The 57,255-nt window shown below is 69.6% G+C and carries 47 protein-coding genes and 2 pseudogenes; 30 read left to right on the forward strand and 19 right to left on the reverse strand.

The genetic code is table 11. The features are described 5' to 3' along the window. Positions 1 to 62: 62 nt before the first annotated feature. Complete coding sequence (locus tag D7V80_RS09555; protein WP_014398210.1) at positions 63 to 698, reverse strand: outer membrane beta-barrel protein; 636 nt, start codon at positions 696 to 698, stop codon at positions 63 to 65. A 185-nt stretch (positions 699 to 883) separates the two neighbouring features. Between D7V80_RS09555 and D7V80_RS09560 the strand changes: the two genes are divergently transcribed. Next, positions 884 to 2,089, forward strand: coding sequence for a carbohydrate-binding family 9-like protein (locus D7V80_RS09560; RefSeq protein WP_120587862.1), 1,206 nt, complete (start codon positions 884 to 886; stop codon positions 2,087 to 2,089). Positions 2,090 to 2,098: 9 nt separating this feature from the next. Here D7V80_RS09560 and D7V80_RS09565 read toward each other — a convergent pair whose 3' ends face one another. Then, complete coding sequence (locus tag D7V80_RS09565; protein ID WP_014398208.1) at positions 2,099 to 2,359, reverse strand: hypothetical protein; 261 nt, start codon at positions 2,357 to 2,359, stop codon at positions 2,099 to 2,101. Continuing rightward, positions 2,359 to 4,671: a DNA internalization-related competence protein ComEC/Rec2 gene (locus D7V80_RS09570; RefSeq protein WP_233585234.1), complete on the reverse strand. Its 2,313-nt coding sequence runs from the start codon at positions 4,669 to 4,671 to the stop codon at positions 2,359 to 2,361. The genes D7V80_RS09565 and D7V80_RS09570 overlap by 1 nt, the downstream gene beginning before the upstream one ends. A gap of 338 nt (positions 4,672 to 5,009) precedes the next feature. Here D7V80_RS09570 and D7V80_RS09575 point away from each other — a divergent pair, with 338 nt between their 5' ends. Then, positions 5,010 to 5,504 carry a CarD family transcriptional regulator gene (locus tag D7V80_RS09575; RefSeq protein WP_014398206.1) on the forward strand — a complete coding sequence of 165 codons (495 nt, stop codon included), beginning with the start codon at positions 5,010 to 5,012 and terminating at the stop codon, positions 5,502 to 5,504. A 468-nt stretch (positions 5,505 to 5,972) separates the two neighbouring features. Here D7V80_RS09575 and D7V80_RS09580 read toward each other — a convergent pair whose 3' ends face one another. Then, positions 5,973 to 7,517, reverse strand: a complete 1,545-nt coding sequence (locus D7V80_RS09580) for an FHA domain-containing protein (RefSeq protein ID WP_120587864.1) — start codon at positions 7,515 to 7,517, stop codon at positions 5,973 to 5,975. Positions 7,518 to 7,645: 128 nt separating this feature from the next. Between D7V80_RS09580 and cysS the strand changes: the two genes are divergently transcribed. From cysS to D7V80_RS09615, 7 genes are all read left to right on the forward strand, one after another. Next, the gene (cysS, locus tag D7V80_RS09585; RefSeq protein ID WP_120587865.1) at positions 7,646 to 9,115 is read left to right on the forward strand and encodes a cysteine--tRNA ligase; all 1,470 of its coding nucleotides are present in this window, start codon (positions 7,646 to 7,648) and stop codon (positions 9,113 to 9,115) included. 45 nt (positions 9,116 to 9,160) lie between these two features. After that, positions 9,161 to 10,837, forward strand: a complete 1,677-nt coding sequence (locus D7V80_RS09590) for a M28 family metallopeptidase (protein ID WP_120587866.1) — start codon at positions 9,161 to 9,163, stop codon at positions 10,835 to 10,837. A 79-nt stretch (positions 10,838 to 10,916) separates the two neighbouring features. Continuing rightward, positions 10,917 to 13,082, forward strand: a complete 2,166-nt coding sequence (gene uvrB, locus D7V80_RS09595) for an excinuclease ABC subunit UvrB (RefSeq protein WP_199738471.1) — start codon at positions 10,917 to 10,919, stop codon at positions 13,080 to 13,082. An 11-nt stretch (positions 13,083 to 13,093) separates the two neighbouring features. Further along, the gene (gene uvrC, locus D7V80_RS09600) at positions 13,094 to 15,034 is read left to right on the forward strand and encodes an excinuclease ABC subunit UvrC (RefSeq protein ID WP_120587868.1); all 1,941 of its coding nucleotides are present in this window, start codon (positions 13,094 to 13,096) and stop codon (positions 15,032 to 15,034) included. Between the two features lie 138 nt (positions 15,035 to 15,172). Further along, on the forward strand, positions 15,173 to 15,691 hold the full coding sequence (locus D7V80_RS09605) for a DUF507 family protein (RefSeq protein WP_014398200.1): 519 nt from the start codon (positions 15,173 to 15,175) through the stop codon (positions 15,689 to 15,691). A gap of 61 nt (positions 15,692 to 15,752) precedes the next feature. Then, complete coding sequence (locus D7V80_RS09610) at positions 15,753 to 17,174, forward strand: hypothetical protein (protein ID WP_120587869.1); 1,422 nt, start codon at positions 15,753 to 15,755, stop codon at positions 17,172 to 17,174. Positions 17,175 to 17,388: 214 nt separating this feature from the next. Then, complete coding sequence (locus D7V80_RS09615; protein ID WP_120587870.1) at positions 17,389 to 17,739, forward strand: hypothetical protein; 351 nt, start codon at positions 17,389 to 17,391, stop codon at positions 17,737 to 17,739. 154 nt (positions 17,740 to 17,893) lie between these two features. Here D7V80_RS09615 and D7V80_RS43850 read toward each other — a convergent pair. From D7V80_RS43850 to D7V80_RS09645, 6 genes and pseudogenes are all read right to left on the reverse strand, one after another. Continuing rightward, positions 17,894 to 18,319: pseudogene (locus tag D7V80_RS43850) on the reverse strand (di-heme oxidoredictase family protein); the annotation flags it as partial. 179 nt (positions 18,320 to 18,498) lie between these two features. Next, positions 18,499 to 18,771, reverse strand: a complete 273-nt coding sequence (locus tag D7V80_RS09625; RefSeq protein ID WP_120587871.1) for a hypothetical protein — start codon at positions 18,769 to 18,771, stop codon at positions 18,499 to 18,501. Further along, positions 18,720 to 18,965, reverse strand: coding sequence for a hypothetical protein (locus tag D7V80_RS09630; RefSeq protein WP_120587872.1), 246 nt, complete (start codon positions 18,963 to 18,965; stop codon positions 18,720 to 18,722). Before D7V80_RS09630 ends, D7V80_RS09625 begins: the two co-directional genes overlap by 52 nt. A 158-nt stretch (positions 18,966 to 19,123) precedes the next feature. Beyond that, positions 19,124 to 20,101: a DUF3108 domain-containing protein gene (locus D7V80_RS09635; RefSeq protein WP_120587873.1), complete on the reverse strand. Its 978-nt coding sequence runs from the start codon at positions 20,099 to 20,101 to the stop codon at positions 19,124 to 19,126. A gap of 25 nt (positions 20,102 to 20,126) precedes the next feature. Further along, positions 20,127 to 21,812, reverse strand: a complete 1,686-nt coding sequence (locus D7V80_RS09640) for a DUF4091 domain-containing protein (RefSeq protein WP_120587874.1) — start codon at positions 21,810 to 21,812, stop codon at positions 20,127 to 20,129. Between the two features lie 36 nt (positions 21,813 to 21,848). Further along, positions 21,849 to 22,658 carry a DUF3108 domain-containing protein gene (locus tag D7V80_RS09645; RefSeq protein ID WP_120587875.1) on the reverse strand — a complete coding sequence of 270 codons (810 nt, stop codon included), beginning with the start codon at positions 22,656 to 22,658 and terminating at the stop codon, positions 21,849 to 21,851. A gap of 293 nt (positions 22,659 to 22,951) precedes the next feature. On the opposite strand from D7V80_RS09645, the gene D7V80_RS09650 reads away from it, so the two are divergent. Continuing rightward, positions 22,952 to 23,170 (forward strand): hypothetical protein, encoded by a 219-nt coding sequence (locus tag D7V80_RS09650; protein WP_014398194.1) that lies wholly within the window; start codon positions 22,952 to 22,954, stop codon positions 23,168 to 23,170. Positions 23,171 to 23,178: 8 nt separating this feature from the next. On the opposite strand, the gene D7V80_RS09655 is transcribed toward D7V80_RS09650, so the two are convergent. Together D7V80_RS09655 and D7V80_RS09660 are read right to left on the reverse strand one after the other, a co-directional pair. Further along, positions 23,179 to 23,847: a YggS family pyridoxal phosphate-dependent enzyme gene (locus D7V80_RS09655; RefSeq protein WP_120587876.1), complete on the reverse strand. Its 669-nt coding sequence runs from the start codon at positions 23,845 to 23,847 to the stop codon at positions 23,179 to 23,181. After that, positions 23,844 to 24,437: a nucleoside triphosphate pyrophosphatase gene (locus tag D7V80_RS09660; RefSeq protein WP_120587877.1), complete on the reverse strand. Its 594-nt coding sequence runs from the start codon at positions 24,435 to 24,437 to the stop codon at positions 23,844 to 23,846. The genes D7V80_RS09655 and D7V80_RS09660 overlap by 4 nt, the downstream gene beginning before the upstream one ends. Before the next feature lie 64 nt (positions 24,438 to 24,501). Between D7V80_RS09660 and D7V80_RS09665 the strand changes: the two genes are divergently transcribed. Beyond that, positions 24,502 to 25,602 carry a sensor domain-containing diguanylate cyclase gene (locus D7V80_RS09665; RefSeq protein WP_120587878.1) on the forward strand — a complete coding sequence of 367 codons (1,101 nt, stop codon included), beginning with the start codon at positions 24,502 to 24,504 and terminating at the stop codon, positions 25,600 to 25,602. On the opposite strand, the gene D7V80_RS09670 is transcribed toward D7V80_RS09665, so the two are convergent. Further along, entirely contained in the window at positions 25,603 to 27,180 is a 1,578-nt protein-coding gene (locus D7V80_RS09670; RefSeq protein WP_120587879.1) for a SurA N-terminal domain-containing protein, read from the reverse strand. It abuts the gene before it with no gap. 230 nt (positions 27,181 to 27,410) lie between these two features. Between D7V80_RS09670 and mreC the strand changes: the two genes are divergently transcribed. The 5 genes from mreC to D7V80_RS09695 are packed head-to-tail and all read left to right on the forward strand — an operon-like array spanning position 27,411 to position 32,632. Then, positions 27,411 to 28,277: a rod shape-determining protein MreC gene (mreC, locus tag D7V80_RS09675; RefSeq protein ID WP_120587880.1), complete on the forward strand. Its 867-nt coding sequence runs from the start codon at positions 27,411 to 27,413 to the stop codon at positions 28,275 to 28,277. Beyond that, the gene (locus D7V80_RS09680) at positions 28,274 to 28,774 is read left to right on the forward strand and encodes a hypothetical protein (RefSeq protein WP_120587881.1); all 501 of its coding nucleotides are present in this window, start codon (positions 28,274 to 28,276) and stop codon (positions 28,772 to 28,774) included. Before mreC ends, D7V80_RS09680 begins: the two co-directional genes overlap by 4 nt. Continuing rightward, positions 28,771 to 30,831, forward strand: a complete 2,061-nt coding sequence (gene mrdA / locus D7V80_RS09685; protein ID WP_120587882.1) for a penicillin-binding protein 2 — start codon at positions 28,771 to 28,773, stop codon at positions 30,829 to 30,831. Before D7V80_RS09680 ends, mrdA begins: the two co-directional genes overlap by 4 nt. A gap of 7 nt (positions 30,832 to 30,838) precedes the next feature. Beyond that, the gene (gene rodA / locus D7V80_RS09690; RefSeq protein WP_199738473.1) at positions 30,839 to 31,966 is read left to right on the forward strand and encodes a rod shape-determining protein RodA; all 1,128 of its coding nucleotides are present in this window, start codon (positions 30,839 to 30,841) and stop codon (positions 31,964 to 31,966) included. A gap of 24 nt (positions 31,967 to 31,990) precedes the next feature. Continuing rightward, the gene (locus D7V80_RS09695) at positions 31,991 to 32,632 is read left to right on the forward strand and encodes a PilZ domain-containing protein (RefSeq protein WP_370452476.1); all 642 of its coding nucleotides are present in this window, start codon (positions 31,991 to 31,993) and stop codon (positions 32,630 to 32,632) included. Between the two features lie 16 nt (positions 32,633 to 32,648). Here the strand turns inward: D7V80_RS09695 and D7V80_RS09700 are convergent, their stop codons facing one another. Further along, positions 32,649 to 32,990 (reverse strand): hypothetical protein, encoded by a 342-nt coding sequence (locus tag D7V80_RS09700; RefSeq protein WP_120587885.1) that lies wholly within the window; start codon positions 32,988 to 32,990, stop codon positions 32,649 to 32,651. Between the two features lie 437 nt (positions 32,991 to 33,427). Further along, positions 33,428 to 33,754, reverse strand: a complete 327-nt coding sequence (trxA, locus tag D7V80_RS09705; RefSeq protein ID WP_014398183.1) for a thioredoxin — start codon at positions 33,752 to 33,754, stop codon at positions 33,428 to 33,430. A gap of 176 nt (positions 33,755 to 33,930) precedes the next feature. Here trxA and D7V80_RS09710 point away from each other — a divergent pair, with 176 nt between their 5' ends. The 7 genes from D7V80_RS09710 to D7V80_RS09740 all read left to right on the forward strand — a co-directional run bounded on the left by D7V80_RS09710 (position 33,931) and on the right by D7V80_RS09740 (position 41,892). Then, the gene (locus tag D7V80_RS09710) at positions 33,931 to 34,293 is read left to right on the forward strand and encodes a hypothetical protein (protein ID WP_014398182.1); all 363 of its coding nucleotides are present in this window, start codon (positions 33,931 to 33,933) and stop codon (positions 34,291 to 34,293) included. 55 nt (positions 34,294 to 34,348) lie between these two features. Next, the gene (locus D7V80_RS09715; protein ID WP_120587886.1) at positions 34,349 to 35,161 is read left to right on the forward strand and encodes an inner membrane protein YpjD; all 813 of its coding nucleotides are present in this window, start codon (positions 34,349 to 34,351) and stop codon (positions 35,159 to 35,161) included. A 2-nt stretch (positions 35,162 to 35,163) separates the two neighbouring features. Beyond that, positions 35,164 to 36,507, forward strand: a complete 1,344-nt coding sequence (hemA, locus tag D7V80_RS09720) for a glutamyl-tRNA reductase (protein ID WP_120587887.1) — start codon at positions 35,164 to 35,166, stop codon at positions 36,505 to 36,507. After that, a complete protein-coding gene (hemC, locus tag D7V80_RS09725) occupies positions 36,504 to 37,445 on the forward strand; it encodes a hydroxymethylbilane synthase (protein WP_120587888.1) in 942 nt (313 codons plus the stop codon). The genes hemA and hemC overlap by 4 nt, the downstream gene beginning before the upstream one ends. 10 nt (positions 37,446 to 37,455) lie before the next feature. After that, a complete protein-coding gene (locus D7V80_RS09730; protein ID WP_120587909.1) occupies positions 37,456 to 38,217 on the forward strand; it encodes a uroporphyrinogen-III synthase in 762 nt (253 codons plus the stop codon). A gap of 73 nt (positions 38,218 to 38,290) precedes the next feature. After that, complete coding sequence (locus tag D7V80_RS09735) at positions 38,291 to 40,057, forward strand: MYXO-CTERM sorting domain-containing protein (protein ID WP_120587889.1); 1,767 nt, start codon at positions 38,291 to 38,293, stop codon at positions 40,055 to 40,057. Between the two features lie 77 nt (positions 40,058 to 40,134). Continuing rightward, positions 40,135 to 41,892, forward strand: a complete 1,758-nt coding sequence (locus tag D7V80_RS09740) for a GspE/PulE family protein (protein ID WP_233585238.1) — start codon at positions 40,135 to 40,137, stop codon at positions 41,890 to 41,892. Positions 41,893 to 41,958: 66 nt separating this feature from the next. On the opposite strand, the gene D7V80_RS09745 is transcribed toward D7V80_RS09740, so the two are convergent. The 3 genes from D7V80_RS09745 to D7V80_RS09755 all read right to left on the reverse strand — a co-directional run bounded on the left by D7V80_RS09745 (position 41,959) and on the right by D7V80_RS09755 (position 47,965). Beyond that, on the reverse strand, positions 41,959 to 43,491 hold the full coding sequence (locus D7V80_RS09745; protein ID WP_199738467.1) for a hypothetical protein: 1,533 nt from the start codon (positions 43,489 to 43,491) through the stop codon (positions 41,959 to 41,961). 95 nt (positions 43,492 to 43,586) lie between these two features. Then, positions 43,587 to 45,569: a hypothetical protein gene (locus D7V80_RS09750; RefSeq protein WP_120587892.1), complete on the reverse strand. Its 1,983-nt coding sequence runs from the start codon at positions 45,567 to 45,569 to the stop codon at positions 43,587 to 43,589. After that, positions 45,569 to 47,965, reverse strand: a complete 2,397-nt coding sequence (locus D7V80_RS09755) for a bifunctional UDP-sugar hydrolase/5'-nucleotidase (protein WP_120587893.1) — start codon at positions 47,963 to 47,965, stop codon at positions 45,569 to 45,571. The genes D7V80_RS09750 and D7V80_RS09755 overlap by 1 nt, the downstream gene beginning before the upstream one ends. Before the next feature lie 130 nt (positions 47,966 to 48,095). Here D7V80_RS09755 and D7V80_RS09760 point away from each other — a divergent pair, with 130 nt between their 5' ends. From D7V80_RS09760 to D7V80_RS09790, 7 genes and pseudogenes are all read left to right on the forward strand, one after another. Continuing rightward, a complete protein-coding gene (locus D7V80_RS09760) occupies positions 48,096 to 48,776 on the forward strand; it encodes an NUDIX hydrolase (RefSeq protein ID WP_120587894.1) in 681 nt (226 codons plus the stop codon). An 84-nt stretch (positions 48,777 to 48,860) separates the two neighbouring features. Then, positions 48,861 to 50,333: an MFS transporter gene (locus tag D7V80_RS09765; protein WP_120587895.1), complete on the forward strand. Its 1,473-nt coding sequence runs from the start codon at positions 48,861 to 48,863 to the stop codon at positions 50,331 to 50,333. A gap of 101 nt (positions 50,334 to 50,434) precedes the next feature. Then, entirely contained in the window at positions 50,435 to 52,042 is a 1,608-nt protein-coding gene (locus tag D7V80_RS09770; protein ID WP_120587896.1) for a hypothetical protein, read from the forward strand. Between the two features lie 45 nt (positions 52,043 to 52,087). Next, complete coding sequence (locus tag D7V80_RS09775; protein WP_120587910.1) at positions 52,088 to 52,855, forward strand: hypothetical protein; 768 nt, start codon at positions 52,088 to 52,090, stop codon at positions 52,853 to 52,855. 131 nt (positions 52,856 to 52,986) lie between these two features. Next, positions 52,987 to 54,114, forward strand: a complete 1,128-nt coding sequence (pdhA, locus tag D7V80_RS09780) for a pyruvate dehydrogenase (acetyl-transferring) E1 component subunit alpha (RefSeq protein WP_014398168.1) — start codon at positions 52,987 to 52,989, stop codon at positions 54,112 to 54,114. Positions 54,115 to 54,160: 46 nt separating this feature from the next. Further along, positions 54,161 to 55,156: pseudogene (locus D7V80_RS09785) on the forward strand (pyruvate dehydrogenase complex E1 component subunit beta); the annotation flags it as partial. A 6-nt stretch (positions 55,157 to 55,162) separates the two neighbouring features. Continuing rightward, a complete protein-coding gene (locus D7V80_RS09790) occupies positions 55,163 to 56,797 on the forward strand; it encodes a pyruvate dehydrogenase complex dihydrolipoamide acetyltransferase (RefSeq protein WP_120587897.1) in 1,635 nt (544 codons plus the stop codon). Positions 56,798 to 56,860: 63 nt separating this feature from the next. Here D7V80_RS09790 and D7V80_RS09795 read toward each other — a convergent pair whose 3' ends face one another. Beyond that, entirely contained in the window at positions 56,861 to 57,067 is a 207-nt protein-coding gene (locus tag D7V80_RS09795) for a hypothetical protein (RefSeq protein WP_120587898.1), read from the reverse strand. Positions 57,068 to 57,255: the final 188 nt, after the last annotated feature.

Consider the following 57,255-nt stretch of genomic DNA (forward strand, 5'->3'; position numbering starts at 1 on the left):
GCCCCATCCAGCCCCGGCCCCCCATGTCCGGAGGCCGGGACGGCGGTGGCCATCGCTTCTGGCTAGAACGTGGCGCCCAGGTTGATGGTGCCCACGTAGCGGCCGCCGCTGCTGAACGTCTCGTCGCCGCCCAGGTCCACGTCGGACGGCGGCACGGTGAGCGCGAACTCCTGGTCGAACAGGAAGTTGTAGTTCACGCGCGCGTCCGCGGTGAAGCTGCCGATGTGCAGGCGCAGGCCCGCGCCCACCGGCACGTTGCCCACCGTGTCGTCCTGGAAGCCCAGGGCGGCGGAGCGCACGTTGTAGCGGCTCAGGCCCAGGCCGCCCATGACGTACGGCTGGAGCGGCGTGGCCGTCAGGCCCAGCGTCACCGCCGCCTGCGCGCCGTTGCGCACGATGTCCGGTCCGCTGGTGTCCGTCGCCAGCACGCGGCTGTCGTTGAAGTTGCTGATGGCGCCCGTGTAACCCAGCTCCAGGCCCAGCACGTTCGTCGGCTTGATGGCCACCGTCACGCCGTAGGCCAGGCCTGGATCAATCTGGTCGCGCAGGCCGCTGGTGTAGCCCTCCACACCGCCGCCCACGAGGAACGTCAGGCCGCGCATGTCCGCCGACCTGCGCAGCTCCGTCGAAGCCGCCTGTGCGGAGCCCGCCGCCAACACCGTCACCACCGCCGCGCCAGCCAACAATCCCTTGCTCATGTGGTCCCCTCCCTGTGTTGGAGCGAAAAGTGGGGTGTACTTTCGTCCATGCCAACCGGCCCCCGGGGGCCCGCTGGCTCGGCCGCCCTCCCTTGCGGACGGGTTGCCCAGGTATTGGAAGCGCGCTGCCCCACCCGAGGAAGAACGCTTCCCGGAAGACGGGAAGGGTAGACTCCGCGCCTTCGATGCGCCTCCGCTCCCTTGCCCTCGTCCCGTTGCTGTCCTCCGTCCTGTTCGTGGGTGGCGCCTGCCGCGATGAACAGGCGGGCCCCGCCCACCGCACGCCCAAGCTGCCCGCGCCCACGACGTTGCGGACGCTCGACGCGGCCCCGGAGGGGCTCACCTTCCGCAGCGGCGCCACCTTCGCCGGAGGCGCCATCGTCTACCTTGGCGCGCGCGTGACGCCGGAGCAGGCCACGCCCGGGCAGCCGGTGCGGATTTCACACTACTTCCAGGCCGTGCGCCCGCCGCCCCGGGGCTTCCACTTCTTCGCGCACGTGGTGGATCCGGAGAGCGGCCAGATGCTGGCCAACGCGGATCACGAGTTCCAGGACGGCGCCGCGCCGCTGGAGACCTGGCCCGTGGGCCGGGTGCTGGAGGACGTGCACACCGTCACCATGCCCGCCACGCCCGCACGGCTCGTGCTGGGCTTCTGGAAGGACGACGAGCGGCTCGCGGTGGATGATCCGCGCATGCAGCTGGGGGGCAACCGCATGCGCGGTCCGCTCCTGGGCGGTGAGCCTCCCGCGCTGCCGGAGTACGCCGTCACGCGCGTGAAGAAGGCGCCAGTGGTCGACGGCGCGCTGGACGACGAGGCCTGGAAGGGCGCGAAGCCGGTGACGCTCGCGGGCAGCTTCGATGGCCGGCCCGTGCGGCTGCGCACCCAGGCGCGCCTCGTCTACGACGACGCGAACCTGTACGTGGCCTTCGACGTGGAGGACCCGGACATCTGGGGCACGATGCGCAACCGCGACGACTCCATCTACGAGCAGGAGGTCGTGGAGGTGTTCCTCGACGCCAACGCGGACGGGCGCACGTACAACGAGCTGCAGGTGTCTCCCCACAACGTCATCTTCGACGCGTACTTCCCTGCGCGGCGCCAGGGCATGGACCGCTCCTGGGACTCAGGCATGAAGACGGCGGTGAAGGTGCGCGGCACGCTGGATGACGCGTCCGACCGCGATGAGGGCTGGACGGTGGAGATGGCCATCCCGTTCAACCGGCTCGCGGAGGTGCCGCACATTCCGCCCCAGCCGGGTGAGCGCTGGCGCTTCAACCTGTACCGGTTGGAGCACCACGACCGCCGGCAGGTGGAGGGCCAGTCCTTCTCGCCCCTCTTCATCGGCGACTTCCACGCGCTGCCGCGCTTCGGGTGGCTCGTCTTCCAGTAGGCCGGCGCGTCAGGCGTGGGGCGAGATGTCCCACGGTGCGTCCGCCACGGAGCGCTCCGCCGGATCGCCCAGGAAGCGCACGAAGCCCCGGGCCTCCAGCGTGTCGACGAGCTCCTCGGCCTCCAATTCGGAGAACCGGTTCTCCCTCATGTCGAGCAACAGGTCGCGCATGAGGGACTTGCCGCGCAGGTAGCCCACGGGCTCGCCAGGGCCCAGGCGGGCCTTGAGCTGGGTGGTGAGCTGCCGGAGGTCGAGGTCGTCGGAGATCATCACCGCTCAAGCTGGGCCTGCCCCCCACTCCCGGCAACGGGGGGCGGCGCGGAATCCACGCGCGGCAGGAAGGACACCAGCCGGACGTCCTCGCCGTCGCTCTCCAGGGTGATGGCCCCGTCCCGGTCGGTGCGCCAGCACTCGGTGCCCAGGGCCCGGTAGCGCGCCTCCACCTCCGGATGGGGGAACCCATAGCGGTTGCGCCGGCCCACGCAGAACACCGCGTGACGCGGCCGGGTGCGCTCCAGCAGCGTCGCGGTGGACGACGTGCGCGAGCCATGGTGCGGCACCTTCAACACCGTCACCGGGCCCAGGGACTCCTCGAGCGCGGCCTCGCCGTCCGCCTCCACGTCGCCCGCCAGCAGCACGGTGACGTCGCCGTGGCGCACGCGCAGCACCACGCTCCGGTCGTTCGCGCCCTCCATCAGCTCCCGGTCCACGGGCGGCCCCAGCACCTCCAGCGTCGCCTCGCCCAGGACGAACGCGGGATGCCCCACCTCCACCTCCTCCACGGTGGCTCCCTTCGCCGCGGAGAGGATCCGCCGGGACAGCGGCCCATCCGCGCTCCCTGCGGACAGCCAGAGGCGTTCGGTGGGCACCTGGGCCAGCGTCGACACGAGCCCGAGCGCATGGTCCGGGTGCGGATGGGAGAGCACCGTGAGATCCAACCGCGACACGCCCTCGGCCTTGAGGAAGGGCAGGACGAACCGCTCTCCGGTATCCGCGCCCTCTGGGACGCCGCCCGCGTCCACCAACGCGTGGTGGCCTTGGGAGCGCAGCACCACCGCGTCCCCCTGGCCCACGGAGAGGAAGGTGATCCGCAGCGCGGGCTCCGGAGCGAGCACGGGCAGCAGCAGTGCGCCCAGCACGGCCCCAGGCACGAGCATGCCCAGCCATCGCCAGCGCCCCGCCCCCAGTGCCCAGGCGCCCAGCCCCAGCGCGTACGCCCCGCCGAGCCACGGCCCCAGGCCCGGCACCTCCACCGCCGCGAAGGGCACGGCCGCGAAGCCCCGCGTCAGCACGAGGAGGAGCTCCGACGCCCAGGCGCCCGCCCACAGCACCGGCGTCGCCACGACTGGCGCCACGACGAAGAGGGCCGCGCCGCCCGCCGCGAGCCCGGTGAGCAGGCCGCACAGGGGCAGGGCGACGATGTTGGACACGAGCCCCGCCAGGCTCACCCGGCCGAACGCCGCCGCCACCACGGGCAACCCCACGAGCGTCGCCGCGCCGCTCGCGCACAACGTCTGCGCCACGGTCTCACGCGCCTGGGCGGCCCACCGCTTCAGCACTCGGGGCTCGGATGGTGCCGGCCGGTCCAGGGGCAGGGCCTCGCGCAGCGCGGGCGACAGCAGCACCAGCCCCAGCACCGCGAGGAATGACAGCCGGAGCGACAGGTCCACGACGCTGGAAGGCGTCCAGACCACGAGCACCAGCGCCGCCAGCGACAGGCCATTCAGCCCATCCGCGCGCCGCCACAGCGACAGCCCCAGCAGCACCGCCGAGGCCATCACCGCCGAGCGCACCGCGGGCGCCTGGTTCCCCGTGAAGACCACATAGGCCCAGACGAAGGGCACCGCCGCCGGAGCCGCCCACCGCCGTGCCTCCAGCGTCCGCGAGCGTCCACCCAGCCGCACCAGCCCCCGCCTGAGCAGCGCGAGCGTCATCAGCGCGAGCGCCGCCACATGCAGCCCGCTGACGCTGAGCACATGTGCGAGCCCTGCCCGCGAGAACGCGTCCTCCCAGGAGGCATCCAGGTCCGCGCGCTGCCCGGCGGCCAGCGTGAGGAACAGCGCCGCCGCGTCCGCCGAGGGCGCGACCCCCTGCACCGCCGTCGTCAGCCGCCCGCGCACGTCCTCCAGCGCGAGCCGCCATGAGGGGGCAGGGGAGAGCGCCAGCACGCGCCCCGGAACGAAGCCGCCCGTGAAGGCCACGCCCTGCCGCCGCCGCGCTGACGAGAAGTCCCGCTCACCTGGATTCGAAGGAGGCGCATCCGGCACGAGCCGCGCCTCCACCCGCAGGCGCTGCCCGGGGTGCAATTCCAGACGTTCACCCCGTCCGGAAAGGCTGACGCGGAAACGGGCGGCGGTGGGAGGCTCTTGCCGCAACCCCGCGCGGGCCACCGCGAGCCGCAGTCTCACGGCGCCATCGAAGCGCTCCACGCGCTCCAGCTCACCTTCGAGGACCGCGCTGCCACCCTCCTTGAGAGAGGGAGGGATGTCGACCCGCGCCTCCAGGGAGGAGAGCCCCGCGCCCGTCAGGGCCAGCGCGCCGAGCACCGCCAGGTGCGCTCCAGGCAACGGGCCGAGCGCCATGCCCAACCCTCCCAGACAAAGCGCGCAGAGGAGAAATACCCCGGCGAAGCTCTCTGTTCCGGTTGGCCAAAGGGCGCCGAGCAAGAGGCTCAGCGCTGGAAAGAACAACGGACGCGTACCCAGGTCGCGCCACGCATAACGAACCAACACCCACCCCCACCCACCGCCCCGTCCGTCTCGCGACGCTCACACACCGAGCGACACCGCACACAAAACCGGACACCGTAGTGCGGCTGTCATCGGGTGGTCAAGGCGATTTCGTTGCCCGTGGATGTGGTTTGTGGTAGTAGTGGTGGGCGTGAAGGCCGGGGTCGAAGCTTTCTCCAAGGAGGCAGTTAGTGCAGACCAGCTTCAAGACTGGTGACAAGGCGGTTTATCCGGGCCAGGGCGTCGGTGAGGTGATGGGCATCGAGCACACCGAGGTCGCCGGGCAGCGCCAGTCGTTCTACGTGCTGCGCATCCTGGAGAACGGGATGCGGATCATGATCCCGATCAACAAGGTCGGGTCGGTCGGCCTCCGGGAGATCATCAGCGAAGAGGACGTCAAGCAGGTCTATTCCATCCTCCGCGAGAAGGACATCTCCGTCGACTCCACCACGTGGAACCGCCGGTACCGCGAGTACATGGAGAAGATCAAGACGGGTTCCGTCTTCGAGATCGCCGAGGTGCTCCGCGACCTGTACCTGCTCAAGGGCGACAAGGACCTGTCGTTCGGCGAGCGCAAGATGCTGGACACGGCGCGCTCGCTGCTGATCAAGGAGCTGTCGCTGGCCAAGGACTGCTCCGAGGAAGAGGTCGAGTCCGACCTGAAGAAGATCTTCAACCTCGCCTGAGTCCCCGCGTGACGCGAAGGCCCCCGTGGCCGTCGCGTTCGCACCCCGCGCCCCGGGTTCCCTCGATGGAATCTGGGGCGTCGTGTTTCCGGAGCCCGGCACGCGCCAGGCCTCTTCGGACCCCCTGTGCTCCGAGCCGCACGAACCTGTCGGACAGGTTCGGGGCGCCGTAGCCGGGGGCGCCCCGTCAGTTGGGCAGCGGAAACCTGTCCGACAGTCGGACCGGATGGGAGCGCCGTAGCTGGGGGCCTCCGCCCCGACCGAGCCGCGGAAACCTGTCCGACAGTCGGACAAGTTCTGGAGCCCCGAGGGCCGGAGGGCCTCCGCCCCGACCGAGCCGCGGAAACCTGTCCGACTGTCCGACAGGTTTTGGAGAACCGCATCGGGGAAGGGCGATGGGCGTCAGGGATGGATGTCAGGAGGCCAGGCGCAACGGCCCGCATCCGTGGCGCCCGGCGGGACCGCTCATCAAGGCGCCTGCGTTTCGAGCGCCGCGAGCTGGGAGCGGGCCTCGCTGTTGTCGGCGTCGTGCTGGAGCGCGGCGGTGAAGGCCGCGCGGGCGTCGGCGAAGCGCTGAGCTCGAACGGCGTCCTGGCCAGTGCGCACGTACAGCCCGGCGAGCTGGCGGCGGAGGCTGGCCCCTTGGCGGCTCCAGCCCTGGGACAGCTCCTGGTCCGCCCGCACGGCGGCGCTGAGCGCATCGAGCGCCTGGGGCCGGTCCTGCTGCACCAGGGCGGCCCGGGCCGTGGCTTCGGCGGTCTGGAAGCGGGTGAGCTGTTGCACCAGGGGTGCGAGGTTCGCGCGCTTCGCCTGGGCCAACGCTCCGGTGACGTCACCGGATTCGTAGCGAGCGAGGATGTCCGCGCGCTGGCCCTCGTCCGGAGCCCCTGACGGCTCGGTCGAGGGAATCGTCTTCCTCCCGGACGCGGCAACGACCGAAGCGCCCGGATGGGATTCGCCCGTCTTCGCGGTCCCCGTACCCTTCGCGTCCCCCAGGGCGCTCGGAGCCGCGTCCTTCGTGGTCGCCCCGGTGCCCGGATGCAAGCCACGAGCGATGTCCGAGGCACTCGGAGTCAGCTGGCCCGACGGAGCCCTTCGCGCGATGTCCGAAGCACTGAGGACCTTCGCCGCTCCCGGGCTCCCGTCATTCGAACCCTTCGCGGGCGTCTCCCCACCAACGCCAGTGGCCTCCTTCGCGGGTGCTGCCGCCTCGGTTTCCTGGGCCTCTTTCGCGGGCGTCGCCGGAGTTCCGGGGGCCTGGGTGGGCGCACCTTCCGCCGGAGCCCTCGCGGGAGTCCGGTCCCCCATGCGCATGGCCACCATGCTGATCAACGCCGCGGCCGCGGAGCCCACGACCGCCGCGGCCACCGCCACGGCGACCCCGTTCAGCCGCCGCTTCGCCGTGCGAGGCCGCAGCGGATCCAGCGCCGTCCGGCTCATCGTCGGCCCGGCCCCCGAACCGCGCAGCCGCAAGGTCGCGTTGCCCAGGCTCAGCTCGTCCCCGGGCTGGAGCTCCACCTCGCCCTTGATGCGCAGGCGGTTGACGAACGTGCCGTTCTGGCTGCCCAGGTCGCGCACCGTGAAGGCGTTGCCCCGCCGGGTCAGCTGCGCATGGCGCCGGCTGATGGACGCATGCTGGAGCCGCAGGTCCGACGTGGAGGACCGTCCCAGCGTGATGGAACCCTGGTGCAGCGGCACGAGCTGCCCGGCGCCCGGTCCGCGCTCCACGTACACGAACGCGGGCGTCAGGCCCGGATCCGAGTACTCCATCGCCCAGTCATACCGGGGCGACAACTCGCGGTCGGACCGGTTTCGCTCACCCGGCCCGCGCCGCTTCGCCTTCCGGGGGCCCGCCGGATACTGGGGCACGCGCTGCGGGCGCGGATCATCCGCCTGCAGGGGCGCCACCTCGTCGTCGTCGAACGGGAGCTCCTCCGACGGGTCATCCGACGACGCCTGCTGCCCTGGAGGGCGGGGAGGGCGCGGCGGACGCTTCGGATTCGGCGGAGCCATGCGGCGATTCTCCCTATCCGACGCTTCCAACGCCAAGTGCTGGCCTGTGTGGGACCCGGGATCCTAGAGTGTGTATCGCGTTGCGCAAGTGCCGCGCCCGCCCTGTTCCCAAAGGAGGACCTTCCACCGTGGCCCCCCCATCCATCCGGCTCTTCAACACGATGTCCATGCAGAAGGAGCCGCTGGAGCCGCTCGTGCCCGGCGAAGTGAAGGTCTACGTCTGTGGGCCCACGGTCTACAGCTACATCCATATCGGGAACGCGCGCACCTTCACGTCGTTCGACGTGGTGGTCCGCTACCTGCGCTACCGGGGCTTCAAGGTGACGTACGTCCGCAACTACACGGACGTCGACGACAAGATCATCAAGGCCGCGCACGAGACGGGCGAGGCGCCCGTGGACCTGGCCTCGCGCTTCGTGGAGGCCTTCCGCGAGGACGCCCGCGCGCTGCACCTGCGCGAACCGGACGTGTCCCCGCGCGTGAGCGAGACGATTCCGGAGATCGTCGCCATCATCCAGACGCTCGTGGACAAGGGCTACGCCTACGAGGCGAAGGGCGACGTGTACTTCGCCGTGGACAAGGACGAGGACTACGCGAAGCTGTCCAAGCGCAACCTGGACGACCTGTGCCAGGGCGAGCGCGTGCAGCCCGGCGACCTCAAGCGCGAGCCGCTGGACTTCGCGCTGTGGAAGGCGGCGAAGCCCGGTGAGCCGTCGTGGGACAGCCCGTGGGGCAAGGGCCGTCCGGGCTGGCACATCGAGTGCTCCGCGATGAGCGAGAAGTTCCTCGGGCGCACGTTCGACATCCACGGCGGGGCGCTGGACCTCATCTTCCCCCACCACGAGAACGAGATCGCCCAGAGCGAGTCCGCCACCGGCCAGACGATGGCGAAGTACTGGATGCACTGCGGCTTCCTGGACCTGGAAGGCGCGAAGATGTCCAAGTCGCTGGGCAACGTGGTGCGCCTGCGCGACGCGCTCGCCAAGGTGGACGCGGAGGCCCTGCGCTTCTTCTTCCTCTCCACGCACTACCGCCACCCGCTCAACTTCGGGGAGAAGGCGCTCCAGGACGCGGAAGGGCGCATGGAGTACTTCTACGAAACGCTGCGCAAGGTGGACGAGCGCGTGGCGGGCAAGGACTTCGGCAAGGGCCCCCTGCACGGTGAACCCGCGCGCTTCCTCACGGAGTTCGAGTCCGCCATGGACGACGACTTCAACACCGCGGGCGCGCTGGGCGCGCTGTCCGGGCTCTTCGGCTTCATGAACGAGCTCGCCGACAAGCCGCCCGTGAAGGACAAGCCGCTGGTGGGCCGCACGCTCCAGGCCCTGCGCGAGCAGGTGCGCGAGACGTCCCGCGTCCTGGGCCTCTTCGAGGACGACCCGGGCGCGTGGCTCCTGCGCCGCCGCGACCGCGCGGTGCGCGAGCGGGGCATCGACGTGGCGGAGGTGGAGCGCCTGCTCGCCGAGCGGACCGCCGCGCGCGCCGCGAAGGACTTCGCCAAGGCGGACCAAGTGCGAGGCGCCCTCAAGACCCTGGGCGTGGACATCATGGACACGCCTGCCGGCACCTCCTGGAAGGTGGCGGCACCGGCCTCCTGAAAACCCGCTGGGGGGCGCCCGTGCGGCCATGCTACGCACGGGCCCATGAGGCTCCTCCCAGCGCTGTTCGTCTCGCTGTGCTCGGCGTCCGTTCTCGCGGCGGGCGCGCCCACCGTCACGCCGCAGGAGAAGACGGCCGAACAGGCCATCACCGCGGACCTCCTGCGCGCGCACGTGCGCTTCCTCGCGAGCGACCTGCTGGAAGGCCGCGGCCCTGGCACCCGCGGCGACGCGCTGGCGCAGGAGTACATCGCCACGCAGCTCGAGGGCCTGGGCCTCAAGCCGGGCGCCGAGGACGGCAGCTACTTCCAGCGCTTCGACCTGATGGGCATCCACAGCCGCCCCGGCACCATGACCTTCCAGGCGAAGGCGGGCCGCGTGGAGCTCCAGCCGCGCGAGGACTTCATCGCCGTGTCCGGCGTGCAGGCGCCGGAGGCGAAGCTGGACGCGTCCGAGCTCGTCTTCGTGGGCTACGGCATCGTCGCGCCGGAGTACCAGTGGGACGACTTCAAGGGCGCGGACCTGAAGGGCAAGACGCTGGTCATCCTCAACAATGATCCAGAGGACGACCCGCGCCTCTTCGGCGGCAAGGCGCGCCTCTGGTACGGCCGCTGGGACTACAAATACGAGCAGGCGGCGAAGACGGGCGCGGCCGGCGCCATCATCATCCACACCACGCCCAGCGCGGGCTACCCGTGGCAGGTGGTGCGCACGTCGTGGACCGGCGAGCAGTTCGAGCTGCCCGCGGGCGACGCGCCCCGCCTCCAGGTGAAGGCCTGGACGACCGAGGACGCCACGAAGCAGGTGATGAAGCTCGCGGGGCAGGACCTGGACGCGCTGCGCGCCGCCGCCCAGAAGCGCGACTTCCGCCCGGTGCCGCTGGGCGTGAAGGTGTCCCTGGGCCTCACCAACGAGGTGCGCCGCCGGCCCACCGCGAACGTGCTGGGCCTGCTCCCCGGCAGCGACCCCACGCTGGCGAAGGAAGTGGTGCTCTACAGCGCGCACCATGATCACCTGGGCAAGAAGGACGACGGCAAGCCCGGCGAGGACGTCATCTACAACGGCGCGTTGGACAACGCGGCCGGCGTGGCCTCGATGTTGTCCGTGGCCCGCGCCTTCACCGCGCTGCCCACGCCGCCGCGCCGCTCCATCCTCTTCGCCGCGGTGGCCGCGGAGGAGTATGGCCTGCTGGGCTCCGCGTACCTGGCGGCGCATCCTCCGATGCCCCCGGGCCGCATCGCCGCGAACATCAACGTGGACGGCGGCAACGTGCTGGGCCGCACGCGCGACATCACCGTCATCGGCCTGGGCAAGTCGTCCCTGGACACCTTCGTCACCGCGATGGCGAAGACGCAAGGGCGCACGGTGAAGGCGGATCAGCTCTCCGACCGCGGGTTCTTCTACCGCTCGGATCAATTCAACTTCGCGCGGCAGGGCATCCCCGCCGCCTACTTCGGCAGCGGCATGGACTTCATCGGCCGGCCGGAGGGCTGGGGCAAGCAGCAGCGCGGCCAGTGGGAGGCGAAGCACTACCACCAGCCCTCCGACGAGGTCCGCCCGGAGTGGGACCTGTCCGGCGCCGTGGAGGACACCCGGCTCTTCTTCCTCGTGGGCGCCCAGGTGGCGAAGGCCCCGGCCATGCCGGTGTGGAACAAGGGGGACGAGTTCGAGGCCGCTCGCCTGAAGTCCCTGGAGGCACTGAAGGCCCCGCCCGCGAAGTAGGAGGGGGCCCCGTCCTTTGTTGGACGGACATGCACGAAGGTTCAGTACACAGGCAGCGGGGATGTTAGATCTGTCCTCCATGCCGGACTTCGAACTCGTCAGTGAGCACAAGCCGCAGGGCGACCAGCCAAGGGCCATCGGGGAGCTGACCGAGGGCCTGCTTCGCGGCGACCGCTACCAGACCCTTCTGGGCGTCACCGGCTCGGGGAAGACGTTCACGATGGCGAACCTCATCGCCAACGTGAAGCGCCCTTCGCTGGTCATCGCGCACAACAAGACGCTGGCGGCGCAGCTTTACGGCGAGTTCAAGGCGCTCTTCCCGAACAACGCCGTCGAGTACTTCGTCTCGTACTACGACTACTACCAGCCCGAGGCCTACGTCCCGTCGACGGACACCTTCATCGAGAAGGACTCGTCCATCAACGACAACATCGAACGGATGCGCCACTCGGCGACGCACAGCCTGCGCACCCGTAACGACGTCATCATCGTGGCCAGCGTGTCCTGCATCTACGGCCTGGGCGCCGCGCGCAGCTACGTGGACCTGGCCATCCGCGCCGCCGTGGGCGAGGAGATGGGCCGCGACGGCTTCATGCGCAGGCTGGTGGAAGCCCAGTACGAGCGCAACGACCTGGACTTCCACCGCGGCACCTTCCGCGCCCGCGGCGACACCGTGGAGGTGTTCCCCGCCTACGAGGAAGAGCGCGCCGTGCGCGTCAGCTTCTTCGGCGACGAGGTGGAGCGCATCACCGAGTTCGACCCGCTGCGCGGCCAGACGCTGGGCCAGCTGGAGAAGATCGTCATCTTCCCCGCCAGCCACTACGTCGCCGGCGCCGACGCGCGCCAGAACGCCATGCGCACCATCCGCGAGGAGCTGGCCGAACAGCTCCAGAAGTTCAAGGCGGAGGGCAAGCTGCTGGAGGCGCAGCGGCTGGAGCAGCGCACCATGTTCGACCTGGAGATGATCGAACAGGTCGGCTACTGCAACGGCATCGAGAACTACTCGCGCCACTTCACCGGGCGCGCGCCGGGGGAAGCGGCCCCGTGCCTCATCGACTACTTCCCGCGCGACCTGCTGGTGCTCATCGACGAGAGCCACCAGACGGTGTCCCAGATTGGCGCCATGTACCGCGGCGACCGCGCCCGCAAGGAGACGCTGGTCAACTTCGGCTTCCGCATGCCCAGCGCGCTGGACAACCGGCCGCTGAAGTTCGTCGAGTTCGAGGAGATGGTCCCCCAGGCCGTCTTCGTCTCCGCGACCCCCGCCGAGTACGAGCTGCAGAAGTCCAAGGGCGTGGTGGTGGAGCAGATCATCCGCCCCACCGGCCTCACCGACCCGGAGGTCGAGACGCGCCCCGCCGGCAACCAGGTGGACGACTTGCTGGAAGAGGTCCGCGTGCGCGTGTCGCGCAACGAGCGCGTGCTGGTGACGACGCTCACCAAGCGCATGGCGGAGGACCTCACCGAGTACTACAGCGACGTGGGGGTGAAGGTCCGCTACCTGCACTCGGACATCGACGCCATCCAGCGCATGGCCATCATCCGCGACCTGCGCCGGGGCGAGTTCGACGTGCTCGTGGGCATCAACCTGCTGCGTGAAGGCCTGGACATCCCGGAGGTGTCGCTCGTGGCCATCCTGGACGCCGACAAGGAAGGCTTCCTGCGCAGCCACGTGTCGCTCATCCAGACCATTGGCCGCGCGGCGCGCAACGTGAACGGGCGCGTCATCATGTATTCGGATCAGATGACCGACTCCATGAAGCGCGCCATGGAGGAGACGGCGCGCCGCCGCGACATCCAGCGCGCGTACAACCTGGAGCACGGCATCACGCCGCGGTCGGTGAAGAGCAACATCACCGACTTCACGGAGAACATCCCGGACTACGACGCGGGCGCGGGCGCGCTGCCCATGGCGGCGGAAGGGGAGAACGACCTCCTGGAGCCCAAGGAGATCCAGCGCCTCATCAAGGAGTTCAGCGCGGACATGCTCAAGGCCGCGGACGAGATGCAGTTCGAGAAGGCCGCCGAGTTCCGCGACCGCGTCCAGCTGCTCAAGGACATGGACCTGGGGCTCAAGCCTGCTTCGCGCTCGCTGCTGCGCGCGCCGCCCAAGGCGGTGGACCTGCCCGGCACCACGCCGAAGAAGGGGCGGGGACGCGGGCGTCCCTCCTCGTCGGGTGGCGCTTCCTCTGGCGCGTCTGGGGCGTCCAAGCCCGCGGCCCGTTCGCGGTCACGCAAGAACTAGCGAGGCCCGCCATGGACATCCGGCTGCAGGAGAAGCTGGACGCGCTGCCCACCGAGCCCGGCGTGTACCTGATGAAGGACAAGCGCGGGACCATCATCTACGTGGGCAAGGCCATCAACCTGCGCAGCCGCGTGCGCAGCTACTTCAACCGCTCCGGCGACACCCGCGTCTTCGTGTCCCTGCTGGACACGATGCTGGGCGACCTGGAGACGGTGCTCGTCCACAACGAGAAGGAGGCCCTCCTTCTTGAAAACGAGCTGATCAAGAAGCACAAGCCGCGCTTCAACGTCCTGCTCAAGGACGACAAGCAGTTCATCTCCCTGCGCCTGGACCGCACCCAGCCGTTCCCCCGGCTGGAGGTGGTGCGCAAGTACGAGAAGGACGGCGCGCGCTACTTCGGCCCGTACTCCAGCGCGGGCGCCATCCGCGAAACGCTGCGCCTCATCAACCGCTTCTTCCGCCTGCGCACCTGCACGGACCACGTGCTCGCCAACCGCAAGCGGCCGTGCCTGCTCTATCAAATCGGACGGTGCCCGGCCCCGTGCGTCCATCCGGTGCCTCCGGAGGAGTACCGCAAGAGCGTGGACGAGGTGGCCATGTTCCTGGAGGGCAAGGCGGGGCAGCTCATCGAAGGGCTGCGCGCGCGGATGAAGCGCGCGTCCATGGAGCTGAAGTTCGAGGAGGCCGCGCGGGTGCGCGACCAGCTGCTCGCCATCGAGCGCAGCCTGGAGCGCCAGAAGGTGGCCACCACCGACTTCAAGGATCAGGACGTGTTCGCCCTGTTCCGCGAGGGCGACCGCATCCTGTTCTACGTGCTGCACGTGCGTCAGGGCCGGCTCAACGGCGGCCAGGCCTTCCCCTTCGGCAGCCAGGAGTTCCCGGACGACGAGCTGCTCGCCTCGTTCGTGAACCTCTACTACGACCAGGGCGGCTTCGTGCCCGAGGAGGTCCTGCTGCCGCTGGAGCCCGGCGACGGCACCGACGGCCTGGAGGCCCTGCTCACGGAGCGCAAGGGTGAGCGCGTGCGCGTCTTCGTCCCCAAGCGCGGGGAGAAGCACGAGCTGGTGAACATGGCGGTGAAGAACGCGGAGCAGGCGTTCGTGGAGCGAAAGCGCACCAAGGACGAAACCGACACGGTCCTGTCACGGCTCCAGTCCAAGCTGGGCCTGCGCAACTTCCCGCGCCGCATGGAGTGCTACGACATCTCCCACTTCCAGAGCTCCTCCATCGTGGCGTCGCAGGTGGCCGTGACGGACGGGGAGACGGACAAGTCGCGCTACCGCAAATACAAGATCAAGACGGTGGAGAAGCAGGACGACTTCGCCAGCATGTACGAGGTCATCACCCGGCGGCTCAAGCGCGGCCTGGAGGACAACGACCTGCCGGACCTGCTCGTCATCGACGGCGGCAAGGGCCAACTCGCCAGCGCCCACGCGGCCATGAAGGACCTGGGCGTGGAGGGCGTGGACGTGGTGGGCCTGGCCAAGAGCCGCGATCAGGAGGTCTTCGACCGGGACGCGGAGAGCGCGAAGAGCCCCGAGCGCGTCTTCGTCCTGGGCCGCAAGGACCCCATCGTCCTGCCGCAGAACTCAGCGGAAATGTTCATGCTCACGCGCATGCGGGACGAAGCGCACCGCTTCGCCATCACCTTCCAGGGCAAATCCATGCGCAAGAGTTCCTTGCGTTCGGCGCTGGAGGACATTCCCGGCGTGGGCGAAGGCCGGCGGAAGATGTTGCTGCGCCACTTCGGTTCTCTCAAGCGGGTGGGCGAGGCCAGCATCGAGGAGCTGACCGAGGTCGTGGGCCCGGCGATGGCCGAGCGCGTCCACGCGGGCCTGCATGGCGACCCCGAGGACGACACCGAGGACCCCGTGCGCGAGGCGTCCCTGGATGACGCTTCCGAACCCGTGCACGAAAAAGCGGATGGAGGGTCGCCACCCGGTGCGGCATGATTAAGTTCCGCTTCGGACGCCGGGGGGACTGGCCGCTGGAACCCGCGACGTTCCTAGGGTTTTTCATTGCGACCATGCTCGGCGCTGATTTATAGCGGTTGAAGATCCGAGCACGTTTGAAGAGGACGAGGGACCGACATGAGGCTGTATCCGAAGGTGATCCCGATCATCTCGCGCGAGGCCATTCAGCAGCTCATGCAGGACGGGGACATCGAGGTGGAGCCGATGCGCGTGGCCGACGCCGAGATGGATCTCTCCGCCATCATGCGCGAGTACCTCGCCAACGAAGAGCGTGTGAACCAGGCGACGCGCGAGGCCCTGGAGCGTCGGGGATATGACTACTCCAAGTTCAACCAGGTGAAGCGCGAGATGGCGGACGTGCGCGGCTTCAAGATGGGGGACGAGGGCATCGAGTACGTCATCAACCAGATGATTGAGTTCCTCCTCATCAGCCGGAACGTCGAGGAGGTCTACTCCCCCGACAACGTGCTGCGTCAGAAGATGTTCCAGGGCATGAAGAAGCACCTGGACGTCGATGACGAGATCGACCGGGAGGCCCGCTCGCGGCTGAAGCACCTGCAGGAAGGTACGAGCGCCTTCGACATCGAGTACAACAAGACGGTCGAGCAGATCCGCCGCGCCCGCGGTCTGATTTAGTCCCGGGGCGTGCCACGGCCCGCTCCGCTGCCTACCTTCAAGTACAAGGGAGGCAGCGTCGATGGCGGGTCCAATCACGAGCATCTTGCTGTCCGGTGTCCTGGCGGCGGCGCCAGGGGGCGATGGGGTCACGTTCGAGGGCCGGGAGGCCAGCGCGAGGACCGAGCAGCCGGACGGTTACTTCTTCCAGGGTACGCTTCCATTCGGTGACCTGACCGAGCGCGGCACGGGGCGGGCGTCGCTCTCCGTGCAGGACCGGATCGGCGTCGCGAACGCGACCTTCGGCGACAAGGCGCAGCTCTCCGCGAGCCTGCGCGTGGGCGGCACCGAGTACCGCGTGGAGCTGACGCAAGCGGGCTTCCCGCCCGTTCAGGCGATGTCCCGGGCGCCCGCCGGGCCGCTCCCTCCACCGCCGCCGCACCTCATCGAGGGCGGGGTGCTGATGGGCACGCCCATCTACGGTGAGACCGGCATTGGCTGGCGCGCCACGACGCGTGCGCACGCGGCGATGGCCGTCTGGGGCATTGGCAGCGTGTGGCGCAACGGGACGCTGCTGACGGACTCCGCGCTGGTGCATGCGTCGGCGCTGGACGCGGGCACGTACTCGGATGACGACACGACGCGGCTGTTGCGCGAAGCGCGGCCGGGGGACACGGAGCTGGTGGTGGTGGTGTGGAACCTGCCGCCGCAGGCGGAGCCGCGCGGGTTCATCCAGTTCCTCTACGACAACGTGTCCATCGACGTGGAGGGGACGCGGGTGCCGTCGCTGGCGGTGGTGCCCACGACGGGGGAGCTGCCCTCGGCGCTCGGGACGCTGACGCCGGTGCTGCCCACGGCGTTCCCGGCGGCGGTGGCCCCCATGTCCGCGCCACGCTTCGCGCAGGGCACGGGAGGCAGCGGCGCGGCGGGGACGACGGGCGTCGCGACCACGACGGGCACGACTCCTACCTCGGCGGTGGCCACGGGGAGCGGCACGGTGGGGACGCCGGCCACCCTGCCTTCGGCGACCGCGCTGCCCGCGGAGGGGCCTACGACGTTCAGCGGTACCTTCACGCCCGCGGCGCCGACCAATCCGCCCCCGGTGGTGTCGGGCGTGTCGCCGGGTTCCCCGGCCCCGGTGGGGCAGGGGACCTTCGCCACGCCGCCGACGGTGGCGGGCGTGTCCGTGGGGGGCTTCACCGCGCCTCAGATGTCCGCGCCGGACTTCAACAACTTCCTGGGCACCACCCAGGTGAGCCCGGGCATCCTCGCCACGGTGCCGCCGCTGGCGCAGGCCTCCGGCACACCGACGCCGCCCCTCGTGGGCACGCCCGCGCCGCTCAACACCGGCGCGCCGACGCCGCTCGTGGGAACGCCCGCGCCACTCAACGCCTCGCCGGGCATTGCGTTGCCGGCCACCCCGGCCCCGGCCAACGCCGCGCCCGCCGCGGCTCCCGCGGCGGCCCCGGCCCCGGCAGGCGGTGTCGCGGGGCCCGCGCGCTGAGGGAGCGCCGCGATGACGCCGCGACCCTGACTGGAATGGGGCGCGGCGCCAGGTCCGGCCAGGGAGGCTGTCCACCTGCCCGGCCGGCGTGATTCAAACCTGTCCGACAGTCGGACAGGTTCGCGCGGCGCGCCTCTGACGGGGCGCCCCTTCGCACCGGCGGGCAGGGGGTGGGAAAATTGACCGGGCGCTACGGGCCTGTAGCGTCCTGAGCATGCCCCCTCCCGTCGCAGCCCTCGCCACCCCCGCGATGTTGCGCCGTACCGACCCTGTCCGCGGGGCGGTGGAGCGGCTGGCCCGGACGCTGCCGGCTCGCGAGGACGCCACCGTCCTCCTGGACTTCGTGGAGGACGACCTCCGTGAAGGCCTGGATGCCCTGGGCGACGTGCAGGCGCACTTCTACGACCTGCTCCTGGCCCTCCACCGCGAGACGCTGACGCCGGTCGCCCTGATGAACGCGGGCGAGAACCTGCACGTGCTCCAGCGCCTGGAGGACCTGCACGAGGTGGTGACGCAGCTGCGCCGCCGCCTGTCGCAGGCCGCCGGGATGATCCGCCACGGCTGAGCCCGGGCGCTACAGCGACCGGAGGAAGCGCACCCGCGCGTCCCGGTCGCTGGCGGACAGGTCGCGGAACCCCTCCCGCGCCCGCTCCGCCTCGCCGCCCGCCGTGCCACAGCACGGCCTCTTCCAACGTCCGGGCCCGCCCGTCGTGCAGGTCGCCCGAGTACGGAAGAACCGTCTGCGTCGGCCCCAGGCCCCACAGGGGCGCCGTGCGCCACTCGGAACCGGTGGCGTTCCCATCCGCCAGGCCCGCGCCCAGGTCGTGCAACAGCAGGTCCGTGTACGGGTGGATGCGTTGATGCGACAGCTCAGCGACGGGGTACTCCCCGGTCTTCAGCGTGTCGCGGTGGCACGTCACGCAGCCCAGGTCCTTGAACTTCGCCTCGCCGCGCTTCACCGCCGCGTCCAGTTCCATCATGCGCGTGGCAAGCAGGTTGTACGTGGGCACCACCACGTTGTCGGCGAAGTTCACGACGAGCTGCTGATCCAACGACTCCAGCCGGGTGTCGCCGTCATCGCCACAGGCGCCCATCAGGAGCGCGCCGCCAACCAACAGGGGCAGTTTCAAGGAGCGGGAGGACATGGGTGTGCCTTCAATGCCTTACTCTTGCGACAGCGGTTGAGACAGTCGAGGAGAGGAGTCAGTAGACAAAGCCCGTCGACATCCGGAGCGCGTTCTCCGGACGGAAGGCGGCGCTGCCCATGCGGCGCTGGCTGAAGTCGAGCTTCAGCACGGCGAGCCCGCGAGCGTGTAGCGGGTGCCTACCGTGTAGACGGTGCGCTCGAAGCGGGGGTTGCCGTCCAGCCCATCCAGGGCGAGATGGCGTAGCCAAGCTCGCCCCACGCGGAGAGGGCGTTGTCGGCCACCGGCGTGCGCAGCGCGTTGAGCAGGTTGGACAGACGCGCGTTGCGCGCGGACACCGCCGCGACGTTGCCCAGGTGGCCGAACATCACCATCGCGTGCGCGCGCCACCGGTCGCGGTTCACCGACAGGTGCGCGTCCGCGATGAACAGGGCGCGCTCACGGAGCCGCACGGCGCCACCACGTTGGGGTTCGCGTCGTCACACGTCTTCACGAGGTCCGGCTTGGACCGGTCGCGCGTGGTGCCGCCGTAGTACGCGGACACGCCGAAGTTGAAGCCCTCGAAGCGCCGCACGTCCGCACGCACCACCGCCGCCAGGTCCGACGCGCGCACCAGTTCGAAGCGCTGCTGCAGGCCCGTGGCCATCCACGTGTTGGAACTGAGCCGACCGTCAGGACGCGGTCCTTCTCGTTCTCCCCGATGCGGCCCTCGTCGGCGCGGACCGCGGAGGGAAGCAGTCCGCGGTCAATGAAAAGCCCGCGCTCCCAGAGGGAGGCGGGCCTGGGGCGGGGTTCAACCCCGCGTCACCACTTGAGATCTTCCTTGCCCTGCGCCTCCATGGGCTTTTCACCGGGGCGCTTCACGCCGGACAGCGTCAGCCGCACCGCGCCCAGGTCGATGGCGCCCACGGCGGCCAGCGGGAGGCGGCGGTCGTCGTCGGTGATCCACACGTGCACGTCGCGCGTCTGCGAGGGCCGGTCCAGGCGCACGGCGGTGCCGGCCAGGTGCCAGGCGTCGAACTCGCCCAGGGGCAGCGACACGTGCTCGCGATCCACCACGGTGGCCGTCATGCGCCACATGCGGCGGATGCCGTACACGTCGAAGCACACCGGCAGGTCCTTCTTCAGGGGCAGCTGGCGGATGAGGTAGATGGCGCCCGCGACGTCCAGGCCGTCCTTGTCGAAGGCGTAGTTGAAGTGGCCCTTGGGGCGGTCTCCAATCTGGTAGTCCACCTTGACGCTCTTGTCCTGCGCGCCGAAGTCCACGTTCACCTTGCGGCGCTGCTCGTTCTCCACGGCCTCCTCGGTGTAGCGCGAGGGGCGCAGCGTCTTGGGGTGCAGGTAGCTGGTCGCGCTGCCGCGCACCCGGCGCACCTTGGAGAACAGCGTGTTCGTCTGCGCCTCCACCAGCACCGGCAGCGCGCCGTTGGCGGGGCGCTGCACGCGCATGGTGAGCTTGCCCGCCTTCGCGCCCATGGCGTCCATTTCGAACTCGAGCAGCTCCCCCGGCTTGAAGGCCAGCGGCGAGCGCAGCGCGGGCAGGCCCTGCTCACACGGCTTCACCGCGACGACGGGCTCGTCGGGGGCCGCGGTGGAGGACGCGTCCCCGGTGTTCTCAGCATTCGCCGCGGGCTTCGCCGGGTCGGAGGGGTCCGCCGCCGGGAAAATGGGTGGACGCTGGATGTTCAACGGACGGGGCGGGGCCTCCTGGGCCTGACCCGGGATGGCGCCAAGGGCGCTGAAGGCAAGGCAGGCCGCGACGAGGGTGCGCATGGGTTTCATTCTGCTTCCTCCCAGGGGGGAGTGACTACGGGGTTCCCCCGGAAGTCCGACGTCCGGAGCGCTTTGCTTGTTCAGCCGATTGACGCTTCACGATGCGCTCGGTCACTTCCTTGCGCACCGCTTCCCACTCCGCCGGGTCGCGCGAGATTTCGTAACCGGACTTCGCCAGCCGCTTCGCCGCCGCCTTCGCGAAAGCGCCATCGCCCAGCGAGGTGAGCAGGCGCAGGTATTCGTAGTCCTCCAGGCCGTCACGGATGTGTTTCAGCCGCAGGGACACCACGGGCTGGTGCTCCGTGCCCCCCAGCTTCGCGGGCGTGCCCGGGTAGAAGAGGGTGCCGTCGCCGTTGCCGCCGAACTCGAAGAGGTCCGCCCAGACATCCTTCTTCGTGTTGTAGGCGAAGACGGTGTCGAAATAGAGCTCGCCGTCCACGCCGCTTTCGAAGGCCAGCGGCCCCATGGCGCGGTTGAGCGGGGCAGGGTGGTCCACCATGTACGAGGCCCAGTCGCTGTACGCCTTGTCCAGCGCCTTGTCCTCGGGCGGGCCGCCCGTGCAGCCGTGGGCCATACAGCTCTGGTACCACCACACCTTCGCGCGCGAGCCCAGCTTCGTGCGAGCGGTCGCGGTGTTGGCCACGTGGTGGCACGTCTGCGGCCCTTCGCGCGGGTAGAAGCAGTTGATGATGGGCGTGAGGATGTCCACGGAGCCCAGCAGCGCCGGGTTCAACGACGTGGTGACGAGCACCGGGATGTCCGCCCCTGCGTCGCGCACGCGCTTGGACTGCGCCTTCACCAGCGGGAAGTCCGCGGGCTTGGGTTCATCCTTGGCGTAGAAGAAGAGCTGCGCCTTCCAGCCCTTGTCCGCGAAGTGCTTCTGGAACGCGCGGTAGTACGCGGACTTCTCCGCGTCCGTGGAGGCCTTGCGGTTGTCACGCACGTCCACCGTGGTGAAGCGCGCGCCGGAGGGCAGCACGCTGCCATCCAGGAAGGGCGCCATCTCCGCGTCGTACGCGGTCCAGTCCAGCACCGCGCGGCCGTCCTGGAACTTCACCGGCGGCGGGTCCATGCCCATGCCGTGCGCGCTCACGCGGTGCTCCAGGAGCGTCTTGCCGTACTCGCGCAGGAGCGCCTTCGCCTCCGGCGACTCCGCCGAAATGCGGTGCCCCTTCGCGATGCTGTACAGCGAGATGCCGAAGCTGTTGGGCAAGGACGACGTCGCGGGGAGCTCGAAGGGCTGCACCTCCACGCTGAAGGGAACGGCCGGCAGCTCCTTGCCATCCACCGCCGCGCTCAGGCTCCCCGTATAGGTGCCCGGGGCCTGCTTCGCCGGGACGCAGACCTCCACGTAGACGACCGTCGGATGTCTGGGATTGGCGGGCGCGGACAGGGGCACCAGCGCGTCGGGCCACGGGCCCGTCCTGCCCTCGCCGTTGGAGGGCGTCTTCACGTCCAGGTAGGCCTCGCGCCACGCGTCCACGGTGAGCGGCGCGCCCGGCCCCTTGAGGGCCAGGGGCTTCATCGTCACGCGCGTCACGCCCTGGGGGAGCACCAGCTGCGTGCCCTCGCATTCACCCCGGGCCGCGCTGAGGCGGGCCTCCTTCGCACCCCTGGGCGTCGCGTCCGGCCGCACCTTCACCAGCGGCGACACCACCTGCACGCCGCCCGGCGCGGCGGAAAGCGCCGCCGCCACTGCCCATGCCCAACCCACGCCCATGCCCCCTGCCTTCCCCTGGTTGGCGGACGACGCCTCTCAGTCGACCGAGTTGTCCGCCCGGGCCACCGCCACCACGCGGCCCGGTTTGTAATCCGTCAGCTCCGCCACGACGGTGCCCAGCGCGAAGTCCGCTTCGATTCGCACCGGCACGTGATGCGCATCCGCGCTGAGGTACGCCACCATGTCGCGCTTGGATTCCAGCTTGCCGCCGAAGTCGGTGCGCACGCGCACCTTGAAGGTGTCCCGAGCCCCCGCGGGCGTCGTCACCGTCTCGCGGCCCTCCACCGTGGCGCTCATGGTGAACTGCTTGCTGCCGGTGAACACCGGGTACGCATAGGAGCGGCCCACCACCAGCTCCTGGCCGCGCAGCGCGAACGTCGCGCCCGCCACGTCCATGGTGCCCTCGGGCAGCGTGTGCTCGGACTCGCGCGGCGCGTCGCTCTCCTTCTGCTTGATGACCTTCGCGCCCGCCCCGTCCGCCGTGAGCTGGATGCGCTGGCGGCGGCGCTTGCGGTTCTCCTCCGAGTGCAGGTCGCTCCCCGCCACCCGCTGGCTGCCCGCGTTCCAGTACGACACGAAGCGGCTCTTGATGGGGTAGACGCCCACCAGGTCGTCCGACTTCGCCGTGGACACGATGGGCCACACGCTCTGGCCCCACTGCGTCATGGGCGCGCCCACCGTCACCGTCGCCGTGCCGGCCGTCAGCCCCAGATAGCGCACCCGGTAATGGGCCTGCTCACCCGGGCCGAACGCCGTGCCGGTGGGCTCCTGGGCATGCGCCAGCGTGGACCCCATGAGTCCCACCATCGCCGCCGCCGTGAACCCCCACCTGGACAGACTGCGCATCGGGTGTGCTCCCTTGCTTGCAAGTTAGGTGGCCGGCCCGCCCAAGCCAACCGTGCTGCGCAACCGCCCCCGCCACCGGACATTTCCAGGACGGACGGCCGTGGGACAGCATTCAAAGCCGTCCGGCCGCCCTCCTGACGCGCCTGCGAAAGACTGACAGGGGACGGAAATGGCGGCCCGCAGGGGTACACGCCCGCAAGGGCCCCTGACAAATGGCGGACAGTCCCGCGCGCCCGCCTGGATGCCCAGCAGGGCACCCCCGGACGCCATGCCCGGTGCTAGCGTCCGGGCCCATGGCCAACGACTTCCAGTTCGACGATGACGACTTCGCCAAGGAGTCAGGCGCCAGCGGCAGCCGCGTGTTGAAGGAGTTCGACTGCCCCGGCTGCAACGCCAACAACCCCGTGGACGAGACGTTCACCGACGGGGACGAGGTGCGCTGCAACTACTGCGGTTGTGAGTACAAGGCGCTCATCAACCAGGAGGGGCGGGTGCGGTTCCGGGAGCTGTGAGCGGAGCTTCAGGCGCGCTCGCCGAAGATGGCGGTGCCCACGCGCACGACGGTGGCGCCCTCCAGGATGGCCTGCTCGAAGTCGTGAGTGGTGCCCATGGACAGGGCCGTCAGCGCATGCGACCGCGCCAGCTCGCGCAGCCGGGCGAAGCCCTCGCGCATCCGCGCCACGTCGTCCGTGGGCGGCGGCAGCGCCATCAGCCCCACCACCTGGAGGTTCGGCAGCTCGCGCACCTGCGACAGGAAGCCGGCCAGCGCGTCCGGCGTGAGGCCGTGCTTGGTGTCCTCGCCGCCCAGGTTGAGCTCCACGTAGCAGGGCAGGGGAGCCGTCCCCTCGCGCCGTTTGGACAGCTCCCTGGCGACGTCCAGCCGCTCCAGCGCGTGGAAGGCGTGCGCGACGCGGGCCACGTACTTCACCTTGTTCGTCTGCAGCGACCCGATGGCGTGCCAGCGCAGGCCCTCCAGGTCCTTGAGCTCCTCGGCCTTGTCCCGCAGCTCCTGGGCGTAGTTCTCGCCGAAGTCGCGCTGGCCCGCGGCATACGCCTCGCGGATGAGCGCCGCGGGCTTGAGCTTGGACACGGCCACCAGCGTCACCGACGACTCCGGCCGCCCCGCGCTCGCGCAGGCCTTCGCCACGCGCTCGCGCACCCGCGCCAGGTTCTCCGCCACGCTGCTCATCGCTGACCCTCCGTCCAGGGCAGCGGCATGCCCGCGCGCTGGAGCAGCGCCAGCGTCTCTCCCAGGGGCAGGCCCACGACGTTGGAGTGACTGCCCTCGATGCCCTGCACCAGGAAGCCGCCCTTGCCCTGGATGGCGTAGGCGCCCGCCTTGTCCAGGGGCTCGCCGGTTTCCGCGTACCAGGCAATCTCATCTGGCGAGAGCGTGCGAAAGGTCACCTGCGTGCGCACCACCTGGGACCCCTGGGCGCGGCCCGCCACCGCGATGCCGGTGAAGACCTCATGGATCCGGCCGGACAGCCGGGCGATCATCCGCCGCGCCTCCGCCGCGTCCCGGGGCTTGCCGAGCAGCTCCGACCCCAGGGCCACGGTGGTGTCCGCGGCCAGCACCCATGCGTCCGGGTGTCGGGCGGCGACCGTGCGGGCCTTCTCTTCGGCCAGCCGGAGCACGTACTTCGACGCAATTTCTCCGGCCATCGGCGTTTCATCGATATCCGCCGCCGCCACGGTGAAGCGAAGGCCCAGCTGGGCCAATAAATCCTTGCGCCGGGGCGATGCGGAGGCGAGAACGAAGCGAGCGGTTGGATCCATGGGCGGGTGCGGGAGGTTTCGCGCTCGCGGGCCTTAGCAGACTTGCGCTCCAGAGGGCACCTCGATGAACCCCGCGGACCTCCTGTCGGCCATGAAGCGGACAGTGGAGCAACTGGCCGCCTACAACGAGATGGCCAAGGCGTTGACCTCCACGTTGGAGCTGCGCGAAGTGCTCGCGCTGGTGATGCAGAAGGTCAGTGCGCTGCTCAAGCCGCGCAACTGGTCGCTCATCCTCCAGGACGAGCGCAGCGGAAAGCTCTACTTCGAAATCGCCGTGGGGGAGGGCGCCGAAGCGCTCAAGGCCCTCCAGCTCAACCCGGGGGAAGGCATCGCCGGGGCGGTGTTCTCCTCCGGCGTCGCGCGGCTCGTCCACGACGTGGCCGGCGACTCCAGCTTCGCGCCCCGCTTCGACGAGGCCTCCGCCTTCCACACCCGCTCGCTGCTCGCCGTGCCCCTGGTGGCGCGCGAGCGCGTGCTGGGCGTGATTGAGCTGGTCAACGGCCCCACCGAGCCCGGCTTCACGCATGACGACCTCACCGCCCTGTCCGCCATCGCGGACTACGCGGCCATCGCCATCGAGAACGCGCGCAACTTCCGCCGCGTGCAGGAGCTCACCATCACGGACGAGCACACCGGCTGCTTCAACGCGCGGCACCTGCGCGCGCAACTGGAGCAGGAGGTGAAGCGCTCGGCGCGCTTCCGCCACCCGCTGTCGCTCGTGTTCCTGGACCTGGACCACTTCAAGTCCATCAACGACCGGCATGGGCACCTGGTGGGCAGCGCCACGCTCAAGGAGGTGGGGGACCTGCTCATCAGCCTGGGCCGCCACAACCTGGACGCCGTCTTCCGCTACGGCGGCGACGAGTTCGCGGTGATGTTGATTGAGACGGACACGGCAGGGGCCCAGGTCATCGCCCAGCGCGTCTGCGAGGCGTTCCGCGCCCAGCGCTTCCTGCGCGAGCAGGGGCTGGACGTGGCGCTCACCGCGAGCGTCGGGGTGGCCTCCTTCCCGGAGCACGCCACCACTTCCACGGACCTCATCCGCGCGGCGGACTTCGCCATGTACGCGGCCAAGGGCCGGGGCCGGGACGGCATCGCCGTCGCCGAGGCCCCTTCGACGGAGGGGACCCCGTTGGAGGTCCCCTACGCCCGCTCCGGCGGGTGACTACCCCGCGGAGCCCAGCACCGAGTCGATGGCCTCGGTGTTGGTGACGACGTTGCCGCTCTTCTTCAGCGACTTGAGGAAGGACTCCGTCAGCTCAATCTGCTTGGCCTGACGGGCCTGGGTGCGCAGCTCCTCCTTGCGCTTGTCGAAGCCCGCGGTGTCCGGCTTCTCGCGCTCCACCACCTGCGCGACGATGTTCGCCTCGCCCACGGTGAAGACCTCGCCCAGCACCACCGGGCCGTTGGCCTCGAAGGTGGCCTTCACCAGGCCCGGCGCCGGACCCAGGTGCGGCACGGAGTCACCCTGCGCGGTGAAGCTGTCCGTCTCCACGGCCTCCGGCTTCGTCTCCGCCTCGAAGCGCAAGAGCGCGGGCTGCTGGCCGGCGGGGACCGGGAACTGCTCCTTCAGGGACTTGCCGGCCTTCGCCGCCGCCAGCGCCTTCTCGGCCTCCGCCTTGGCCAGGCCCTTGGCCTCTTCCTGCTTGAAGAGCGTGGTGGCGATCTCCGTCTTCACGTCCTCCAGCTTCTTGGCCTGGGCGTCCTTCTTCTCCTCCACCTTCACCAGGTGCACGCCCAGCGCGGACTCCACCGGCTGCGTCACTTCCCCGGCCTTCAGCGCGAACGCCGCGTCGGCCAGCGCCGGATCCCACGTGGTGCGCTCCACCCAGCCCAGCTCGCCGCCCTTCGCCTTGGTGGCGGTGTCGTCGCTGGTCTCCTTCGCCAGCGTGGCGAAGTCCTTGCCGCCCTCGACCTGCTTGCGGAGGTCCTCCGCCTTCGCCTTCGCCTGGGCCTTCTGCTCGGGCGTGGCGTCCGGGGCCACCTTCACGAGAATCTGACGGGCGCGGATCCGCTCCGGCACGTTGTAGACGAAGCTGTTCGCCGCGTAATAGTCGGCGATCTCCTTCTCGTGCGTCTTCTGGAACTCCGCGAGCTTCGCGGGCGTGGGCGCGGGGACCTTGTCCGCGAACATGGTGGGCAGGAAGCGGGCGAACACCAGCTTCGCCTGGTTGCCTTCCTTCTCGTAGCGGGCGCGGACCTCGTCGTCCGACACCACGGCGCCCGTGCGCACCACGTCCAGCATCTTCTGGGCGGCCATCTGGCGGCGCAGCTCCTGCTCGTACTCCTGCGGGGTGCGGCGGTAGAAGTCGCGCAGCACCTGCTGGTAGCGGGCGAAGTCGAACGCGCCTTCCTTGGTGTGGAAGTCGGTGTTCTCGTGGATGAGCTTGCGCAGCTCCTCATCCGACGGGGTGATGCCGTGGCGCTCCGCGGACTGGGCGAGCAGCTCCGCGTTCACCAGCCGGTCGAGCACCTGCTTGTCCAGGCCGAACTGGCGGGCCACCGACTCCGGGATGGGGTTGCCCTGCGAGCGCAGGAAGTTCATCTGCCGCGACCAGGCCATGCTGAAGTCGCGAAGGGGAATCTCCTTGCCGTTCACCGTGGCCACCGCGCTGGCGGTGGGCGCCTGGCTGCCCGTGTCCGCGAACCCGTTGCTGCCAGGGCCGAACTGGAGCGTGAACACCACGGCGATGCCGATGATGAACAGGAGGGAGAAGACCTTCCGGGGATTCAAACCGTCCATTGTGGTCACTTCACGGTCGGAAGCGCCCGCGAATCACCTTGCGGAAGGTCTCGCGGCGCCGTGTTGTTGGTAGCCCGGCCGGTGGGGATGCATGAGTGTCAACACCCCCTCATCCGGGCCTTGACTGCCTAGGACAACAGACCGGAAAATGCAAGCGATTCAGCCAGCTTAGCCCGACCCTCTCCCCCTTCCGCCCGCGTCCTTCGCCCACCCCGGGAAAGCCCCCGTCCGTGCTGTCTCTCCTCAAGCGCTACCGCCGCTTCCTCCTCGTGGCCGCCCTCCTGTTGTACCCGCTCGGCGCCTTCCTGCTGGGCGGGCGGCGCGGCCGCGATCCGAACTTCGTCGACCGGGGCGTCATCGCGCTCACGGCCCCCGTGCAGCAGGGGCTCACCGCTGGCATCGACGGCGTCGTGGCCGCGGTGCGCAACTACCTGGACCTGCGCGGCGTCCGTCAGGACAATGACGCGCTGCGGCTGGAGAACCTGCAGCTGCGGGCGACGGTGCAGGCCCTGGGCGAGGCCCGCTCCGAGAACGGGCGGCTGCGAAAGCTGCTGGCGTACGCGGAGGCCGTGCCCGGGCCGGAGATTCCGGCGCGCGTGGTGGGCGTCAATCCGGTGGCGAAGCTCTTGTCGGTGCGGATCAGCAGCGGGGAGAAGGACGGGGTGTTCCGGGGCATGTCGGTGGTGACGCCGGACGGCATCGTCGGGCAGGTCATCCGGTCCACGGGCGGCTACGCGGACGTGGCGCTGGTGACGGATCCGCAGAGCCGGGTGGCGGTGCGGGTGCAGCGCTCGCGGGCGCGAGGCACGGCGGCGGGCGCGGGCAACGGCCCCCTGACGCTGGAGAACATGCTGCGCACGGAAGACGTGGAGGACGGCGACCTCATCATCACCTCCGGCACGGATGGCATCTATCCTCCGGGGCTGGTGGTGGGGCGGGTGACGCAGCTGGAGAAGAAGGAGCACGGCATGTTCCAGGGCGCGGACATCACGCCCGCGGTGGACACCAGCCGGCTGGAGGAGGTCCTGGTGGTGGGCAGTCCGTACAGTGAAATGACCACCCCCGGCGGGGCCACCGCGGAGGGCACGCAGAAATGAAGTTCCTGGTGACCGTCATCCTCGCGCTGGTGCTGCTCACGCTGGAGTCCGTGTTCGTCCAGCAGGCGGGGCTGGTGCTGGGCCGCGTGGACGTCACGGTGGTGCTGGTGGCCTTCCTCGCGCTCCGGGCGAGCCTCACCGAAGGGGCGTGCTCCGCCTTCGCGGTGGGCTACCTGCTGGACCTGATGAGCGGCCAGCCCACGGGCCTGTTCACGTTCCTCGCGGTGTTCACCTTCCTGGTGGGCCGGCTGGTGGCGTCGTTCGTGGACGTCCGCGGCCCCGTGGCCTTCTCGCTGTTCGCCATGGGCGCGGACCTGGGGCACGGCCTTCTGTCCACGTTCTTCACCTGGCTCACGCTGAAGGACGGCTCCACGGCGCCGCTGCTCTCCGGCATGCCGGTGCAGCTGGCGCTCACGGGCGTGGCGGCCTTGTTGCTCTTCCCATTGTTCAAGCGGTTTGAAGTGGCGCAAGAGCGCCCGGCGGGGTTGCTCCGTTGACGCCTCCGACCATTGGCAACACCACTCCGGGCCGGGACCTGAAGCGCCGCTTCCTGTGGCTGGGCCTGGCCATGTCGCTGGGCCTGGTGGCGCTGGCCATCCAGCTGTACCGGCTCCAGCTCATCCGCCATGAGGAGTACGCCGCCAAGAGCGTGGCGAACTTCGTCAAGGAGGTGCGCCTGCGCGCCGACCGCGGCGTCATCAAGGACGCGCGCGGCACCATCCTGGTGGACAGCCGCCCGTCGTTCGACGCCTTCGTCACGCCGGCCTTCTGCACGGACTGCTTCGAGCAGGTGATTCCGCGCCTGGGCGAGCTGCTCCAGTGGGACCCCGAGCAGCGCAAGAAGATTGAAGACCTGGTCCGCTCGAGCCGCCGCAACGCGCCCTTCCAGCCGGTGCCGGTGCGCGTGGACCTGACGCGCGACGAGTACGACCGGCTCAACGCCCGGCGCGACATCCTGGACGGCGTGGAGGTGGTGCCCGTGCCGCACCGCAACTACCGCGCGGACATGGTGCTGTCGCACGTGCTGGGCTACATGAACGAAATCACCCAGGAGGAGCTGGAGCGCCTCAACGGGGACGGCGCGAAGTACGCGCTGGGGGACTACATCGGCCGGCGCGGCCTGGAGCGCTACTTCGAGTCCAAGCTGCGCGGGCGGGACGGCGTGCGCAAGGAAGTGGTGAACGCGCGCGGCCAGACGATTGAAGAGCTCAACGACAAGCTGGGGGAGAACGCCATCATTCCTCCCACGGCCGGCAGCAACGTGGTGCTCTCCATCGACATGCGCCTGCAGGAGGAGGCGGAGCGCGCGTTCCCGGGCGTGACGGGCGCGGTGGTGGCCATCGACGTGAACACCGGCTTCATCAAGGCGCTGGTGTCCCGCCCCGGCTTCGACCCCAACCTCCTGACGGGCCGCGTGACGCCGTCGCAGATGGCCACGCTGGCAAGAGACCCGCTCCACCCGATGATCAACCGCGTGGCCGCGGAGCACTACAGCCCGGGCTCCACCTTCAAGGTGATTTCGCAGCTGGCCGCCTTCAAGTCCGGCGTGTTCCGCCCGGAGACGGTGGTGAACTGCTCCGGCGGCTACCGGCTGGGCGCGCGCGTGTGGCGCTGCCACAAGGAGAGCGGCCACGGGCCCCTGGACGCCCGGGGCGCGATGAAGGCGTCGTGCGACTCGTGGTTCTACAAGGTGGCGGACACCATCGGCCTGGACCCCATCGCGGAGATGGGCAAGTTGCTGGGCCTGGGGCGTCCCACCGGCATCGGTGTGGTGGCGGAGGTGCCGGGCATCATGCCGTCCAGCGCGTACCACGACAAAGCCTCACCGGGCGGTTACACCAAGGGCATGGCGCTCAACAGCGCCATGGGGCAGGGCGACGTCAACGTGACGCCGCTGCAACTGGCGCTGGTGTACGCGGCCGTGGCCAACGGCGGGAAGCTCTACAAGCCGCAGATGGTGCAGCGGCTGGAGAACCTGGACGGGCATGTGATGGAGGAGTTCAAGCCGGAGGTGGTGTCGAAGGTGGACATCAACCCCGCGCACCTGAAGGCCATTTTCGAAGGCCTGGAGGCGGTGGCGCAGGAGCCCGGCGGCACCTCGTACCGCGCGAAGCTCAAGTCGGGCCTGCCCGCGGACTTCGTGGTGGCGGCCAAGACGGGCACCGCGCAGGTAACGCGCATCGGCACCGTGCGTCTGAAGACGCACCAGATGAGCTACTTCGAGCGCGACCACGCGTGGTTCGCCGGCTTCGCGCCCGCGAACAAGCCGGAGCTCGCCGTGGTGGTGCTCAACGAGCACGGCGGCCACGGCGGCGTGGACGCTGCGCCCACGGCGATGGCCGTGATTAAAAAGTACTTCGACTTGAAGGCGCAGGACGCGACGTCACCGCCGCCCCGCGCCAACCAGCCCTATACGCCGTCGTTGCCGCCGGCGCCCAGCCTGGATGAAGCGGCGCTCACGCGCGCCGTGGTGACGCCGCCGCGGGTGAACCTGCCCGGAGAGCCCATCCAGCCGCCCTCGGAAACCGGAGACGACAGTGCAACTGCGGATTGAGCGCCGGATGATGCCCCACGTGCCGTGGGGGCTCATCGTGTGCGTGCTGGGCGTGTGCGCGCTGGGCATCTGGAACCTGGCGTCCGCGTCCCGCCCCCCCATGGCGCCGGTGTGGACCAGCCAGGCGCTCTACCTGGGCGTGGGCCTGAGCGCGGTCCTGGTGGTGTGCCTGGTGGACTACCGCTGGATCCAGCGGATGGCCTTCCCCATCTACGTGCTCAACATCCTGGCGCTCCTGGCGCTGCGCGTGGTGGGCCACACCGCCAAGGGCGCGGAGAGCTGGTTCGCCATTGGCCCGTTCCGCCTGCAGCCCGCCGAGTTCATGAAGATTGGCGTCGTGCTGATGCTGGCCAAGGTCTACCACGACGACTTCCAGCCCAATCAGCCGTCCTACGGCATCGTGCGGCTGTGGAAGCCGGTGCTGGTGGTGATGGTGCCCTTCACGCTGGTGCTGGTGCAGCCGGACCTGGGCACCGCGCTGATGATCTTCCTGTCTTCCGGCACCGTCATCCTCTTCGGCAAGGTGCGCTGGTACCTGGCCGCCACCATCGTGGCGGGCGTGCTGGTGGGCGGCCTCATCATCTGGAACGACTACGTCCGGGAGATGCCCGAGCCGCGCACCACCATCGTGCGCCACCACCTGAAGAAACATCAGAGCCAGCGCATCTCCGGGTGGTTGGACCCGGAAGCGGACCTGCGCGGCAGCGGCTATCACGCCGCGCAATCCAAGATTGCCGTGGGCTCCGGTGGCCTCACCGGCAAGGGCTGGCGTGAGGGAACCCAGACAGGCTTGCGCTTCCTGCCGGAACAGCACACGGATTTCATCTTCTCCGTGTGGGCCGAGGAGCACGGCTTCTTCTCCTGTCTCCTGTTGCTCGTGCTCTACGGCGGCATCTTCATTCTCGGGCTGGGCGTGGGATTCAGCGCACGAGACCGTTTTGGAGCGTTCGTTGCGGTGGGGGTGGTGGCCACACTTTTCTGGCAGGTGTTCGAAAACATCGGCATGGTCATTGGCCTGTTGCCGGTGACGGGCATCACGCTGCCCCTCATGAGCTACGGCGGCTCCTCGATGCTGTCGGTGATGTTGTGCATCGGGCTGCTGGTGAACATCAGCATGCGCCGTCACATGTTCTGACGGCCGCGGAGGCTTCCGATGGTGGTGCAGAGGAAGGGTGTGACGACGGCGAAGGCCGGCTCGGCGGTCCGCGGGCCGGAGGACACGCAGGCGCCCCGGCCGTTCGTTCCGCCGGTGGGCACCTCGCGCAACGTGTCCGTGCCCCTCCCCGGCGCGGTGCCCCGCATCGAGATGAACCAGGGGGAGCCGGAGCACCGGCACTTCCCGCGCGCGCAGCTGGCCACGCACTTCGACCTCTGGGTGGAGGACGACGCGGGCGGCAGGCGCTTCTCCGCGGGGCTGACGTCCGTGAACGTGAGCGTCAGCGGCGCCTTCCTCGCGAGCACCTTCTTCCTGCCCATGGGCACGGTGGTGCGCGCGCGCTTCGCGCTGGAGGAGGGGGCCGCCCCCGTGGAGGCTCGCGCGGAGATTGTCCGGGAGGAGCGTGGGCCGGAGGAGCAGGGTCGCAGCGGGTTCGCCCTGCGCTTCCTGGACTTCTCAGGTCAGACGGAGGTGGCGCTCGCCCGGCTCTTCCTGGGCATGCGCCTGAGGGCCTTCACCGAGGACTACCTCAAATCCCAGCGCGCCCGCTCCCTGCCCAATGAGCTGGAGCGGGTCATCGACGTGATGGCGGCCTGGGAGCTGCTCAAGGCCACCACGCCCGGAGACCCCTGGCGCGGCGAGTAGGGCCCCGGACGGGACATCAGGCCGGCTTGCCGGTGGCGATCTGCCTGCGGCGCTCGGCCTGGTAGTGCGCGGAACACAGGCCCTTGGAGCGCTGCTCGCGGGTGCAACCACTCACCGTGCAGCGGCGGTCCATGGGCACCGGCCCGCCCGCCACCGTCTTGGGGGGACGGCCGCGGCGGCGACCCGCCATCACCGCGCCATTGCCCGGCGACGCCGCGACGGCGCCCATGCCCGGCATCCCTGTGTTCAGCGCGCGCAGCATGCCGCGGCCGATGGCATCACCCAGGGCCTCCGCCCACGACGTCAGGGCAGGGGTCAGCGGTGCTTGCGAGATCAATTCTTTGCGAAGGCGTGCCATGAAAACTCCTGTAGAAACTCGCCAATCAAGACAGGCGTGTACTCGCGACTTGTGTCTGTTGTGGCGAACTCTGTCAACAAGACATGTTGGGGTCGTGTTTGACTCGTAATGTAATTTCAATGTCTGTTGAACAAAACATGACGGGAGGATCGTCCAGTCGTCCCGGGTGGGCGTTTGTCTCAAGCGCAGAGAAATGTCTGCGTCAGGGGGCGCGCGGCACCCGGTAAGTGAAAGCCCTTAGCGTCGCGGTGAGTTGTCTTTCTACAGACATATCGAACCGCCAGCCATGTCACGTCCAGGTGTCTGGTTGGGAGCCCATAAGCAACGTCCCCTCTCACCCGGCGCGAACCCTGGCGGTGAAGGCCAGGGGCGCCATGGGTGGGAGGGGACGAGGGAGACGGCCGTCAGGGTGGGCCCGTCACCGGGAACACCTGGGCTCAGAGATTCTTCCGGACCACGTCCTCGATGCGCGACTTCGGCACCGCGCCGACAATCTGGTCCACGACCTTGCCGCCCTTGAAGAGCAGCAGGGTGGGGATGGAGCGGATGCCATACTTCTGGGGCGTGTCCTGGTTCGCGTCGATGTCCATCTTCGCGAACGTCACCTGGCCCTTGTACTGGGCGGACAGCGCCTCGACGGAGGGCGCGATGGCGCGGCAGGGCGCGCACCAGGTGGCCCAGAAGTCCACGAGCACGGGTTGTTGCGAATCCAGGACCTGCTTCTGGAAGTCCGAATCACCGATGTTGATCACGTCGCCAGCCATGTCGTCACCTCGTGTCTACGGCTTGAGTAGGATACGTCCTGGAGCTTCGCGCCCGGTGGGTGCCTCGGGGGGCGGGAAGGCCGGGCCGCTTCCGGTGGAACGGATGCCGCATCTGGCCGGAGGTTGCACCCCATTTCCGGGCCCGCCGGCCATGAGGGTGGTGTAGTCTGCGGAGCGTGACGAAGCTCTTCCTGTCCCAGGCCCAGCTTGAAGAATGGGCGCTGGAGGACAAAGCAGACCTGCGCGAGGGCCGCCTGGTGGTCGCCGCCGAGGGTGGGAGCGCCTGGCCGCTCACGCCCGCCGTCCATGTGGTGCAGCTGGTATCCGGGGAGGACACGCACCAGCTCGTCTCCCGGGTGAAGACCGAGGAGCAGCTCGGCCGGCTGGGGGCCGAGCAGATGGCCGACTCCATCCTGGTCGGGGACTCCGCATACGAGGTGGTTCCGGGTTATGTGGCGGAAGTGGGGGCGCCCGCCCCCGAGCGCAAGCCCAATTCGGAGACCGACCTGCTGGCGGCCTTCATTCTCAATAAAATGTAAAACGGGCTGAGGCAGGACTGAATGCCTCCTCGGCCGGGGTTATGAGCCTGCCGCCATGAGCCATACGCTCGTCTCGCTCGCCTGCCACGCCTACGGCCTGGCCGCGCTCGTCTACCTCGCCTTCCTGGTCCGCCAGTCCCAGGTGCTCGCCGTCACCGGCCGGGTGCTGGTGGGGAGCGGGCTGCTGATGCATTGCGTTGCGCTCATCGAACTGCTGAGCGCCCAGGGGGGCCGGTTGGTGGGCCCCGCGCAGGGCATGTCCACCTTCGCCTTCCTGCTGCTGGCGCTGTTCCTGGCGCTGGACGTGCGCTACCGCAAGCCCGTCATCGGCGCGTTCCTCACGCCCCTGGCGGTGGCGGTGCTGCTCATCGGCATGTTGATGCATGGCGGGTCCACGCCGCTGCCGGAGGCGGTGCGCCAGCCGCTGTTGCCGGTGCACGTCACCATCGCGCTGCTCGGGCTGACGGCCTTCGGCGTCGCGGCGGGGGTGGGCGTGATGTACCTGCTGATGGAGCGGGAGGTGAAGGCCAAGCACTTCGGGCTGCTCTTCTCCCGGCTGCCGTCGCTGGAGTTCCTGGACACGCTGAACCGGCGGCTCGTCGTGTGGGGCTTCATCGCGCTGTCGCTCACGCTGGCGACCGGCGCCCTGTTCACCACCACGCTGCGGGGGCTCACCTGGGCGCTTGACGCCAAGCACGTGGCGACCTTCGTCGCCTGGGGCGTCTTCGCCGCGCTCGTCAACGCGCGCATCTTCGCCGGCTGGCGTGGCCGGCGGGTGGCGCTGCTCACCATGGCCGGCTTCTGCCTGGTGCTGGTCTCCTTCCTGTCGTCCTACGACCTGTCCGCCGCTGGCCCGGGGATGCGGTAGCCATGGAATTCATCTGTATTGGCGTGTCACACCGCACCGCGCCCCTGGGCGTCCGTGAGCGGCTGGCATTGCCCGAAGCCCGGCAGACGGAAGTGTTGCAGCGGTTGGCGCAGGCGCCCGTGGAGGCGCTCTGGGTGTCCACGTGCAACCGCGTGGAGGTGTACCTGGCGGCCCCCAGCGCGGAGCAGGCGCGGGAGCGTGCGCGGGAGACGCTGCACTCGCTGGGCGGCGCGGAGGCGCTGGAGCACCTGTACGAACACCAGGGCGAGGCGGCGCTCGTGCACCTGTTCCGCGTGGCGTCCAGCCTGGACTCCATGGTGCTGGGCGAGGCGCAGATTCTGGGGCAGGTGAAGGATGCCTTCGAGCGCGGCCAGGGCGCGGGCGCGGTGCGCGGTGAGCTGACGCGCGCGTGCGCGGCGGCGTTCGGCTGCGCCAAGCGCGTGCGCACGGAGACGGCGGTGGGCCGCGCGGCGACGTCCATGGCGTCCGCGGCGGTGCAGCTGGCGAGCAAGGTGTTCGACGGGCTCAAGGACAAGACCGTCCTGGTGGTGGGCGCGGGAGAGATGGGGGAGCTGGCGGCGCGGCACCTGAAGAACGCGGGCGCCGGGAGGCTCATCGTGACCAACCGCACGCTCGCCCGCGCGGAGGCGCTGGTGGCGGAGGTGGGCGGCGTGGCGAAGCCCTTCGAGGAGCTCTTCACGCTGCTCGCTGGCGCGGACGTGGTGGTGACGAGCACCGCGTCGCCGGTGCCCATCTTCACGCGCGACAACGTGGGCGCGCTGGGCAGGGCGCGCAAGGGCCGGCCGCTGTTCATGGTGGACCTGGCGGTGCCGCGAGACATCGACCCGGCGGTGGGGACGCTGGACTGGGTGCACGCGTACGACGTGGACGACATCCAGAAGTTCGTCGCGGACAACGCCGCCGCGCGCGCGGAAGAGGCGCACAAGGCGGGCGGGCTGGTGGCGCAGGAGGTGGCGCGCTTCGCCCGGGAGCGCGCGCTGCGCGACGGCATGCCCGTGCTGGCGCGCCTGCGTCAGCGCGCGGAGGCCATTGCCCGCGCGGAGGTGGAGCGCACGCTCCTGGGGATGGGCGACGGGCTCACCGACAAGCAGAAGAAGAGCATCGAAGCCATGGGGCGAGCCATCGTGAACAAGCTGTTGCATGAGCCCACCGCGCGCCTGCGCGCCGTGGGTCCACAGGGCGAAGGCAACCGGCTGGCGGGAGCCGCCGCGGAGCTGTTCGGCCTCACGGAGGCGGAGGCCGCCGCCATCGCTCCGGAAGAATCCGCCGCACCCCCGCAGCAGGAGGCGCGCAACACCGTGGTGGCCACCGGGAGCCGGCGATGAAGACGGTGCGCATCGCGACGCGGGAGAGCCCGCTGGCGCTGTGGCAGGCGAATCACGTGGCCTCGCTCCTCAAGGAGCGCAACCCCGGCCTGGAGGTCACCCTGGTGAAGATGAGCACCGAGGGCGACCGCTTCCTGTCCGCGCCGCTGTCCGCGGTGGGCGGCAAGGGCCTGTTCGTGAAGGAGATAGAGCAGGCGCTGCTCGATGGCCGCGCGGACGTGGCGGTGCACAGCCTGAAGGACATGACGTCGGTGTTCCCGGAAGGGCTCATCCTGGCGGCGTTGCCGGCGCGCGAGGATCCGCGCGACGCGTTCTGCAGCCCGGACGGGCACACGCTGGCGCTACTGCCCGCGGGCGCGAAGGTGGGCACGTCGTCGCTTCGGCGCAGCTGCATCCTGCGCGCGCGCCGGCCGGACCTGGAGATCGTCTCCCTGCGCGGCAACGTGCAGACGCGCCTGCAGCGGACGCGCGACCTGCGGCTCGCGGGCGCCATGCTCGCGGCGGCGGGGCTCAAGCGCCTGGGATTGGACCACCACATCACCCAGGTGGTGCCGGTGGCGGAGAGCCTGCCGGCGGTAGGGCAGGGCGTGCTGGGCATCCAGTGCCGCGAGGCGGACGCGGACGTGCGCGCGCTGCTTGAGCCCCTGGAGGACGCCCTCACGCGCAACGCCGTGCGGGCCGAGCGCGCCTTCCTGGCGAAGCTGGAGGGCGGCTGCACCGTGCCCCTGGCCGGCCACGCCACGGTGGAGGACGGCCAGGTGTACCTGCGCGGCCTGGTGGGCCGGCCGGACGGTTCGCTGGTGGTGCGGGGCGAGGTGAAGGGCCCCGTACCGGAAGCGGAGCGGCTGGGCGAGGCGCTCGCGGAGGAGCTCCTGTCGCGCGGGGCGGGAGACATCCTGCGCGATTTCGGCCGCCGCGAAGGCGCTCCCCGCGCCTAGAGTGCCGGCCGTGGACCGGCGACTGGATGGCATCCGAATCTTGGTGACGCGCCCCCGTGAGCGGGCCGAGGAGCTGTGCTTCCTCCTGGAGGACGAGGGCGCGGAGGTCCTCAGCCTGCCGCTGTTGGAGCTGCATCCGCCGGAGGACCCGCGCCCGCTCGCGTCCGCCGCCGAGCACGTGCAGCGCTACCACTGGGTGGTGTTCGCCAGCCCCTCCGCCGTGGAGGCCTTCCTGGAGGCCCTGCGGCTCGCGGGCACTCTGGACCGGCTGTCGCGCGTGAAGCTGGCCGCGGTGGGGCCGCGCACCGCGAGGGCCGTGGAGGGCTACGGCCTGAAGGTGGAGGCCGAACCCCACGAGGGCACCGGCGCGGCGCTCTTCACCGCCCTGCGCGACGTGCTGGGGCCGGAGGACGACGTGCTCCTGCCCGCGGCGGAGGAGGGGCGGCGGGAGCTGGAGGACGGCCTGCGCGACCTGGGCGTGCGAGTCACCCGCGTGACGGCCTACCGCAGCGCGCCGGCCGCCGTCGAACCGGAGGCGCTGGCCCAGCTGGCCGCGGCCCCGCCCCAGGTGGTGCTCTTCGCCTCGCCGCGCACCGCGGAGGCGTTCGTGGAGGGAGTGGGCCGTGAGCCGCTGGCCTCCGCGAAGGTGGTGGCCATTGGCCCCACCACGGCGACCGCGCTGACGCAGCTGGGCATCCCCGTGGCCGCCGTCGCGGAGCGCCCCACGCCCGAAGCGCTGGTGGATGCCACCGTTCGCGCCGTTCACGGGTAGACTGTCCGCCCGGTGACGTCCGGGCGCCCAGGCGGCGCGCCCCGTGCGGACGTGACGTGAAGAGGTGCGGGTGATGAAGCGTGGGACGCAGCGGAGTGTCTTCCTCCTGGGGCTGCTGGCGCTGGCCGCGACAGCGCACGCCCAGGATCAGTTGGGCTACCAGTACCTGGACCACTGGGTGCTCAACAACAGCCAGGACCCGTTCCCGTACTACGTGGACGCGCGCAACACCCAGCCCGGGGGCAACGACCTGTCCCTGGTGGAAGACGCGGTGAAGAAGGCCTTCCAGGCCTGGCAGGACGTGGACTGCGCGTGGCCCGCCTTCACCTACAAGGGCCGCTCCAACATCGTCCCCATCCCGAACGTGAATGACCGGCTGGACGGCTTCAGCGTCGCCGCCGTCTGGGTGACGGATCCGAACAGCACCGAGTTCTCGGACGTGCTCAACGCCAGCAACAGCGTGGTGGCCGCGGTGCCGCTGACGCACGGCGGCCTCGTCTACCAGTGCGACATCTTCCTCAACGCCGTGAGCTACAAGTTCACCACGCTCTCCCCCACGCCGGCGGGCTTCATCGACATCCAGTCGGCGGTGATGCGCGGGGTGGGCCAGTGCCTGGGCCTGGGCAGCACGTACTTCTACTCGGACGCGGTGATGTACATCACGCTGGACACCGGCACCCAGCGCCGCGCCCTGACGTCGTATGACCGGGGGGCGTTCTGCCAGCGCTATCCCCAGACGGGCGCGGTGGGCTCGCCCTGTGACACCACCGCGTGCGGCGCGGGGCTCACCTGCGTCACCGCCCAGTCCACCACCAGCGGCGTCTCGCAGAAGATCTGCTCCAAGCCGTGCCCGGCCGGTACGCCCGGTGCCTGCCCGGACCCCTACCAGTGCCGCGCGTCAACGCTCATCCCCGGCTCCCAGTACGCCTGTCTGCCGGAGGCCTTCGGGTCGACCACGAAGGTGGGCAATCCCTGCACGAGCGCCAGCACCTGCGGCGCGCCGGAGTCGCGCTGCCTCACGGATGCGGACAAGACCACCGCCTTCCCGTCGTGGACGGACGGCTACTGCACGGAGTCCTGCATCGCGAACGCGGACTGCCCCCTCGGCTCCACGTGCTCCAACGTGGGCGCCGTGGGCAAGCGCTGTCTGAAGAACTGCCGCCCGGGCAAGGGCGACTGTCGCGAGGGCTATACCTGCAACACGCTGCCCGATAACGGGGGGGACGTTTGCGTCGCCGACTGCGCCACCAACAGCGACTGCGGCAGCAACTACGCCTGCCGCTCGTGCGACCACGCCTGCATCCAGCAGAAGACGGGCACGCGCACCGTTGGCGACCCGTGCTTCCAGGATTCGGAGTGCGGCACCAACCAGACGTGCCTCAAGCTCAACGGCAACCCGCAGGGCGTGTGCTCGGAGCCGTGCTCGGTGTCCACCTGCTCGTGCAGCCCCGGCAGCACCTGCCGCCCGGCGGGCACCGGCGAGGACCGCTTCTGCTTCCGCGACTGCGGCGCGAACACCTGCGCCTCGCCGCTCCAGTGCGTGCCGTTCGCGGAAGGCACCGCCTGCATCGCCGCCTGCCGCAGCAACCAGGACTGCCCCAATGGCCTGTACTGCGGCAACGGCGGCCAGTGCTACGACCCGTATGCCCAGACGGACGGCGGCACCTGCACCCTGTGCAGTGACGGTGGCACGCCGCCGCCCCCGCCGGTGGACGGCGGCACGGATGGCACGACCAACGACCCCGGCGGTTGCGGCTGCCAGAGCGCCCCCACCTCCGCGGCATTCCTCGTGGGGCTCGGGGTGTTGCTCCTGGCCACCCGCAGAAGGAGGAACGTGTGACCCAGGCGGCTCCCCCCGGAAGCAGTGGCCCCTCGCGCGGCGCCACGGACTTCACCCTGGCCTTCGTCCTGGAGGCCATGGTCGCCCAGCGCCTGCTGACACCCCAGCAGGCGCAGGAGGTGATGGCGCGGGAGCCCGCCGCACGCGCCCGCGTCCTCAAGGCGCAGGGCGGGACGGGCAAGGACGCGGCCCGCTATGACGTGTCGCCCGTGGAGGTGGTCGCGGCCTTCCAGATTCCGGCGCCGGGGGGGCGGGGCGTGCTGGACGAGGACCGCGTCACGGAGGCCGCCGCGCGCGCCGCGGGGCTGGCCTACCGGAAGCTGGATCCGCTGAAGATGGACATGGCGCTGGCCACCCGCACGGTGTCCCGGCCCTACGCGCAGAAGCACGTGCTGCTGCCCCTGGAGCGCACCGAACAGGGGCGGCTGCGCGTGGCGGTGGCCAACCCCTTCGACCGCGAGCTCTTCGAGTCCTTCCACCGGCTCACCGGCGAGCCGGTGGAGCCCGTGCTGTCCGCGAAGACGGACATCCTCCGCTCCATCGCGGACATCTACGGCTTCAAGAAGACGCTGGCCAAGGCCGCGGACGACTTTGGTGGCGCGAACGCGCAGATCGCCAACTTCGAGCAGCTGGTGTCGCTCAGCGGCACGCAGGAGCTGGAGGCATCAGACAGGCCGGTGGTGCAGGCGGTGGACTACCTCTTGCGCTACGCCTTCGACAATCGCGCGTCGGACATCCACATCGAACCCAAGCGCGCCACCGCAGTCGTGCGCCTGCGCATCGACGGCGTGCTGCACCCCGTCTACACGCTGCCCGCGCAGGTGCACCCGCCCATCGTGTCGCGCGTGAAGATGCTGTCGCGCATCGACATCTCCGAGAAGCGCCGCCCTCAGGACGGCCGCATCAAGACGGAGCGCGACGGCCGCGAGGTGGAGCTCCGCGTCTCCACGCTGCCCACCGCCTTCGGCGAGAAGGTGGTCATCCGTATCTTCGACCCGGAGACGCTGGTGCAGGACATCGCCCAGCTGGGCTTCGATCCGGACGAGAAGGGCCACTTCGAGTCGTGGATTGATCAACCCCACGGCCTCATCCTGGTGACGGGCCCCACGGGCAGCGGCAAGACGACGACGCTCTACTCCGCGCTCAAGGCGGTGGCGGGACCGGACGTCAACGTCACCACGATTGAAGACCCCATCGAAATGGTGTGGGACACCTTCAACCAGGTGCAGGTGCAGCCCAAGGTGGGCCTGGATTTCGCGGGGGCGCTGCGCCACATCCTGCGCCAGGACCCGGACGTCATCATGGTGGGCGAAATCCGCGACGCGGAGACGGCGGAGAACGCCATCCAGGCCGCGCTCACCGGCCACCTGGTGCTCTCCACGCTGCACACCAACGACGCGCTGGGCGCGGTGGCGCGCATGAAGGACCTGGGCGTGCCGGCCTTCCTGCTGGCGCAGAGCCTGCTGGGCGTCATGGCCCAGCGCCTCTTGCGCCGCGTCTGCGTGCACTGCGCGGAGGAGGCGGTGCTCACGCCGGACGAGCTCCTGGCCCTCGAGGTGCCGCTGCCGCTGTTGCCCGGCGGCGTGAAGCTGTCCAAGGGCGCGGGGTGCGTGCGCTGCCGCGGAACCGGCTTCTCCGGACGCACCGGCGTCTTCGAAATCGTCTCCACCAGCCGCGAGGTTCGCGAACTCATCGCCCGCGAGGCGCCCTACGAGCACCTGGTGCAGGCGGCGCGCCGCGGTGGCATGCGCACGCTGCGCGAGGCCGCCGTGCGCAAGCTGGCGCAGGGTCTCACCGCCTTCGACGAGGTGGTGCGGATGACGTCCGCCTTCTAGAAACACGAAGGGCCCGCCGTGAAGCACGGCGGGCCCCGCGAAGCTGCCCGAAGAGGGCAGGGCGGCCTAGAAGCGCGCCTGCAGCAGCGTGTTGAAGCCCAGCGCGTGCGGCTTCTCGAAGTTCGGCTGCGCGATGCCCGTCACGTCGTCCTCGAACGTGGTCCGGTTGGTGTCGTACGTGTAGTAGACCTCACCCACGGCCGCGACCGTCTCCGACAGATCCCACCGGAAGGTGGCCTTGGCGGACCAGATGAGCTCCGCCTCGCAGGCGTTGGAGCCGCCGCAGGTGCTGGGCAGGATGCTCAGCTGGTTGGCGTCACGCACCACGACCGTGCGCGTCCCGGTGAGGCTGGGGGGCGGGTTGCTGCCGCCCACGAGCGGAACCGGGCTGCGGAAGGACGCCGGCTGCTGCGCGCCGATGATGAAGCCCGGCGTCAGGTGCAGCCGCTCGATGTTGTAGTCCACGCCCACCGCGCCGAAGACTTCAGGCTTCAGCTCCGTGCCCGTGGGGAAGTCCTGGAACGGGGGGAAGCCCGGCACGTCGAACTGGATGAAGGACAGGCTGCGCACCAGCGCCAGCGCGTTGAAGCGGAACCGGTTCAGCTTCGCGCGGCCCTGGAAGGCGAGCGCCACGGCCCCCTGGGGCTTGGTGGCGCCGAACTTGTCCGGGTCCTGCAGGGTCTGCGTGAGGTAGCTGCCCTCCAGCGACAGGGAGTACGACAGGCCACCCGGGTACGTCTCCGGCGCGAAGAAGCGCTGGTAGATTTCCGGGTCGTTCTTGTAGAGCCGGAAGTCCACGCTCGTGCCCACCGGCACGCCCACGTGGTAGACGACCTGCCCGGACACGCCGGCCGAGTTGACGCCCGCCTCGATGGACTGGTTCGCCAGACCCGGGACGATGCCCTTCTGGAAGTAGCCGCCGCCGGCCTCCACGCGCAGCGTCTCCAGGATGTCCCAGCCCGCGCCAGCCATCACGCCGTAGAGCGTCTCCTGCTCCAGGATGAGGTCGTTGAGCACCAGCGCCGTCTTGCCGCCCACGTACGCGTACCAGCGGTCGCGCGTCACCTGGAACTTGGCGCCCGGCACACCCGTCGCGGTGGCGCGGTTGGTGAAGATGGAGCTGCCGCCCCAGGAGATGCGGTACGCGTAGCCCAGACGGAAGCGGTCCGCGGACACCGGGAAGCCGGTGAGCGAAATGCCTTCCTTCTCACCCCAGCCCGGCGGCTGGTAGTTCAGGCGCACGTAGCTGGAGTTGTCGAAGATGTCGACACCGCCGGACGGGCGCTCCAGCACCAGCAGCGTGAGGGCCGCCTCCGTCGTGAGGCCCTCGAAGAACGCCGGCATGCGCTTGTAGAGCACGACGTTCGACAGCGACTCGAAGCCGGAGAACCGGGTGTTGAAGTTGTCGTAGAACTGCGTGTTCTGGTTGCCCGCGCCAAAGCGCGCGTTCGGGCTGTTGGGAGTCGTCTCTCCCGCGCCCGCCAGCACGTTGTCGTCCGCGAAGACGAACGACAAACGGGTGTCCACGAAGTCCCCGGCCCAAGCGGGCGCGGAAAGGGTTGTCAGGCCCGCCAGGGCCAGCGTCTGCAACGTTTTCAATGTCCCTCCAGGAAGCGGTCCGGGGGAGACCGCTCCTCCCTGCGCCCGGCGTTCAGCCGGGGCGCTCAATGCGACTGCTCAAAGGTGAATGGCGACTACGGGCACGGCTTGATGGGCTTCGGGCACTCCATCCCGGGCCCGGGGTAGCAGCACATGTCGTCCTGGTCTCTCGGCAGGACGTTCCAGCGCGGACGCGCCGGACCCACGTGCTTCAGGTGACCCACGACGTCGAAGGTGGCCGCCCGCAGCTGCTTGCACTGGAGCGCCTTCGCCGCGTCGGCGTCGTTCTCGTTGCAGTCCGGGTTCAGGTCCGGAACCGCGTCCTTGATCTGCAGGCTGATGCGCGAGCGCGTGTCCGGAGCGACCTTGCACGCGGCGTTGGCCGTGGCGGCGTCGTCGCGCACCAGCGCGACCGTCACCTCGGAGCCCTTCAGGGTGTACTCGTAGCGGGTGTTCGCCGGGATGAGCGTGTCCGTCTGGTCCGCCGTCACGCTCACCGGGCCGAAGCGCGCGTGCACCGGCTGGGTGCAGATGATGTTCATCCGGTAGCCCTGGGGCAGCGCCTTGTCCGGCCGCACGGCCGTGGTGCCCACGTTGACGTTCATGATGCGGTTGGGGACGGACTCGTCCATGCCCATGGAAGCCGGGCCGGTGGCGTTCATCTCCACCACGAACTGACCGAAGCTCGTGTACGTCGTCTTCTCCGCGCAGATGGTGCCGGCGTACTCGCCGATGCCCAGCGTGCAGTCGATGACGCACTTGCGCTCCGGAAGGTCCGGATCATCCGGCGGCTCCTCGAAGCAGTTCTGCCAGGTGCGCGACGCGCCGCTGCCCGACGGGCAGAACATGGGCATGTCGTTGTTGCCGTTGGCGTCGCAGTTGCGGAACACCTTGGGGAACTTCACCCGGCGCAGCTTCACCAGCGAGGACTCCAGGCTCTCCATCTTGTAGTTCTTGTAGCTGTAGCCGCACAGGATGTCGTCCAGGTACGGCGAGCCGCTGTAGCCGCACAGCCGGCCGTTGATCTCCACGGGCGGCACCTGGTCCAGGTACTTGTTCCACTGGTCCTGCGGCAGCAGGCGCACGTTCTCCCGCAGCGTCCACGAGGGGAAGCTCATCTGCGTGGTGTTGGTGAACTCCGCCACCGTGCCGGACAGCGTCCAGAGCAGGTCGCCCGAGTCCAGCCCCTCCGGGAAGGAGTAGTTGTAGATGTAGATGCTGTTGAAGCGGCCCGGGTTGAAGCCGTCCGGCTCCGCGGTCTGGATGTTCGCGCCCGCGACGCTCTTCTCCGCCACGCGGCAGGCCGTCATGTCCGTGACGTAGAAGCCGCTGGAGTCCGTGCCCGTCACCAGCAGCATCATCTGCTTGCCGTTGTTGGGGTCGGACGGGTCGCAGTTCTGCGTCAGCGGCTCGCCGGACTCCGGATTGCGGCCCACGCGCATGAACTGCTTGACGAAGACGCTCGTCTCCGAGCCGCCCTCGGGCAGGTTGATGGTGGAGAGGGCGGGCTCCTCGAACCGGATGCCATGGGACAGGCCGGTCGCGAGGGTGCGCGTGGCCGGCTCCTGGGGCAGCTGGGACAGGTCACCCACGACGCCGCCGTCCGCGTAGATCAGCTCCAGGTCCTGGTCCTGCACCCAGACGTGCGTCTCGCCGTACAGGTGGGCCACGCGCACGCTGCCGGTGCCCTTGCCGTTGGTGAGCTGCGTCCAGCGCTGGCCGTACTCACCGGTGAGGTCGCCCGGGATGACCCGGAAGGACACCGGCCCGTTGAAGGACGTCATCTCCCCGCCGGTGCCGTCCAGCGCGGTGATGGACAGACCGATGTCCACGTCCGAGCGGGGCAGGGTGTAGGGGCAGTCCGTGGTGCCGCGCACCTCCAGCGGCACCGCGGCCTGGTCGTTGCCGTACTTCCCGACGCAGGCGTTCACCACCGGCAGCAGCGTCGTGGCGGAGCCTCCGGTGGTGATGCTCGTCACCTCCACGCGGAAGGAGGTGAGTCCGGTGGGAGCCTCGGACTCCTTCGTGTAGCAGCCGGCCGCCAGGGCCAGCGTGGACAGCAGGAAGAGTCTCTTCATCACTTCACCCTCCGCCCGATACGGCCATCCTCGATGGCGCTCGCGACGGGCATGGCTGTGGGCTTCTCACAGAACGTACGCAGCTGGCTCGTCACGTTGCCGCAGGTGGGGTTGCTCCCCGTCAGCAGGTCCCGGCAGGTGCAGCGGCCGGTGTAGGGGCCCTGGGGCAGCGCGCACTGCTCCACGGCCGCCTGCTTCGTCATGTCCGGCAGACCGCACCGGGCCATGGCCGACGGCTGCTCCTTGGGGTCGTCGGTCACCTTGAGCAGGTCCCGGCACGAGCAGCTGCCCACGGTCTTGTCGAGCCCTTCCTCGAAGGCCTTGGACACCTTGCAGGAGTTGAGCGTCTTCTCGTCCACCGTCCACTGGCCGTCGACCAGCGAGCCGCAGCGCGTGCCGTTGCTGGACGTCTCCCGGCCGTTGAGCAGGTCGTCGCAGTTGCAGAAGCCCTGCATGTAGCCGATGAGCGAGTCGCGCAGGCTGATGCCCGTCTCGATGCGCGTGGTGTTGCGCTTGAGCACCGTGAAGCCGGAGCCGCCCTTGGCGATGTAGTCGTTCACCGCGACCTTGTAGGTGCCGTTGGTGTCCAGCGGCTTGCCGTTGATCTCGATGTCGACGCCCGGGTGCGCCCAGCAGCGCGAACCCGCGGTGTCCTCCAGGCACTGCCAGGGCGCGTGGCCCTCGCGGTTCTCCTGGGGGCAGTCCGTGGCCACCGTGGCCGGCGTGCACGCGATGCGCAGGTCGTTGAGCTGCACCTGGGCGCAGTCCATGGTGAAGCGGGCGCCGGAGATCTGCGCCTGGCTCACGCACCCGCGCTCCGCGGAGCGCTCGGTGACGAAGTCGAACATCTCCTGCATCTCCACGCCGGACAGGTACATGATGTTGATGGTGTTCTCGAAGGGGAACACGTTGAACATCGCCTCCTGCGTCACCACGCCCGCGTAGAGGTTGTCGCGGATGCCCAGGGAGTTGGTGAGCGCCATCTCCGCCTCCACGCGGTTGCGCTTGCGCATGGAGTCCGCGGCGATGTTGCCCAGGGGGCTGTCACCGCCGTTGGAGTTGTTGCGCCGCTGCACGTCGAGGGGGGCGTAGGAGAAGATGGAGGTGAGCTGCAGCTTCACGTCCATGCCCAGCAGGTACGGGATGAGCAGGTCCGTCGTCTGCGCGTCCTCCTGACGGCCGCACTCCGCGATGGCCTCGCGCACGCCCGGCGCGCTGATGAACTCGCCCGGGTCCCAGAAGATGTTGTCGTCGAAGCGGTACTTGCGCATCGCCTCGTTGCACCAGAGGCCGTCCACCGGGAACGCGTGGTAGTCCTGGCTGACGACCTCGGCGCCCTCGCCCTCGCCCTTCTGGTTCGGCATCTTCACGACCAGCTCCAGGCGGCCCACGTACTTGGCGAACGCGCCCGAGTGCGACAGCACGACCTTGCGGCCGGAGGGGTCCGTCACCAGCTGCGGCGGGTTGAGCACCACGTGCAGGTGGCCGCCCATGATCACGTCCATGCCGCTGACGCCCGCGATGTGCACGCGCACCACCGACTTGTCGTTGCCCTCCGGCCCGAACCACTCCAGCACCTTCCACGCGTCGTGCGCGCGGTTGATGTAGGGCTTCGCGCGGCCGTACTCATAGTAGGCCTCGTAGCCCTGGATGAGATCCTGATCCTCGGTGAGGCCCAGGTGGCTGACGATGACAATCAGGTCCGTCACCGGGCGCAGCAGCTCCACATAGGAGCGCGCGACCTCGTTCTGCTCCAGCGGCGTCACCTGCAGGCTGTTGCCGCCCTCCACGATGGAGTTGAGCGAGGAGATGTTCGCCATGCCGATGACGCCCACCCGCAGGCCCTTCACCGTCCGGATGGTGTAGGGGTTGGTCACCATGGAGGCGCCGTTGGTGCCGGTCGTCTTCGGGTCGTCCCAGTAGTAGTTGGCGGCCAGCAGCGGGAAGTTGGCGAAGTTGCGCGCCTTCTGGACGAAGTTGAGGGCGCCCGCGTCGAACTCGTGGTTGCCCACCACGGCGGCGTCCAGACGGGACTCGGAGAGGAAGCGGAACTCCGCCTCACCCGTGTTCACGTTGAAGATGGGCGCGCCCTGGAAGCAGTCACCGGAGTCCAGGTGCAGGACGCGGTCGCCCTTGGCGCGCTCGCGCTTGAGGATGGAGGCGATGCGCGTGGCACCGCCAAAGGGACCGGCCTCCGGGATGAGCTCCAGGTCCTGGTCCGTCTTCAGCGGCGTGAAGTCGTACGGGACGAGCCGCGAGTGGATGTCAGAGGTATGGAGGAGGGTAAGCCGCACCTCCTGACCTTCAAGGTGGTAATCCTGGCCTTCCAGCACCGGCATGCACGAGGCGAGGGCCAGGGCGCAGGCGCAGAAGAGGCCGAGCAGTGCGCGACACATTCGTGGCGGATCCGTGATTCGTAGGGAGTGACGACTTGAGGACGGCGCAACCTACGGGATCAAGGGTGCACGGGCAAGCAACGCCACCGTGGCACCTCCACCTACCAGGACACCAGGAGAGCAGGCAGACATGCGTCCCAGCAGTTCCAATGTAACTGACATCGAGATCATCGAGGATTTCTCCGCCACGGCGCGTTGTGACGAAGGTTTCCTCCGAGTGCGTCGGCTGCGCTGCCGCAACCGGCGCGCGGATGGCTCGTCGTCTCCGGTGTACCGGGTGGATGTGGTGGACCGGCCCCGGTTGGACGCGGTGTCGGTGCTCATCTACCGCCGCGGGTCGGATGGAAACGTGGAAGTCCTGACTCGCATGAACCTGCGCCCCGCGGCGTACTTCCGCCGCGAGCAGACCGCGTCCATGACCGTGCCTGACACGGTGAGCCATCTGCGCGTGGAGGAAATCGTCGCGGGCCTGCTGGAGCCCGCCGACAAGGGCGAGGAGGGGCTTCGCCGCCGCGCGGCGGAGGAGGTGAAGGAGGAGGCGGGCTACACGGTGCGGCCGGAGGACATCCAACTGCTGGGCGGCGCGTTCTTCCTCGCGCCGGGCATCCTGTCGGAGAAGGTCTTCCCGGCCGCGGTGGACGTCACCGGCGTGGCGCAGGGCGAGGTGGAGGGGGACGGCTCTCCCCTGGAGGAGGGCATCCACCTTCAGTGGCGGCCGCTCTCCGCGGTGCTGGACGCGTGCCGTCGCGGTGACATCGCGGACGCGAAGACGGAGGTCTCCCTCACGCGGCTGCTCGCCCGGCTCTCCTGAAAGCCGCTTGCTGTTTCCGGGCCGAGGACGGACGGGGTAGGGTGCTGCCCCGTTCCGCTTCCTTTAGCAGGCGAGGTTCGTCGCATGTCGTCGCTGCCCCCGTGGCTGGCCCAGCTGCTCCCCATCATCATCCTGCTCGGGGCCATTGGCCTGGTGCTCTCACGGCTGCCGAAGGTGGAGCTGGGGCACACCGATGCGTTCCGCCGCCGCCGCTTCTTCAACTGGTTCCCCCTGGGCCTGACGTACGCGTTCCTCTACATGGGGCGCTACAACGTCAACGTGGCGACCAGCGCCATGGGCGCGCAGACGTCCAACGCGGACTTCGCCACCATCTTCTTCTGGGGGACGCTGACCTACGGCGCGGCCTTCCTCCTCAACGGCCCGCTGACGGACAAGCTGGGCGGCCGCTTCACCATCCTGCTGTCCGCGGGCGGCAGCGCGGTGGCGAACATCGCCATGGGCGGCCTGGTGTACGCGGTGCTGAAGAACGGCTGGGCCCCGCCGGGCGGCGTCGTGGCGTGGCTCGCGTTCCTCTACAGCGTGAACATGTACTTCCAGAGCTTCGGCGCGGTCTCCATCGTCAAGGTGAACGCGTCGTGGTTCCACGTGCGCGAGCGCGGCCAGCTGGGCGGCGTGTTCGGCATCCTCATCTCGCTGGGCCTGTACTTCGCGTTCGACTGGTGCCGCTTCATCGCGGACGCGGCGCCGGTGTGGTGGGTGTTCTTCGTGCCCGCGGCGCTGCTCGTGGGCTTCCTGGTGCTGGACTTCTTCGTCATCCGCGACACGCCGTCGCAGACGGGCCACCCGGACTTCGACACGGCGGACGCGTCCAGCGGGGAGACGGGCCCGGCGCTCAGCGTGCCGCAGCTGTTCGGCAAGCTCCTGAGCAACCGCGTCATCCTCATCATCCTGGGCGTGGAGTTCTGCAGCGGCTTCCTGCGCAACGCGGTGATGCAGTGGTTCCCCAAGTACGCCAAGGCGGTGGGGGAGTCCGGCGGCTTCGTGGCCTCCAACTGGGGCATGCTGTCGTGCGTCGCCGGCATCCTGGGCGGCATGTTCGCGGGCGTCATCAGCGACCGCATCTTCGACTCGCGCCGGGGGCCCGTGTCCGCGGTGCTCTACGCGGGCCTGCTGCTGGGCGCCATCGGCGCGGTGTTCCTGCTGGGGACGGTGGGCGCCGGCTGGTCCGTGGTGTTCATGTCCCTGTGCGTCATCGGCGTGCACGGCATGCTGTCCGGCACGGCCACCATGGACTTCGGCGGCAAGAAGAACGCGGGCATCGTGGTGGGCATCATCGACGGCGCGGTGTACGCGGGCACGGCCATCCACGCGCTCGTCTACGGGGCCATCCTGCCCACCGGTGACGCCATGAAGGACCCCGCCAACTGGAAGCCGTGGCCCCTGGCCATGCTGCCGCTGGCCGTCGTGGGCCTGGTGCTGGCGTCGCGCGTGTGGAACGCGAAGCCCCAGCCCAAGGCGGCGCCCCTGCCGGTGGGCGACGTCGTCCCGGGCGCCGTGCCGGGCGCGTCCTCTTCTCGTACGGGTACCAACGGTTGAGGCTCCACGGGAGTGCGTCCGGGTGTGTCACCCCGGACGCTTTTCCATCCTTCGGTGAGGGTGGCTCCCGTGTGACAGGCCTGTGACGTAGACTGGAGTTTGTGTCCCAGGCCCCCGAAGCACTCCACAGCCGGTTTGACGTTCACGACCGCAAGCAGTTCGAGATCAAGCTCGAGTACCAGCCCACGGGCGCGGACGAGACGCGCTACCTGGTGGAGGCCTACCTCTTCCTGCCGTCGAGCCTGAACATCGACGCGGAGACGTACCCTCGCGCGGACTTCTACGCGGACATCCACAACTACGTGCGCTTCAAGACGCCGGTGATGGGGCTGGGAGAGCTCCTGTCGTCGGAGGGCTCGCCGCTGGTGAAGCTGGAGGCGTGGCAGCGCGCGGGCGTGGCGCCGGAGTCGGACGTCGTCTACCAGGCGAAGCTCTTCTCGTGCGTGCTGCGCGGCGCGCTGCGCCGGTTCGCCACCACGGTGGAGACGCGCTGTGACGCGAAGACGGGCGAGGCGGGGAGGGTGGACCTGGAGACGGTGGTCCGGCAGGCGGGGGACTCCGTGCCCGTGGTGCTGGAGCGCTTCCGCGCGTGGCTGCGCGCCACCGGTGAGGCGAAGCTCCAGGAGAAGACGCGCGCGTCGCTGCGGCTGGTGGACGAGTACGTGAGCCTGCTGGTGGAGCAGTTCTTCCGCCGCGCGGTGGCGGACATGGACTCGCTGCCGCGCACGGGGCCGTGGCTGCCGTTGCGCAAGGGGCTGATGGAGGCGGTGCTGCGCGAGGAGTCCTACCGCAAGGAGCACCGGCTGCGCTCCGTGTTGAGCCCCACGGGGGACAACGAGGAGTACATGCAGCGGCTGGGCTTCCTGAAGAAGTTCTGCATGAACGTGCTCTTCCTGTCCTCGCGCCGCCGTCAGCGGCGGCAGGGCTGGGAGGAGGTGCTGTTCGCCATCGCGGCGGGCGTGGCCATGGCCTTCGCCACGTCGGTGGCGCTCTGGGCGCAGGTCCGCTACACGCAGGTGAGCCTCAACTTCTTCCTGGTGGCCGTGGTCGGCTACATGATGAAGGACCGCATCAAGGAAGGGCTGCGGCGCATGTTCAGCCGCGTGGCCGCCACGCACCTGTACGACCGCACCACGGACCTGGTGGACCCCGTCACGGCGCGCGCCATCGGCACGTGTGAGGAGCGCGTGGACTACGGCGCGGCGGTGAAGGTTCCGCAGGCGGTGTCGTCGCTGCGGCTGCAGGACGACTTCCTCACCGTGTCGCAGGGCGAGCTGTCGGAAGCGGTCATCCGCTACCAGAAGCGCATCGTGCTGGACGCGCGCCTGCTGCCCCGCTCCGAGCGCGGCCTCACGGGCGTCACGGACATCCTGCGGCTGCACGTGGGGCGCTTCCTGCGCGACATGGACGAGCCAGAGTTCGCGCTGGAGTACGTGGACCTGGAGGACTTCTCCGTGGGCCACATCCGGGGCGCGAAGCGCTACCCGGTGGACCTGGTGTTCCGCTTCACGGTGATGGAAGACGGCGTGCGTCACGAATCCGCGCAGCTGGTCCGCCTGGTGTTGGACCGCAACGGCATCCAACGCATGCAGAACTTCATCCGGGCCCCCGAAGCTCCCGGGGTGGCTCCGGTGGCAGCGCCGGCGGGGGCCCCGGAGCCCGCGGGGTCGGTGCCCATCCGGCCGGCCGCGTTGCGCCAGGGCGCGTGATTTGATGGGCCGCCCCGCGCCGGGGGCATGTATCTTCCGGCGTTCATGGCTTTTGAAGATCTCAAGCAACGCGTGCGGCCGGACTGGCGCGAGGCACTCCGGAGCATCCTGGAGAAGGCCCGCTCGCTCGGCCCCCAGGCGGTCCTGGCGTTCGACCTGGACTCCACCCTCTTCGACAACCGGCCCCGCCAGGCGCGCATCCTGCGCGAGTACGGTGACGCACGGTCCCTGCAATTGCTCTCCGTGTGCGAGCCGCGCCACTGGGACACCGGCTGGGACATGCGCGCCGCCATGCGCGCGTGCGGCATGGAGGATGCGGAGGTGGAGCAGCGCTACGCGGACGCGCGCGCCTTCTGGCAGGAGCGCTTCTTCACGAGCGCCTACTGCGTCTCCGACGAGGCGATTGAAGGCGCGGCGGCCTTCACCCAGGCCGTGGCCGCCACGGGCGCGCAGGTCGTCTACCTGACGGGCCGCCATGAGGCGATGCGTGAAGGCACCGTGTCATGCCTCGCGCGCTGCGGGATGGTGACGCCCCCCGGCACGGACGGGCGCGTGCACCTGGTCATGAAGCCCACGCTCGCGGAGAACGACGACGCCTTCAAGCGCGAGGCGCACGCGCGTCTGGGCCGCATGGGCACCGTGGTGGCGGCGTTCGACAATGAACCCACGCACGCCAATGACTACCGTCACCGCTTCCCAGAAGCGACGGTCATCCATCTGGCCACGGACCACTCGGGACGTGCCGTGGAATTGATGGATGGCATCGTGTCAGTGCCGCATTTCTCCATGGAGGACGTGACGCACCGCGCCTGAAAGAAAGGCGTGATGGACGACGGTTTCTGAAAGGCTTTGGAAGTCCCATGGCCGCGCGCTAAGAGGCGCACGGCGTTCGCCGCCCTTCCCCCTCGGGTTTTCAGGGGCGGCCCAGACGGAGGCATGCCGCGGTGGCCAGCGCGTACTCGAAGGACCTGTTGTTGACGATGTACCGGAAGATGTACCTCCTGCGCCGCTTCGAGGAGCGGGCCGGCCAGCAGTACACGCTGGGGAAGATCGCCGGCTTCTGCCACCTCTACATCGGCCAGGAGGCCGTGGCGGTGGGCTGCAACGAGGCCATCCGCCCGGATGACTACATGCTGTCCGCCTACCGCGACCACGGTCAGCCGCTGGCGCGTGGCAGCGACGCCGGGATGATCATGGCGGAGCTGTTCGGCCGGGGCTCCGGCTACAGCAAGGGCAAGGGCGGCTCGATGCACATCTTCGACATCGAGCACCACTTCTACGGCGGCTACGGCATCGTCGGCGGGCAGATTCCGCTCGCGGCGGGCATGGCCTTCGCCAGCCGCTACCGCAACGAAGACCGCGTCACGGTGTGCTTCTTCGGCGACGCGGCCGCCAACCAGGGCTCGTTCCACGAGACCTTCAACATGGCGCAGAAGTGGAAGCTGCCGGTCATCTACATCTGCGAGAACAACCGCTACGGCATGGGCACGGCCATCGCGCGCACGTCCGCGGTGCCGGAGATCCACAAGCGCGCCTCCGCGTACGGCATGCGCGGCGAAGCGGTGGACGGCATGGACGTCCTCAAGATGTACGAAGCGGTGAAGGACGCCGCCGAGTACTGCCGCGCGGGCAAGGGCCCCGTGCTGATGGAGGCGAACACGTACCGCTTCCGCGGCCACTCGATGGCGGACCCGGCGAACTACCGCACCAAGCAGGAGGTGGAGGACGAGCGCAAGAACGACCCCATCCCGAAGCTGCGCGAGTTCGCGATGAAGCAGGGCTACAAGCTCACGGACGCGGACTTCGAGGCCATCGAGGAAGAGGAGAAGCGCGCGGTGGACGCGGCGGTGAAGTTCGCCGACGAGTCGCCCGAGCCCAGCGTGGACGAGCTGTGGCGCGACACCATCGTGGAGGAGGGCGAGGAGGATGTGCGCCCGCGCGAGCGCGTGCTGGGCGTGAAGGTCACCAACTGGCCGAAGTACCCGTCGGGCCAGGAGCTGAAGGTGACGTGGGACCTGGAGCCCCGCGCCGAGGCCGAGCAGGCGGACAAGAAGGCGGGCCTCATCCGCTAGCGCCCCCGTTCCCTTAAAGCCACTACCCTTTCGAGATTCGAGTTCGGAGCCGACGATGCCCGAGTTGATGTATCGCGAAGCGTTGAACCAGGCGCTCGCCGAAGAGATGGAGCGCGACGCCAATGTGTTCCTCATTGGCGAGGAAGTGGGCCGCTACAACGGCGCGTTCAAGGTGTCCCAGGGCCTGCTGGACAAGTTCGGGAGCGCGCGCATCATCGACGCGCCCATCAGCGAGCTGGGCTTCACGGGTCTCTCCGTGGGCGCGGCGGCGGTGGGCCTGCGTCCGGTGGTGGAGATGATGACCTGGAACTTCGCCATCCTGGCGATGGACCAGATCGTCAACAACGCGGCCAAGCTGCGCCACATGAGCGGCGGCCAGCTGCGCTGCCCCATCGTGTTCCGCGGCCCGGGCGGCGCGGGCGGCCGGCTCTCCAGCCAGCACAGCCAGGCGCTGGAGGCCAACTACGCGCACTTCCCCGGCCTGAAGGTGATTGCCCCGGCGACCCCGGCGGACGCCAAGGGCATGCTCAAGAGCGCCATCCGGGACGAGAACCCGGTGGTCATGTTCGAGGGCGAGCGCCTCTACGCCATCAAGGGCGAGGTGCCGGAGGGCGAGCACATCGTCCCGCTGGGCAAGGCGGACGTGAAGCGTGAGGGCACGGACGTCACGCTGATCACCTGGAGCCGGATGTACTACTTCTGCATGGAGGCCGCGGAGGCCCTGGCGAAGGAAGGCATCAGCGTGGAGGTGCTGGATCTGCGCACCCTGCGCCCCCTGGACGAGGAGGCCATCCTCGCGAGCGTGCGCAAGACGAACCGCGCGGTCATCTGCGAGGAGGGCTGGGCGCTGGCCGGTGTCGGCGCGTCCGTGGTGGACCTCATCCAGTCCCAGGCGTTCGACGACCTGGACGCGCCGGTCGTGCGCGTCACCGGGTTGGATGTGAACATGTCCTATGCGGCGAACCTGGAGAACGCGACCCAGCCGGACGCGCCCAAGATCATCGCCGCCATCAAGAAGGTCCTGTACCGCGAGGGAGCCTGAACGCGTATGGCGACGCCCATCCAGATGCCCAGCCTTTCCCCGACGATGAAGGAGGGGAAGATCGTCAAATGGCTGAAGAAGGTGGGAGACAAGATCTCCTCCGGAGACGCCATCGCCGAGGTGGAGACGGACAAGTCCAACCTCGAGGTGGAAGCCTTCGACGACGGCTACCTCATTGAAATCGCCGTGCCCGAGGGCGAGGTCGCCACGGTGGGTTCGCCCATCGGCTTCCTCGGCGCCAAGGGTGAGAAGGCCACCGGTGGTGCGCCTTCGGCCCCTGCGCCCCAGAAGGCGGAGGCCCCCAAGGCCGCCGCTCCTGCCGCCGCCCCGAAGCCTCCCGAGCAGGCCCCGGCTCCCGCCGCCAGCGGCGCGGGCGAGGGGATTGCCATCCTGATGCCGTCCCTCTCCCCGACGATGGCGGAGGGGAAGATCGTCAAGTGGCTGAAGAAGGAGGGGGACAAGGTCTCCTCTGGTGACGCCATCGCCGAGGTGGAGACGGACAAGTCCAACCTCGAGGTGGAGGCTTACGACGACGGCACGCTCGCGCGCATCACCGTGCAGGCGGGCGACATGGCCAAGGTCGGCGCGCCCATCGCGTTCCTCACGCCCAAGGGCGCCAAAGCGGGGACTTCCGCTCCGGCGGCCGCGCCCAAGGCCGCTGCCCAAGCCCCTGCCGCCGCGGCTCCGTCCGCGCCCGCCGGGGGACAGGTCGTCCCGCTGCGCCGCGAGCCCCAGGCTCCGGCCTCCGGCGCTGGCGGCCGGCTGCGTGCCAGCCCGCTGGCGAAGCGCATGGCCCAGGAGCGCGGGCTGGACATCAGCCAGGTGCGCGGCACGGGGCCGCTGGGCCGCGTGGTGAAGCGCGACGTGGAGCAGGCGCTGGGCCAGGGCCTGGCGAAGGCTCCCGCCCAGGCGCCGGCGGCGAAGAAGGCCGCGCAGCCGGAGGTTCGCGCCTTCGGTGCGCGTCCGGAGCCGCAGGCGGTGCCCATGTCCTCCATGCGCAAGGTCATTGGCCAGCGCATGTCGGAAGTGAAGCCCGGCGTGCCGCACTTCTACCTCACGGTGGAAGTGGAGATGGACGCCGCGGTGAAGATCCGCGAGGAGGCCAAGGCGCTGGACCTCAAGGTGTCCGTCAACGACATCATCGTGAAGGCGGCGGCCATCGCGCTGCGGCGTTCACCGAAGATGAACGTGTCGCTCCAGGGCGACCAGGTGCTGCACTACGGCACCGTGGACGTGGGCATCGCCGTCGCCATCGAGGATGGGCTCATCACCCCCATCATCCGCGACGCGGACCTCAAGGGCCTGCAGGCCATCTCCGCCGAGTCCCGCGACATGGCGGAGCGCGCCCGCAAGCGCGCCCTGAAGCCGGCCGAGTACAACGGCGGCTCGCTCACGGTGAGCAACCTGGGCATGTACGGCATCGACCAGTTCATCGCCGTCATCAACCCGCCCCAGTCCGCCATCATCGCGGTGGGCGCCGTGGCGGAGAAGGCCGTGGTGCGTGACGGCCAGCTGGCGGTGCGCAAGATGATGACGGTGACGCTGTCGGGTGACCACCGCGTCATCGACGGGGCCACCGGCGCGGAGTACCTCCGCGAGCTGAAGGGGCTCTTGGAGCACCCCTCGCGGCTGCTGTTCTAGCGGTCGAGCGGTCCGCCGCCTCCGCCCCCGTGTGACACGCACGGGGGCGGGGCATGGCCTGGGCTACTCCCGCGTCGGCTCGTCCTTCTCGACGTCCTTCTCCAACTTGCGCTGGGCCTCCGTGACGTCCGCCTGTTCCGCGCGGCGCGTGCCCGTCTCCAGTTCCTCCTCGTGCTCGCGGCTGCGGCCCTGGATGCCGGGCCACGGCTCCGGACGCGTGGCTTCCACGTGCTTCACCGGCTTCACGTCCTCGTTCTTCTTGTTCGCCATGGTGCGTCACTCCTCCCCGGTGTCGGGGGCGTGGGTAGGACTTCCGTGGCGGTACGGTGGGATGCCCACGCTGGCGTGGCCACCCGGTGGGATGGAGGGGCAGAGCGCCTGCCTGCCTGACTCCCTTCGGACGGCGAAAAAAGGTCGGCAGGCGGCGTGGTTCGCTGCTTAACTTCTCACTCAATGAA

The organism is Corallococcus sp. CA054B, from assembly GCF_003611625.1.
Classification (GTDB): Bacteria; Myxococcota; Myxococcia; order Myxococcales; family Myxococcaceae; genus Corallococcus; species Corallococcus coralloides.

Bases quoted from the DNA above. Each gene is read 5' to 3' on its own strand.
- D7V80_RS09570 (WP_233585234.1), bottom strand. From the start codon at position 4,671: ATGGCGCTCGGCCCGTTGCCTGGAGCGCACCTGGCGGTGCTCGGCGCG.
- D7V80_RS09735 (WP_120587889.1), top strand. From the start codon at position 38,291: ATGAAGCGTGGGACGCAGCGGAGTGTCTTCCTCCTGGGGCTGCTGGCG.
- trxA (WP_014398183.1), bottom strand. From the start codon at position 33,754: ATGGCTGGCGACGTGATCAACATCGGTGATTCGGACTTCCAGAAGCAG.
- D7V80_RS09715 (WP_120587886.1), top strand. From the start codon at position 34,349: ATGAGCCATACGCTCGTCTCGCTCGCCTGCCACGCCTACGGCCTGGCC.
- D7V80_RS09630 (WP_120587872.1), bottom strand. From the start codon at position 18,965: ATGGCCACGGGCCTGCAGCAGCGCTTCGAACTGGTGCGCGCGTCGGAC.
- D7V80_RS09645 (WP_120587875.1), bottom strand. From the start codon at position 22,658: ATGCGCAGTCTGTCCAGGTGGGGGTTCACGGCGGCGGCGATGGTGGGA.
- D7V80_RS09655 (WP_120587876.1), bottom strand. From the start codon at position 23,847: ATGAGCAGCGTGGCGGAGAACCTGGCGCGGGTGCGCGAGCGCGTGGCG.
- D7V80_RS09795 (WP_120587898.1), bottom strand. From the start codon at position 57,067: ATGGCGAACAAGAAGAACGAGGACGTGAAGCCGGTGAAGCACGTGGAA.
- D7V80_RS09740 (WP_233585238.1), top strand. From the start codon at position 40,135: ATGGTCGCCCAGCGCCTGCTGACACCCCAGCAGGCGCAGGAGGTGATG.
- uvrB (WP_199738471.1), top strand. From the start codon at position 10,917: ATGCCGGACTTCGAACTCGTCAGTGAGCACAAGCCGCAGGGCGACCAG.
- D7V80_RS09750 (WP_120587892.1), bottom strand. From the start codon at position 45,569: ATGAAGAGACTCTTCCTGCTGTCCACGCTGGCCCTGGCGGCCGGCTGC.
- D7V80_RS09610 (WP_120587869.1), top strand. From the start codon at position 15,753: ATGGCGGGTCCAATCACGAGCATCTTGCTGTCCGGTGTCCTGGCGGCG.
- D7V80_RS09765 (WP_120587895.1), top strand. From the start codon at position 48,861: ATGTCGTCGCTGCCCCCGTGGCTGGCCCAGCTGCTCCCCATCATCATC.
- D7V80_RS09760 (WP_120587894.1), top strand. From the start codon at position 48,096: ATGCGTCCCAGCAGTTCCAATGTAACTGACATCGAGATCATCGAGGAT.
- D7V80_RS09660 (WP_120587877.1), bottom strand. From the start codon at position 24,437: ATGGATCCAACCGCTCGCTTCGTTCTCGCCTCCGCATCGCCCCGGCGC.
- D7V80_RS09605 (WP_014398200.1), top strand. From the start codon at position 15,173: ATGAGGCTGTATCCGAAGGTGATCCCGATCATCTCGCGCGAGGCCATT.
- uvrC (WP_120587868.1), top strand. From the start codon at position 13,094: ATGGACATCCGGCTGCAGGAGAAGCTGGACGCGCTGCCCACCGAGCCC.
- rodA (WP_199738473.1), top strand. From the start codon at position 30,839: ATGATGCCCCACGTGCCGTGGGGGCTCATCGTGTGCGTGCTGGGCGTG.
- D7V80_RS09650 (WP_014398194.1), top strand. From the start codon at position 22,952: ATGGCCAACGACTTCCAGTTCGACGATGACGACTTCGCCAAGGAGTCA.
- hemC (WP_120587888.1), top strand. From the start codon at position 36,504: ATGAAGACGGTGCGCATCGCGACGCGGGAGAGCCCGCTGGCGCTGTGG.
- hemA (WP_120587887.1), top strand. From the start codon at position 35,164: ATGGAATTCATCTGTATTGGCGTGTCACACCGCACCGCGCCCCTGGGC.
- D7V80_RS09615 (WP_120587870.1), top strand. From the start codon at position 17,389: ATGCCCCCTCCCGTCGCAGCCCTCGCCACCCCCGCGATGTTGCGCCGT.
- D7V80_RS09560 (WP_120587862.1), top strand. From the start codon at position 884: ATGCGCCTCCGCTCCCTTGCCCTCGTCCCGTTGCTGTCCTCCGTCCTG.
- D7V80_RS09580 (WP_120587864.1), bottom strand. From the start codon at position 7,517: ATGGCTCCGCCGAATCCGAAGCGTCCGCCGCGCCCTCCCCGCCCTCCA.
- D7V80_RS09565 (WP_014398208.1), bottom strand. From the start codon at position 2,359: ATGATCTCCGACGACCTCGACCTCCGGCAGCTCACCACCCAGCTCAAG.
- D7V80_RS09555 (WP_014398210.1), bottom strand. From the start codon at position 698: ATGAGCAAGGGATTGTTGGCTGGCGCGGCGGTGGTGACGGTGTTGGCG.
- D7V80_RS09665 (WP_120587878.1), top strand. From the start codon at position 24,502: ATGAACCCCGCGGACCTCCTGTCGGCCATGAAGCGGACAGTGGAGCAA.
- D7V80_RS09790 (WP_120587897.1), top strand. From the start codon at position 55,163: ATGGCGACGCCCATCCAGATGCCCAGCCTTTCCCCGACGATGAAGGAG.
- D7V80_RS09670 (WP_120587879.1), bottom strand. From the start codon at position 27,180: ATGGACGGTTTGAATCCCCGGAAGGTCTTCTCCCTCCTGTTCATCATC.
- D7V80_RS09640 (WP_120587874.1), bottom strand. From the start codon at position 21,812: ATGGGCGTGGGTTGGGCATGGGCAGTGGCGGCGGCGCTTTCCGCCGCG.
- D7V80_RS09775 (WP_120587910.1), top strand. From the start codon at position 52,088: ATGGCTTTTGAAGATCTCAAGCAACGCGTGCGGCCGGACTGGCGCGAG.
- D7V80_RS09590 (WP_120587866.1), top strand. From the start codon at position 9,161: ATGAGGCTCCTCCCAGCGCTGTTCGTCTCGCTGTGCTCGGCGTCCGTT.
- D7V80_RS09680 (WP_120587881.1), top strand. From the start codon at position 28,274: ATGAAGTTCCTGGTGACCGTCATCCTCGCGCTGGTGCTGCTCACGCTG.
- D7V80_RS09700 (WP_120587885.1), bottom strand. From the start codon at position 32,990: ATGGCACGCCTTCGCAAAGAATTGATCTCGCAAGCACCGCTGACCCCT.
- D7V80_RS09755 (WP_120587893.1), bottom strand. From the start codon at position 47,965: ATGTGTCGCGCACTGCTCGGCCTCTTCTGCGCCTGCGCCCTGGCCCTC.
- D7V80_RS09635 (WP_120587873.1), bottom strand. From the start codon at position 20,101: ATGAAACCCATGCGCACCCTCGTCGCGGCCTGCCTTGCCTTCAGCGCC.